This is a genomic window from Bacillus cereus group sp. MG4 (assembly GCF_040460055.1).
Lineage (GTDB): Bacteria > Bacillota > Bacilli > Bacillales > Bacillaceae_G > Bacillus_A > Bacillus_A wiedmannii.
Genome location: NZ_JARVGZ010000001.1, coordinates 2,877,091 through 2,933,027, shown reverse-complemented (window position 1 = coordinate 2,933,027; position 55,937 = coordinate 2,877,091). Strand labels below are relative to the sequence as shown.

The following is a 55,937-nucleotide window of genomic DNA, read 5'->3' as shown; positions in this document are numbered from 1 at the left end:
TATTTTCATCGCTAAAGAAACCAGTATTTTTTATCGGTTTGCAAGATAAATCATATGCGATTTTTATTACAAAAGGGATAGAGTATAACAGTGCACGAAAAGATGTAAACGCTATGTATACGCAAGGGTTTGCAAATATCGGAAGTGGTGAAGGACAACAATGGGCGGTCGGTTTATCTAATGGCGGAAATACAGAAGAAAGTATTCATAATATGTATATTGTCGTATTTCAAACCATCGCAGATTATTTGAATAGATGATGAAGGAGCCTGTAAATTAGGCTTCTTATTTTTTTAAAATAAATGTTTGTTTAAGATGTATGTTCGGTAGGAAGAAACCGATGTAGTTCAAGGGTTAGCAAAGAAAAATAGGGAATTAATCAAACGTTTGTTTAAGATGTATGTTCGGTAGGAAGAAACCGATGTAGTTCAAGGGTTAGCAAAGAAAAATAGGGAATTAATCAAACGTTTGTTTAAGATGTATGTTCGGTAGGAAGAAATCGCTGCAGCTCAAGAGCTAACAAAGAAAAATAGGGAGTTAATCAAACGTTTGTTTAAAATATATGTTCGGCGAGGGATGAGAGAAGAATCTAAAAAAATTATATATTTATTTTTTTCTTAACAAATGGCGGGAAAATAAGGAAAATTCGCAGGATTATTAAAATTTATCACGAAATAAGTAAAAGTTTAGCGAATAATCGTTTGAAATAATAAAACGTTTTCTATATGATAAAGGTAAAGGTTAGTAAAAAAGTAGGTGAATTTATGACAGTAACATTTTATTCATATCCAAAGTGTGGCACATGTCAAAAAGCAAAGAAATGGTTTGAGGCAAACGATGTAGCATATGAGATGATTCATATTGTTGAAAATCCACCATCAAAAGAAGATTTACGTAATTTACATGAAAAAAGTGAATTACCATTAAAAAAATTCTTTAATACAAGTGGAATGCGTTACCGCGAACTTGGTCTGAAAGATAAGTTAAAGGATGCAAGTGAAGACGAAATGTACGAACTTTTAGCATCTGATGGCATGTTGATTAAACGTCCAATCGTAACAAATGGAACGAATGTAACACTTGGTTTTAACGAAGAGCAGTTTGAAAGTGTGTGGAAAAAGTACCAATAAGGTATTTTTACATAATTAATACATTCACTGGAGGTACAGTCATGAGCATTCCAAATAATTTACGTTACTCTGAAGAACACGAATGGGTAAAAACTGAAGGTAATGAAGTTGTTATCGGTATTACTCACTTTGCACAAGGTGAGCTAGGCGATATCGTATTCGTTGAACTTCCTGAAGTAGGTGCAACAATCGAAGCTGACGAGCCATTCGGAAGCGTAGAATCTGTTAAAACAGTTTCTGAGTTATACGCACCTGTAAGTGGTAAAGTTGTAGCAGTAAACGAAGAATTAAGTGACCAACCAGAACTTGTTAACGAATCTCCATACGAGGGTGCATGGATGGTTAAAGTTGAACTTTCTGATGCAAGCCAAGTTGAGAAGTTATTAACTGCAGAAAAATATGCAGAAATGACAAACCAAGACTAATTATAGTCGACTAAAGGACAGCCTTTGTGCTGTCCTTTTTTATTTTGTGTTACATAATACATTTAAAATCGAGTGCAAATGAATAAGCTATTATGGGAATGAATGTTTTTCGGTAAGGTTTCATGGGGCTTCGTAATCTGAACGAGCCGGTTCCGCTTTTCATTGTCCAGCTCCACCTCCTATCCCTTCATGTCTAAGAACCTTCCGCACGAGAAGACAAAAAGCGTCTTCTGTACGAAAGAACCTTAGCCAACAGGGCTAAACAGTCGGTCATTTCACTCCTGAACTTGAGGCAAAAAGCGCCTCTAGTTCAGGAGTTCCAATGCCCTCTTGTTCTAAGCAAACCGCTTCTGCTTTTCTTTTGCAAAAATAAACAGGAAACAACATGAAAATAACGAATATACTATATACTAAGTTAAAGGTTGTATAGTATATGGTGATCGGGTGATGACATATGATTTATGTAGAAAAAGTCATTATTGTAGAAGGTAAATCAGATAGAAGAAAGATTGAATCTATTATTCGTGAACCAGTGGAAATTGTTTGTACAAATGGTACAATTGGTTTATCGAAAATGGATGAGCTCATTGATCAGTTTTTTGATAAGGAAGTGTATGTACTAGTGGATGCTGATGATGCTGGAGAAAAGTTAAGGAAGCAATTTCGAAAAGAATTTCCGCAAGCAGAGCATATTTATATTGATCGCTCGTACCGAGAAGTGGCAACTGCGCCATCTTCACACTTAGCAAATGTATTATGGGGAGCTGACATTGACGTTTATACAGAATATTTACGGTAAGGAATGATAGAAGTGATTGATTGGACAGGAGCCGAAGCTACAGCCCTAATAGAGAACGAAGAAAAAACAGTGTTATATGTATATACTCCAATGTGTGGAACATGCCAATTAGCAAAAAAGATGTTAACAGTTGTTGAGATGACAATTGAAGACTTGAAAATTGGAATGTTAGATTTAAATTATGCTCCGCATTTAGCGAAAGAGTATGGAATCGAAAGTGTACCGTGTTTACTTGTTTTTGAAAATGGGACACTCATGAAGAAGATATATGCATTTCATTCGGTTGAATATTTATATACGGAATTAAAGTAGGCGGCAAAGTTTTTGCCGCCTCGACATATTTCTCGGGAAATATGTCGAGATGCAGGGTGGTTACAGTATTTGTCGAGCGAAAGTAACAGGATTGTTCTTTAGTGAGAGGGAATGGTATGTGTAATAGAAAGTGATATGAAGGATGTGATTTAGGGTGAAATTATATTCTTTGCTGCAATCATTTGTAAATTACGCTAATGGTCAATATCATTTAGAGCCGCTTTTAAGACAAGGAGAAAAAACTGTTAATTTCCGCTTTGGAGATGAAAGTTGTTCGTTACAAATTTCAAGAGATTATATAGAGCTGCTACATGAGGAAAGAGGAACAGAGCAAATCGTTTGTGCAGATGAGGAAGATGTAAAACAATTGGTGAACGGAAATGTACGATTGCAAATGCTAATGAACGATGGACGTGTACAATATTCGGGAACGTATCGAACGATGCTATTAGTTGAATCGATGTTCCATATATGTAAACCGATGTCAGTAGGTGCTTAAAATTCTGAAGTTTCATTTTTTACGAAAATTTCTGTTGACATGGTGTGTGGATATTGATACAATTCAATTCATAAAATATAGACAATTTCATAAATTACAAATCAGACGAAAATGTAATCTGATTTCTCTTATCAAGAGAGGTGGAGGGACTGTGCCCTGTGAAGCCCGGCAACCGTCAACTTATGTTGAAATGGTGCCAATTCCTGCAAAGCAAATGCTTTGAGAGATGAGAGAGAGGGATAATGTTGTTATATACGCATATAAACCTTTCTGCTTCTCTAAAGCGGAAAGGTTTTTTTATTGTTTGAATGTGGAGGACATTCAAATAATAAAAGTAGTGATAACGGTGGACTACACGCATTAAAAATAAAAATTTGCGGAGTCGACCAAAAATCTAGCTTTAGCGGCTAGAACAGTCGGTCGTTTCATCCCTTCCTATGAGGCAAAAAGCGCCTCTACGTCAGGGATTCGGGCGTCCTCTTGTTCTAAATGAGCCGCTTGCGCTTTTTATTAAAAAAAAGGGGTGAACATCATGATCTTGTTAGAAAATGTAAAGAAAATATATAAAGCAAAAAGCGGTGATGTCACTGCTGTAGATAATGCCAATTTAAAAATAGACAAAGGTGAAATATTTGGTGTGATCGGATATAGTGGCGCTGGGAAAAGTTCTTTAATCAGATTATTCAATCAGTTAGAGAAACCAACTTCTGGCCAAATTACAATTGCAAATCGTGTGATTTCAGCAATTACAGGGAGTGAACTTCGTAAGGCAAGGCAAGAAATCGGAATGATTTTTCAGCACTTCAACTTACTTTGGTCACGAACTGTACGCGAAAATATCGAGTTCCCACTTGAAATTGCAGGTGTTGATAAGGCGAAGAGAAGAAAACGAGTGGATGAGTTAATTCATCTTGTTGGATTAGAAGGAAGAGGAGATGCGTACCCATCTCAGCTGAGCGGAGGACAAAAGCAACGCGTTGGTATTGCAAGAGCATTAGCTAACAATCCACAAGTGCTTTTATGTGATGAAGCGACATCAGCTCTTGATCCAGAAACGACAGATCAAATTTTAGATTTATTATTAGATATTAATAAGCGTCTCGGTTTAACAATTGTACTCATTACACACGAGATGCACGTGATTCGAAAGATTTGTAATCGAGTGGCGGTAATGGAGAAAGGGAAGATTGTAGAAACGGGTCCAGTACTTGATGTATTCCGCAATCCGCAGAAAGACATTACAAAGCGATTTGTACAGCAGTTAACGGATTCTGAAGATACAAATGAAACGATTGAAAGTTTAATTGAAAAGTATCCAGATGGTAAAGTAGTTCGTTTGCAGTTTATCGGTGAAGCTGTAGAAAGACCAGTACTTCAAAGATTAATGCAACGCAGTGATATAGAAGTTAGCATTTTGCAAGGAAACATCGCCCAAACAAATAACGGCTCTTACGGTAGTTTAGTTGTTCATTTAAATGGTGAGGAAACAGCGATTCAGCAAGCAATAGAGGGAATACATCAAGATCAAGTAGAGCTGGAGGTGATTGCACATGGATAAGTTACTCACAAATATTGATTGGAATCAAATGTTAGAAGCAACTGGTGAAACGTTATATATGACGGCAATCGCAGCTCTTGCCACATTTGTTTTAGGACTAATTTTAGGATTGTTACTCTTTATGACAGCGAAAGATAATTTATGGGAAAACAAATCGGTTAACACGGCGATTGGAGCGTTCGTAAACATTTTCCGCTCGATACCGTTCATCATTTTAATCATTTTATTAATCCCATTCACAAAGATTCTGCTTGGAACAATTCTTGGAGCGAGTGCAGCACTGCCAGCTTTAATTATTGGAGCGGCACCATTTTACGGGAGAATGGTTGAAATTGCACTTCGCGAAATTGATAAAGGTGTAATTGAAGCTTCAAAAGCAATGGGAGCAAAAACAAGCACTATTATTTTGAAAGTATTAATTCCAGAATCGTTACCAGCATTAGTATCTGGTATTACGGTTACAACAATCGCTTTAGTAGGCTATACAGCAATGGCGGGGGTTGTTGGTGCTGGTGGCCTTGGAACACTTGCTTATTTAGAAGGATTCCAGCGAGGAAATAACGATGTAACAATCGTTGCGACAATTTGTGTATTACTAGTGGTATTTTTCATTCAGTGGATTGGTGATAGTGTAACGACTCGAATAGATAAACGATAATAAAAAACAGGAGGATGTTTCAAATGAAAAAATTATTACTTACAGCACTTATTTCAACTTCTATTTTTGGGTTAGCTGCTTGTGGCGGGAAAGATAAAGATGAAAAGAAACTAGTTGTGGGGGCTTCTAACGTGCCGCACGCTGAAATTTTAGAAAAGGCAAAACCGTTACTTGAGAAAAAAGGAATTGAATTAGAAGTGAAAAAGTTCCAAGATTACGTGTTACCAAATAAATCGTTAGCGGATAAGGATTTAGATGCAAACTACTTCCAGCACATTCCGTATTTAGAAAAAGAAATGAAAGATAAAAAATATGATTTTGAAATAGCAGGGAAAATTCACTTGGAACCAATTGGTGTATATTCTCAAAAATATAAGAGCTTAAAAGAACTTCCAGACGGGGCGACAATTATTATGAGTAATTCCGTTACTGACCATGGACGTGGTTTAGCAATTTTACAAAAAGAAGGCATTTTAAAAATTAAAGACGGAGTAGATCCAGTTAGTGCAACTCCAAAAGATATTGTAGATAATCCAAAAAACTTAAAGTTCAAAACGGATATCGAGCCTGGTTTGTTACCACAAGTGTATAACAATAAAGAAGGCGACGCTGTTTTAATTAACTCGAACTATGCAATTGATGCGAAATTAAATCCAGAAAAAGATGCAATTGCAATTGAAGGTGATGATTCTCCATACGCAAACGTATTAGTGGTTCGTAAAGGTGATAAAGATAAAAAAGGAATTAAAGAGCTTGTAGAAGTATTGCATTCTAAAGAAATCGAAGACTTTATTAATAAAGAATATAAAGGAGCGGTTGTTCCTGTAAAAGAATAATTGCTAAAAAGGGCTGGTGTATGCCGGCCTTTTTTATAACTACATAACTATAGGGAGAAGGGGACATCATATGAAAAAGATTCTATTGTCAGTTGTTACAGCGCTGTCTGTATTTACATTAGCTGCTTGCGGAGGGAAAGAAGAGAATAAGCTTGTTGTGGGAGCTTCTAACGTGCCGCACGCTGTTATTTTAGAAAAAGCACAGCCGATATTAGAGAAAAAAGGTATTAAATTAGAAATTAAAAAATTCCAAGATTATGTGCTGCCGAATAAAGCGTTAGCAGATAAGGAAATTGATGCGAACTATTTCCAACACATTCCTTATTTAGATAAAGAAATTCAAGAAAAGGGATATAAAATTGTAAACGCAGGAAAAATCCATTTAGAGCCAATGGGCATTTATTCTAAGAAGTATAAAAGTTTAAAAGAATTGCCAGATGGCGGAACAGTTATTATGAGTAATAACGTTGCGGAGCGTGGCCGTATGCTCGCATTGTTACAAAAAGGCGGCGTTATTAAATTAAAAGACGGTGTAGATGTTGTTAAAGCAACAGTAAAAGATATTGTAGAAAATCCGAAAAACTTAAAGTTTAAAACAGATGTAGAACCGGGACTTTCACCGAAGCTATATGAAAATAATGAAGGTGATGCTTTATTCATTAATTCAAACTACGCAATTGATGCGAAATTAAATCCAACAAAGGATGCAATTGCAATTGAAGGATCAGACTCTCCGTATGCAAATATTATTGCAGTTCGTAAAGGTGACGAGAAGAAAAAAGAAATTAAAGAACTAGTAGAAGTACTGCATTCAAAAGAAATTCAAGATTTTATTAATAAAGAATATAAAGGTGCTGTACTGCCAGTAAGTGAATAAATATAAGGAAAGGATTGGGAATTTCCCAGTTCTTTTTTCTTTATATAAATAAGAAGAAAGGTGTATCATATAAGGATGCAAGGGAAATACTTATATACATTTGTGAAAAAATTGTTACATTTTTTCATCGTTTGCGATATCATTTTATTTGATATAAGATTAGAATGAGAATAAAATGAGAATATGAACGTTTTAGTAATTTTTAAAATGTATATATAGGATTAATGGAGGTATTGAGATGGCTGGTTCTACATTAACGGTTAAAGACTTACACGTATCAATTGATGGAAAAGAAATTTTAAAAGGTGTAAACCTTGAAGTAAAAGGTGGAGAAATCCACGCAATTATGGGACCTAACGGAACAGGTAAATCAACTTTATCTTCTGCGATTATGGGTCACCCAAAGTATGAAGTAACAGAAGGTAGCATCATCATCGACGGTGAAGATGTATTAGAAATGGAAGTAGACGAGCGTGCACAAGCAGGTCTATTCCTAGCAATGCAATATCCAAGTGAAATTAGCGGAGTAACAAACGCTGACTTCTTACGTTCTGCAATTAACGCACGTCGTGAAGAGGGCGATGAAATTTCTCTTATGAAATTTATCCGTACATTAGATAAAAACATGGAATTCCTAGAAATGGATCCAGAAATGGCACAACGTTACTTAAACGAAGGTTTCTCTGGTGGAGAGAAAAAACGTAACGAAATTCTTCAATTAATGATGATTGAGCCGAAAATCGCAATCTTAGATGAAATCGACTCAGGTCTTGATATCGATGCATTAAAAGTTGTATCTAAAGGTATTAACCAAATGCGCGGCGAAGAGTTCGGTTGCCTAATGATTACGCATTACCAACGTTTATTAAACTACATCACTCCAGACTTCGTTCACGTTATGATGAACGGTCGTATCGTTAAATCTGGTGGCCCTGAGCTTGCACAACGTCTAGAAGCTGAAGGTTACGACTGGATTAAAAAAGAATTAGGTATTGAAGACGAAACAGCAGAGCAAGAAGCGTAAGAGAGGAGCATAAACATGACAATCGGTACATTACCTTTCGATCAAGAAACAATCCGTCAACGCGCAAGCGAAGTAAACGAAGCTGCTTGGTTGACTGAGTTCCGCTTACAAGCTCTTGCACAAGCAACTGAACTTCCAATGCCAACGCCTGATAAAACGAAAATTGAAAAATGGGACTTTATCGGAAAAGGCGAAGCTGCTAAGCAAGAGCCTGTAAGTTCTTTAACAGAGCTTCCAGAAGCAGTGAAAAACTTAATCGATGAAAATAACAGCGTATTAGTACAACGTACTGGTACAACTGCATTCGTTTCTTTAGCTGACGAAGCAAAAGAAAAAGGTGTTATTTTTACAGACATCGTAACAGCTGCAACAGAGCATGCTGAACTATTACAAAAGTATTTAATGAAAGACGGCGTGAAGGTAGACGAGCATCGTTTAACTGCACTTCATGCTGCATTAATCAACGGCGGTGCATTTGTATATGTTCCGAAAAACGTTGTTCTTGAAACTCCACTTCAAGCTGTATTCTTAGTAGACGGCGAAGAAGCTAACGTATATAACCACGTATTATTCGTAGCTGATGCGAACAGTACTGCAACTTATGTAGAAAACTACGTTGCAAATGAAAATGCTAAAGGTATTGCAAATATCGTAGCAGAAGTAATCGTGGAACAAGGCGCACAAGTGAAATTCGGTGCGGTTGATCTATTAGCAAAAGATGTAACAACTTACGTTAACCGCCGCGGTGTTGTTGGACGCGACGGCCGCATTGATTGGGCTCTAGGTCTTATGAATGACGGAAACACAATTTCAGAGAACGTTACGAACTTAATGGGCGACGGATCATATGCTGATACAAAAACAGTAACAATTGGCCGTGGTAACCAAACACAAAACTTTACAACTAAAGTTGTTCACTTCGGTAAACACTCTGAAGGTTGGATCTTAAAGCACGGTGTACAAAAAGATAGTGCAACATCTATCTTTAACGGAATTGGTAAGATTGAACACGGTGCATCTAAATCAAATGCACAACAATCTTCTCGCGTTCTTATGTTAGATGAAAAAGCTCGCGGTGATGCAAACCCAATTCTTTTAATCGACGAAGATGATGTAATGGCAGGTCACGCAGCTTCAGTAGGCCGCGTAGATCCGTACCAATTATACTACTTGATGAGCCGTGGTATTCCAAAACGCGAAGCAGAACGTTTAGTCATCCATGGATTCTTAGCACCTGTAGTAAATGAGCTTCCAATTGAAGGAGTAAAGGCACAGCTTGTTGAGGTAATTGAAAGGAAAGTTCGCTAATGAATATTCATGAAATACGCAAACAGTTTCCAATTCTTGATCAAAAAGTGAACGGCAAACAACTTGTATATTTCGATAGTGCAGCAACTTCTCAAAAACCAATTCAAGTCATTGAAACGTTAGAACGTTACTATAAAGAATATAATTCTAACGTGCATCGCGGTGTTCATACGCTCGGTACGAAAGCTACCGACGCGTATGAAGGTGCACGCGAGAAGGTTCGCAAGTTTATTAACGCGAAATCAATGGAAGAGATTATTTTCACGCGCGGAACGACAACTGCATTAAATACAGTAGCGGCTAGCTATGGTCTTGAAAATGTAAAAGAAGGCGATGAAATCGTTATTTCTTACATGGAGCACCATAGTAACATCATTCCGTGGCAACAAGTTGCGAAGAAAACTGGTGCAACTTTAAAATACCTTCCGCTTCAACCAGACGGTACAATTTCTTTAGAAGATGTTCGTCAAACAGTTACACCGAATACAAAAATCGTTTCTATTATGCAAGTATCAAACGTACTTGGAACGATTAACCCTGTAAAAGAAATCGGAGCAATCGCACACGACAACGGTGCAATTATGGTCGTTGATGGTGCACAAAGTACACCTCATATGAAAGTGGATGTACAAGATTTAAACTGTGATTTCTACGCATTATCTGCTCATAAGATGTGCGGACCTACAGGTATCGGCGTATTATATGGTAAAAAAGAATTGCTGAACAATATGGAGCCAATTGAATTTGGCGGTGAAATGATTGATTTCGTAGATTTACAAGAATCTACTTGGAAAGAGCTTCCGTGGAAGTTTGAAGCAGGTACACCGATTATCGGTAATGCAATCGGACTTGGTGCGGCAATTGATTTCCTAGAAGAAATAGGTCTTCATAATATTGAAAAGCATGAACATGAATTAGCGCAATATGCTTTAGAAAGACTATCAGAAGTAGATGGCGTTACAATTTATGGTCCAAAGCATCGCGCTGGTCTTGTTACATTTAATATTGAAGACGTACATCCTCATGATGTAGCAACTGTATTAGATGTAGAAGGCATTGCGGTTCGCGCAGGACACCACTGTGCACAACCGCTTATGAAGTGGCTGAAAGCTTCTTCTACAGCACGTGCGAGCTTCTATTTATATAATACAAAAGAAGAAATTGATACATTTGTTGAATCACTAATCAAGACAAAGGAGTATTTCACAAATGTCATTTAATAATTTAGATACGTTATACCGTCAAGTTATTATGGATCATTATAAGAATCCTCGTAACAATGGCGTGTTAGAAGATAGTGTTACTGTTAACTTGAACAATCCAACTTGCGGCGATCGTATTCAACTTACGATGAAAGTAGAAGAAGGTATTGTACAAGAAGCGAAGTTTGAAGGAGAAGGGTGTTCTATCTCAATGTCTTCAGCTTCGATGATGACACAAGCAGTAAAAGGTAAGAAAATTGAAGAGGCACTTCAGCTTTCTAAAATTTTCTCTGACATGATGCTAGGAAAAGAGTACGATGACAGCATTGATTTAGGAGATATTGAAGCATTACAAGGCGTATGCAAGTTCCCTGCACGTATTAAATGTGCAACATTAGCGTGGAAAGCGTTAGAAAAGGGCTTAAACGAAGATAAGTAATGTTAAAGGTTCCTAAAAACGAGGTTATCTAAGGAGGGACACACCAACATGGCGAAGCAACTGCCAGATATCGGCGATTATAAATATGGTTTCAAAGACAAAGACGTTTCGATTTTCCGTGCTGGACGCGGTTTAACAAAAGAAATCGTTGAAGAGATTTCACGTATGAAAGAAGAACCACAGTGGATGTTAGACTTCCGTTTAAAATCACTGGATAAGTTCTATGAAATGCCAATGCCACAATGGGGCGGCGACTTAAACGACTTAGATTTCGATGAAATTACGTACTACGTAAAACCATCTGAGAAATCTGAGAAGTCTTGGGATGAAGTACCTGAGGAAATTAAAGCGACATTTGATAAATTAGGTATTCCTGAAGCGGAGCAAAAATATTTAGCTGGTGTATCTGCACAGTACGAATCTGAAGTTGTATACCACAACATGAAAGAAGACCTAGAAGCTCTAGGAATCGTCTTCAAAGATACAGATAGCGCATTAAAAGAGAACGAAGATATTTTCCGTGAGCATTTCGGAAAAGTAATCCCACCAACAGACAACAAATTCTCTGCATTAAACTCTGCAGTTTGGTCTGGTGGATCATTCATCTACGTTCCAAAAGGTATTAAAGTGGATACACCACTTCAAGCGTACTTCCGTATTAACTCTGAAAATATGGGACAATTCGAGCGTACGCTTATCATCGTAGACGAAGGCGCACACGTACACTACGTAGAAGGTTGTACAGCACCTGTTTACACGACTAACTCACTTCACAGTGCGGTAGTAGAAATCATCATTAAGAAAGATGCATATTGCCGTTATACAACAATCCAAAACTGGGCGAACAACGTTTACAACCTAGTTACAAAACGTGCGGTTTGTGAAGAAAACGCAACGATGGAATGGATTGACGGTAACATCGGATCTAAATTAACGATGAAATACCCAGCAGTTATCTTAAAAGGCGAAGGCGCTCGTGGTTTAACATTATCTATCGCGATTGCTGGTAAAGGCCAACACCAAGATGCTGGTGCGAAAATGATTCACTTAGCACCAAACACGTCTTCAACAATCGTTTCTAAATCGATTGCGAAGCATGGTGGTAAAGTAACTTACCGTGGTATCGTACAATTCGGACCAAAAGCGAAAAACTCTCGCTCTAACATCGAGTGTGACACGTTAATTATGGATAACCAATCTACATCTGATACAATTCCTTACAACGAAATCAAAAACGATTACGTTTCACTTGAACACGAAGCGAAAGTATCGAAAGTATCAGAAGAACAATTATTCTACCTAATGAGCCGCGGTATTTCTGAGCAAGAAGCTACAGAAATGATCGTAATGGGCTTTATCGAGCCATTCACTCGCGAACTTCCAATGGAATACGCAGTTGAAATGAACCGCCTAATCAAGTTTGAGATGGAAGGTTCTATTGGTTAATAGATAAAGTGTAAGCGCCCTGCTATGCAGGGCGCTTTTTTATGTTGTGCTTGGTTCAGGTCAGGATGGGATACCCAGGTGGGTGTTTAGTTAAATATATCAACGATTTTTCAAATATATCGATTATAACTCGGAATATATCAACGATTCGACATGTAATATCGATTTATCGACAAAATAAGACAAAAGAAATTCTTCATATACCCCGCAACATTTTATATGAAAAGGGATCGACTGGAAGTAAGGCAAAGATACTGACAAATCCACTGGATAATCCAATGACCCCCCACCTACCGAACTATCTGTTAAACTTTTTGACAAATGCCAAATCCCCGACCCCCACTATCTAAAACCCTTCCACACACTAGAAAAAGTTTTCTTATCAAAAAGGACAATCTTTTGCTTTTTCTTATAATGCGAGTACAATGTAAAATAGCAAGAAAAGACGAAAAGTATTTACAGGATTATTGCGTACGTGTAGCGTAAATGGCAGTAAGGAACTGAGAGGAGGTTTTTTCTCTGAATATAAATAAAGAAACAATCATCCACCTTTATCATACAAACGATATACATAGTCATTTTGAAAATTGGCCGCAAATTTCTCGGTTTGTACAAGGGGAGAAAAAGCGAAGACAGGAAGCGGGAGAGACCGTTTTGACGGTTGATATCGGCGATCATGTGGATCGTTTTCATAGTATTTCGGAAGCGACGAATGGACTTGGCAATACGAAGCTTTTGAATGAGGCGTTATATGATTATGTAACGATCGGAAATAATGAAGGAATTACGTTAGCGAAGGAGCATTTGAATCGTCTATATGATGATGCTGGATTTGAGGTGCTCGTTGCGAATTTATTTGAAAAAGAAGGGGTACGTCCAGCGTGGGCAAAGCCTTATAAATTACATACAACGATAGATGGGATTACGATTGCCTTTATCGGGTTAACGGTAGCTTATCCAGAGTTTTATCATATGCTCGATTGGCATATTGAAGATCCGCTTATCCATTTAGAGTCTATTTTAGAAGAAGTGCGAGATGAGGCTCATATTACGGTTGTCCTTTCTCATCTTGGAAAAAGCATGGATGAGTATATGGCAGAGCATTATGATATAGATGTTATTTTAGGGGCACATACGCACCATTTATTTGAGCGTGGCATTCTTATGAATAATACTTTACTTTGTTGTTGTGAAAAGTGGGGACGTTACGTTGGGCACGTTCAGCTTACTGTGGATAAAGAGACGAAGAAGCTGTTGAAAAAGGACGGTAGAGCGATTAAGACAGAACGTTTAGGTGCTTATAGCAAACCGTTATCCACAATTGAAGTGCTACAGGAAGAAAGTAAACAGATTATGGCCGAGCCTGTCGTTCATTTAAAGGAAGCATTACCGGTCGATTGGTTTCAGGAGACATCATTTTCGCACATGTTAGCAAGTGCGCTGAAAACGTGGTGCGGTGCAGAAATTGGAATGGTGAACGCTGGTGTGCTATTAGAGGGATTAAATGAAGGTGTTGTGACGCGCGGAGATATTCACAGAATTTGTCCACATCCAATTAATCCATGTTTATTAAAAGTGCCGGGGAAAATGTTAAGAGAAGTTATTTTGAAAGCACGTCGCCCGAATATGGAGAACCTTGAGGTAAAAGGATTCGGATTTCGTGGAAAAGTGATGGGGAAAATGATTTACGCTGGTGTCGAAGTCATTCCAGATATGATTCCTGGGAATAAAATTTTACTGGAAGATGTATTGATTAACGGAGAATCGCTGGAATTAGATCGTATATATACGGTAGGAACGATCGATATGTTTACATTCGGATACTTATACCCAGAGCTATCCACACTTTCTGACAAACAATATTATATGCCAGAACTACTTAGAGATGTGTTAACAGACGTGTTGATAACTCATACATCTTCCGTCAAACTATAGGCTAGTTAACTTGTAACACTCATTTTTCTCTTGTCATACAGATAAGAAAGAGAGGAGTGTGGACTATGGTTAATATGGAGCCAATTATAATCGATAATTATACGTTTATTGCGGTTAGTGTCAAACTTCCAAAGACAAATTTGCTAGCTGTAATGAGCGATAAAGGATATATTATGTGCGGTGCATTAGATGTAGGTCTTTTAAATGAGAAGTTAGGTGATCGAGGAATTATTGCTGGCCGTGCGGTTGGTGTAAGAACGATTGAACAACTTCTTGAAGCACCGCTAGAATCAGTAACGATTGAAGCCGAAGCATTAGGTATTACGGCAGGTACAATCGGAAAAGAAGCATTATTAAAAATGAGATAAGCATATATCGTCCCTCCTTCTTGCATAGAAATGATATAAGAAGGAGGTTTTTTTATGAGTATATTTCGTTCGAAAAATTCGCGGTTTCGAAGGGGACCAATTTCCTTTCGGCACATACTGCTTATGTCGTTTATTCTTTTTGTCATATTACTCGTGCAAGGATTATGGATTGTGAATAAAAGCATTCAGCCGACATTACTTAAATATGGGGAAGTAGAGACGCATAAAATGGCGACAGCGGTTATGACGAAGGCGGTAAAAGATAGAATTAATGAAGGGTTTGATGTCGATTCATTAATGAAAGTACAAAATGATAAAAACGGGAAAGTATCCACAATTAATTTAAATACAAAGCAAGTAAATGAAATCGTAACTTCAACGACCACATACATAGAAAAATATTTACAGCAAGTAGAACAAGGTGATTTGAAGGGGCTAGGTATTTCTGAAAAAAATGGAGCAACGATGGCCGTTCCTTTTGGTCGTGTAACGGATAATGCGCTTCTTGGAAATATAGGACCCGATATTCCAATTGATTTTACGACGATTGGTCATGTGAATACGGATATTAAACAAAAAATTGAACCGCACGGGATCAATACGACAGCGATTCAAATTATTATGGAGATGGAAGTCACGTTGCAAGTGATTATTCCATTTCATACGAAAGAAATAAAGGTAAAACAAGATGTTCCGATTGCAACGCGTATTGTTCAAGGGGAAGTGCCTACTTATTATGGAAGTGGGAGTGTTGTTGTACCTGATAAAAAGAAAACGGATAGTTAGCCGAATTAAAAAAATAACCGTAGCAATATGCTACGGTTATCGTTTTGTATTCGTGCGTTCTTTTCGCTCCCAAAGACTTAAATGCATGTATGGATCGAAAGCCCATTCTGTATAACCATTGTCTTTATACATACCGAAATGTAGGTGGGGCGGGAATTTTCCAGCTGTGCCGGGAGGGCCGTAACCGGTGCTACCGACAAATCCGATTACTTTTCCTGGTTCGACAATTTGTCCAAGCTGTATTTCTTTTGAGAATCCGCCTAAATGAGCGTAATAATGGTAATTATTATGAAGGTCGCGAATGCCGATGCGCCATCCGCCAAGACGGTTCCAGCCTTTTGTTTCAATAATGCCATAGCAAGTAGATCTTACTGGTACACCATAGCCTGCAAAAATATCAGTTCCTTCATGAACTCTCCGCCCCCCAAAACTTCTTCCAGCACCGAAAGTACTACGGTAGCTATGGTCACTACGAATCGGGAGAGGAAAAGCATTTCCTTCTAAATTAATACGTCCGTAATGTTTATAAATTTGGGCGTATTCGGTAATTAATTCAACTGTTTTCGCACGTCTATAATATTCCCAAAGCATAATGTGAACACGGTCTTCGGACGTTCCTTGTTTCTTTAAAATTGTCGCTGCTGTATGCAGAAGATCACGGTCGTTATTTGCGTTTGCAAATCCATCTTTGTCACCATCTAAACCCAATCCGCCAAATAGAGAAATTGTATGGGGGAGAGTGTCGTTACCATTAACGGGTCCAGCCCATATTTCTGGTTTGAAATAAAGGGAAATAATGGCATCTGGTTTTTTCGGAATATCTTTTCTTACGCTCCGTATATTTCTTTCGTATTGATCCATTGCAGCTAAGTAATACCACGGAATGCCTGAAGATTGCTCGGTTTCTTTATATAGTGCCATGCGCTTTTCGTATATGCTTTGCTGATTATCTTCACCGTAAGCGATGTTTTGGTGGAGAAGAAAGCAAATTGAAAGCAAAAGAGAAATTTTTCGAAGCATGAAATAGACTCCTTTCACAACATCACTCTTTTTAGTGTGGGATATACGGAGTATTTCATTATAGGGAACGATTGGAAAAAATCTTAGAATCTTCATTTGAGCAAATCGCTTTCATACGTTAGAATAGATATGTTACATTGAAAGAAGCGAACACGGTAAACTATTTCATATTGTGCGGAGTTGATAACCATGACAAAACAAACAGAATATAAGCGCAAGCCCGAATGGTTGAAAATTAAGTTAAACACGAATGAAAACTATACAGGCTTAAAGAAAATGATGCGTTCTAAGAATCTTCATACAGTTTGTGAAGAAGCGAAATGTCCGAATATTCATGAATGCTGGGCTGTAAGGAAAACAGCAACATTTATGATTTTAGGTGCGGTTTGTACACGTGCTTGTCGTTTTTGTGCGGTTAAAACAGGCTTACCAACTGAGCTTGATTTACAAGAGCCAGAACGCGTAGCAGATTCTGTAGTACAAATGGGCTTAAAGCACGTTGTTATAACAGCGGTTGCACGTGATGATTTAAAGGACGGGGGAGCAGCTGTTTTTGCTGAAACAGTACGCGCTGTACGTCGTAAAAATCCATTTACGTCAATCGAAGTATTACCATCTGATATGGGTGGAGTAGAAGAAAACTTAAAAATGTTAATGGATGCAAAACCAGATATTTTAAACCATAACATTGAAACAGTACGTCGATTATCTGACCGAGTTCGCGCTAGAGCAAAATATGACCGTTCATTAGAGTTTTTACGTCGAGCGAAAGAAATGCAGCCTGATATTCCAACTAAATCGAGCATTATGGTGGGCTTAGGTGAAACGAGAGAAGATTTAATTGAAGCAATGGATGACTTACGTGCAAACAATGTGGATATTTTAACTCTTGGACAATACCTACAACCATCTAAGAAGCATTTACCAGTTCTTAAATATTACCCACCAGCAGAATTTGCAGAGCTTAAAGAAATTGCACTTAGCAAAGGCTTTAGCCACTGTGAAGCTGGCCCACTTGTGCGTTCTTCTTACCATGCGGACGAGCAAGTTCGTTCTGCAAAAGAAAAAACAGCAGAAGCAAAATAATGAAAAAAGAGAGCTAATCATTAGCTCTCTTTTTGTTTATATTCTAAAACAGTATTTGGGCATGTTAATAAGATTTTCTTTAATTCCTCTGTGGATAATTCAATTGTAAATTCAGGTACACCAGGTGTAATTAAAATTTTATCGTAAGCATAAATAGCACTATCCACAATAATCGTTACATGTTGTGAATAACCGAAAGGAGCTACACATCCTGGAGTACAGCCTGTTTCTTCTCTTAGCTCATCAGGAGAACAGAGAGATAAGCTTTCTCCTGTTATTTCTTTCATCTCTCCTCGGTTGAGCCTTGTACCCTCTAACGTAAAAAATACGTAATAATCTCCAGACTTTGATTTTAAAAATAAGCTTTTACTTGGAGTGCCGTGTAAGCCAAGCCTTTCACGTACGATACGATCTGTTTCATAGTCGAGTACTGGTTCGTGTTCAAACTTTTCGTAAGAAGCATTTGTTTTATGTAGTAAAGCAAGTACATCTTCGTACATATGTAGTGATACCCCTTTCTATTGTTAGTACAGTTATTTCTCGTGGCGTCAACTGAATTTGTTGGAAAGAGATATTACTTGGACGGTGCTTCCCATAATCGTTTTAGGATACATTGTTTATCGAGTGTAATTTCGTAAATATCAGGATTCGTTAAAGCTCTCCATTCAATAAAGCCGATCGTATGATCAAAGTGCTTTAAAATGAGCGTCAGTAAGTTGCCGTGTGTAACAAGTAGTGTTGTAGTATGGTTTAACTTTAAAACGTCTTGGATAAGTGATATAGCACGATCCGTCGCTTGTTTTGTTGACTCTCCGCCTGAAAAGGCAATATCTATATTTGTAAAAGTAGATTCTAGTTTTTGCAACCAATCGTCCATTGGAACGTTGCTTAATATGCGTTCAGCTAATCGTTCATCTTCTTGGATAGACAAGTTAGCTTGAAGCGCATAGGGCCGAATAGAATCGATAGCTCGCACAAATGGGCTTGAAATAATATGATCTATTTGTAGTTGGTTTTCTAAGAGGAATGTAGCAAGAGTGTTTGCTTGATTTTTTCCTGCAATCGTTAATTCGGCATCACGTTCTTGTCCAGTTGCTGAACAATGTCGTATTACAATCAATTTCTTCATAATTCATCCCCATCTTTCAAGTTGACGCTATATACTTCGACAAATGTAGAAAAAATTCCTTTTTATTGGAAACGGCATATTGATTTAAATATGTGGAAAAGTAATGTGGATAAATGAACATTTGAGGTGTAATGATGAAAAAAATGAAATGTATTATATTCGGTCTTTGTTTTTTTATACACTTGTCCACAACATATGCAGAATCCAATCAAAAATTAAATTATCCAAGCAATCGAAATAAAACGTTTGTGAGTGAGGATGTGTTTTACGAACAGTTAGATAAGAAAATCTATAAAGAATACAACAATGCAGCATATAGTGTTCGGAAAAAAATCTTATTTAAAGAAGTGGCTGAAGAGGAATTTTCTTTCCAACAAAAAACAGCCATGGGTTGTCGGAGTAGTGTGATGCTTCAAGATTTTTTTGTTCATCCTGATCGCCAAGTTTATTTTTTCGCTTCCTTTTCTCAAAATGAAGTAGAAGAGTTTCATAAGTACATCGTTATAGACGCAGAAACAAAGAGGGAGCTGCAAGAGGGTAAGAGTTATCATCATTGCGAAAAACGTGGTAAAAAATAACCCACCAGTTGGTGGGTTATTTTTTATTCCGGTACACTCATTAATTTCTCTTTCATTTTACGAATAAGAATAACAGCACCAATTGTGAAGAGAAGGGTAATTCCTTCTGCAACAAAGATGTTAATTGTTTTTGTTTGGTAAAGTGCGGCGAAAAAGTCTACAAATGCGTGGAATAATATAGCGTAAACAAGGAAAATATATTTCTTCTGTTTTACAGCGTATAAGACAAGCATTGTAAAGGCAATTTGCAATACAAGAGCCATAATTCTTTCCAAGCTGCCAAGGAAGTATAAATAAGCAGGTTGTTCTATTAACATATCCTTTACAAGATTTAATTGTGGTAGTTTTTCTGCCATTTGAGCGAAGCTACCATTGTTAATAGCATTAGCGAATATAAGTGTCTGCAATGCAGAGAATCCGCCAACTAAAATGGATTCAATCCCGCCATGACCAATTCCATAAGCGAAGCCATCTTTATATTCTAGATATTTTTTTAGTAGGAAGAAGAAGGCAACGAAGCGTCCTAATTCTTCAAAAATACCAGCAGTTAGTCCGCCATAAATTGCAAAGATAAACGGATTTTCTAAAAATGGAGCGATTGCTGGATTACCACGCATAAATAGGTGGAACGGTGTTTCGAGAATTTGGGTAAATCCAATAAAGATAAGAACACCAACGCCGACCACTTTCCAATTAATATTATATTTTTTACGGAAATAAACGAGTACAATAATTGGGACCAGAACCGAAACAACGAGTTGAAATATAATGCTGGCAATTACAGTATTTGAAACCATACTTTCACCGCTTTCTAATATATGTACATATCTATTATGCATGAAATATAGTGGAGATGAAACTTTTAACAAAAAATGAATTTACTTATTGACTCTAACGTTGCGTCATACTTTATCGTATGTATTAAGGGGGAGATACACATGACAATGAAGGTAAAAGAAGTAGCTAATTTAGTTGGAATTAGTGTGCGCACACTGCATCATTACGATGAAATTGGGTTGTTAACCCCAGACGAGACGACAGAGTCTGGATATCGTCTGTATTCCAATGAAAATTTAGAGACATTGCAGCAAATTTTATTTTTTAAAGAGCTAGGCTTCCCTTTGAAGAAAATTAAAGAAATTATCATGAGTCCATCATTTGACCACGAAGAAGCACTACAGCTTCATAAGAAAATGCTTCTTGAAAAACGTGCCAGATTAGATAAGGTGATTGCGACGATTGATAAAACAATTCAGCATACAAAAGGAGAGATTGAAATGACGAATAAAGAGAAATTTGAAGGCTTCGATTTCAGCCATAATCCGTACGAAGAAGAAGCGCGTGAAAGATGGGGAGACGCAGCTGTAGATAAAGCGAATGAATATGCGAAAGGTATGTCAAAAGACAATCAAGAAGAGTTTAATACGATTTACAGAAATTTAGCGGCGCTTAGACACGGCGCACCAGATTCTAAAGAGGCACAAGAAGCAATCGGGGTATGGTACGATTACTTGCAAAACTTCAGTGAATATTCATTAGATGCTTTTAAAGGACTCGGTCAAATGTACGTCGCAGATGAGCGCTTCACGAAAAATATCGATAAGTTTGGTGAAGGGTTAGCGCAGTTTATGTGTGATGCGATGACGGTTTATGCGGATCGTAAGAAATAGTAAAAAAGGTGGAGGTTTTCTCCACCTTTTTTATTTTTTAATCATATCATTCAAAGTCTGATCCCCCGTATTGTTCAAATGAGGATTTTTACTCATTTCCCGTTTTAGCATGTCGAGGCTCTGTGTATATTCTGTATCATTTAAAGCGCCAGATTGAAGGCCTTGAATTTGAGAAATCAACTTTTGGTCTGTTGATACATATGCTTTATAATAGCGAGGGACGATGGACAAAGCAGCTTTATATACTTGATCTGCTACAAGTTTTGGATCCGTTGTGTTTGCACGGTATACAACAAATACTTCATCATCGGTAACGAGCGTAGCAGCGTTTGTAACGTCAGGAAGTTTGACTGTCATGCTTGTAATCATTTCAGCGACTTTCTCACGGTTAATGGCTCCTACTTGTTTGTTAGATACTTCATGTTTTTGTTTAGATGAATAACCGACTCTCGTTAATCTTGTATTTGTATTTTCCGTATGATACATGTCGTTTTTATTGGAAACAAGAACACGACTTCCTTCTTCACGTTCCATTTCGGCTTTATTAGATGATTGACAGCCTGCGAATAAGGAAAGAGTGAGGAGAGAGAGTATAATTTGTTTTTTCAAGATGTATCACCTCCTTCTCCATAGCATGCACTAATTTTCAATTTTTTGTATTTGAAATTGTTGGTTGGTATGCTTTGTGATACGATAAAAAGAAGAATGCTTAGAGAGGAAGTTAATGATGGAGCAAAAGCAAGAGCAAGAGATGCATGCTACGGTGAGCATTAATAATGTGCAGTACGAAGTAATTAAAAACTTTCGTGACGGTTTTAGTGAAGAAGCATTTAAAGAGCGTTATGCAGAAATTTTAAATAAATATGATTATATCGTTGGGGACTGGGGTTATGAGCAACTTAGATTGCGCGGTTTCTTTGATGATAGTAATCAACGTTCGACATATGATACGAAAATTAGTACGTTAACGGAGTATTTATACGAGTACTGTAACTTCGGTTGTGCACACTTCGTATTACGAAAAGTGAAGAAATAAAAAAATCCTCTTACGATTGTAAGAGGATTTTTTGCATTATAAACAAATCGAGATATGATCGCCTTCAGAAAGTATTGTATTTGGTTTCATTTGTTGTCCGTTCAATTGAATATCCCCATTTTTAATTTTATCCACAATGCGTGTACGGCTCCAGTCGGAAATATATGTGGATAAAGCTTTATCCATTCGGTGGGAACCGAAAACGATATCTAATACGATCGTGATTTCGGCTATGCCGTTTTCTTTATGTTGCGTAATGGAAATGGTAGTAGTTGTTTCTATTTGATCTTGCTTCGTCATATCGACTGTTTCCACATGATCAGTAAATGCTTTATAAATACGTAGCTTTTGATTCCACGTATGATCTTTCGGACATTTATAAATGGCAAAGCGGTATATATTTTTTCCGTTGGCGTTATGCCTACGAATATTCGTGTCAGTAAATAGGGTATTGCGTCTGCAATTTTTACAATACTTTTCGATTGTATTTTGCTCATTTTCATATAAACTCCAAGAAAGTTGTACTTTCTGCATTTTCCTTCACCTCTTATAATAGTGGTAAAGGAACGTAATACAGCTATTTGGATGTCTTGTAGTATGAAGGCATGAGAAATAGACAAAAATAAAAGGAGATTCCCTTAGGAAGCTCCGTAAACATCATACTACAGATGCGTTACGCTCCTTTGTAATGGGAACGGGCAGACTACTCCCTTGAAAAAGAACGGTGCTTTTTTGAGAGTAATGCTATCCAATTGCTGGTCCATTACAAAGTAAATGTCGGCATACGTAGATAACGTCCTTTCTATCCAAATAGATTTATTCTTAATTATAACATATGAGATTGAAAATTCGAAATACTTAAAGTGAAAAAACACCAGCTAAAATAGCTGGTGTCTACGATAAATTATATAAGTTCAAATAAAAATGAGCGTAGTTCTTCTGCAATTTCTTCAGTCATAGAAAATGCATGCTCTAAGTAGCCTGGTTCGTTTAAATCGTCAGGACCGATGATTGCAAATCTATTGCGCTGTATATCAAGGACAATTGTTTTACCGTAATGACGATCGGAGTATAAAAGCGCTAAATCATGACGCTCATTTTCTCCCATAAAGCTAACGAAACGAGTTCTTGTAGCGACTGTATCGTCGTACAGAAAGAAACGTTCTTCCATACACATGGCTCCTTTATTAAATATCTAAGTTTAAGTGTGGTTTATGATCTAAATGGTGATGCGTTTTAATGAATCGTACCGTTCTTGTTTTGTAACGCATAACGATAGAGTATGTTTCAGCTAAATCTCCGCCAAGGAATTTAACACCGTCTAATAACTCACCAGCAGATACACCAGTTGCTGAGAAGATTGCATCATCCCCAGATACTAAGTCATCTAACATAAGAAGTTGACGAGGATCTTCTAATCCCATTTCACGACAACGAGCTTCTTCTTCTTCGTTCATTGGAACTAAGCGAGCTTGCATTTCACCTTCAAGGCATTTTAATGCTGCTGCAGAAATAACACCTTCTGGAGCTCCGCCAATACCTACGAATAAATCAATACCCGTTCCAGGTAGTGCTGTTGCGATTGACGCACCAACATCACCATCACCAAATAATTTTACGCGTGCACCTTTTGCACGAACACGGTCAATAATATCTTGATGACGTTCACGTTCTTGCACGATAACTGTTAGATCGCGAATCTTTTTATTGTTAGCTTCTGCTACAATTTCAATTGTTTTTTCAATTGGATCATCTAAGCTAATTTTACCAGCTGCTTTTGGACCAACCGCGATTTTTTCCATGTACATATCAGGAGCATGAAGAAGGTTTCCTTTATCTGCGATTGCGATAACTGCCATTGCATTTGCAAGACCTTTTGCAACGATGTTTGTACCTTCTAATGGATCAACGGCGATGTCTACTTCTGGACCGTTACCTGTTCCTAGTTCTTCACCAATATACAACATCGGTGCTTCATCAAGTTCTCCTTCACCAATTACAACTGTACCTGCCATGTTTACTGAATCAAACATATCACGCATTGCTGTAGTTGCTGCATCATCTGCTTCGTTTTTCTTTCCGCGGCCCATCCACTGTGCGGATGCTAATGCTGCTGCTTCTGTTACACGGACAATTTCTAGTGCGAGTTCACGTTCCAAGATTCCATTCCTCCAATTTCAAAAATCATACAAATATAACTATAACAAATAACGGAGAAAAGGTGAATTCGAAAAATTGTCGATTTTTTCAGAAGAAAGCGTTACAATTAAAATGTAAATGCTTTAATTTCCAGGTAGGTGACATTCATGTATTTTGTAGACAGAAAGAAAATAGAACAAATGCTAGTATGTTTAGAACGAGCAACAAGTACATTTCAAGAGAAAAAGATATATGAAACCGAGTTTGAATTTTACGCATTAGAACGCATAGCTCATCTCATTATTGATTGTGTATTAGATGTAGGGAATGCGATGATTGATGGATTTATTATGCGCGATCCAGGAAGTTATGAAGATATTATCGATATTTTGATGGACGAGCGAGTGATAAGTGCAGAAGAAGGACAAGGAATGAAAGAAATTATCCTTCTTCGAAAAATGCTTACGCAAGATTATATTCAAATGAATCATGATGAATTATATAAGACGATTCAAAAACATATTGCAGTGGTAGAGAAATACCCAGCAAATATTCGCAGTTATTTAGAGAAGGAATTAGGACCTGTATCTGCATTTGTACCAGAATAATTATGCTTATAAGATCCCCAGGACTGCCTTTTGGGGATCTTATATTGTATGTGAGAAAGTAAAGGGAAAAGGGAGAAGGGTTAAGCATGGGGGAAGCACGTACGACGAAAGATGAAATTGTGCAATTGTTGAAAGTTAAGGGAGAGCACACAGTAGCGGAACTAGCTGACGTTTTAGAGATTACAGAAATGGCGATCCGAAGACATTTAAGTAATCTTGAGAAAGATGGTTTCATTTATTCTAAGATGGTAAGACAACATGTCGGAAGACCAACTTATTTATATGGATTAAGTGAAAAGGGAGAAGATACATTCCCGAAGGAGTATAAGCAATTTGCGATTGATATGCTAGAAGATTTAGCTCGAATGGGTGATGAAAAAATACTTCGTTACGTTTTAACAGAGAGAACGAAGCGAATGGAAGAACAGTTGCAAAAGCGAGTGAGTAATCAAAAGAATTTAGCATATAAAGTGCAAGAGATAGCAGCTATGCAAGAGAAAAATGGTTATATGGTTCAAATAAAGAGAGATGGAGAGAACTCTTTCGTAATTGAAAAACAAAACTGTCCGTTAAAAGAAATTGCAGAGAGATTCCCGCAAGTATGCGAAGATGAAAAAGAGATGTATAATCGTTTATTTGCAGGAGCAGATGTAAAGACGTTAGCAAACATGTGTGAGGGCGATTGTAGTTGTTCTTACCAAGTAAAAGAGAAAAAATGAACGTTATGGGGCGCTTTAAGGTAAAGCGTTTTTTTCTTTTTGAAAAGCGGGTAATATAAGAGTGGTATGATAGGTGAGAACGTTAGCATAGAAGGAGAGACATAATGATGTATAAAGGTTACTTAATTGACTTAGACGGTACGATGTATCGCGGAGAAGAACAAATTGAAGAAGCGAGCGACTTCGTAAAAGCGTTAGGAGAGCGCGGTATTCCTTATTTATTCGTTACGAATAACTCAACTCGTAAACCAGAACAAGTGGCAGAAAAACTTGTTCGTTTCGATATTCCAGCGGAAGCAGAGCAAGTATTCACAACGAGTATGGCGACAGCGAACTTCATTTATGAACGTAAACAAGACGCAACTGTATATATGATTGGTGAAGAAGGCTTACATGATGCGCTTGTGGAAAAAGGATTTGAACTTGTGGATGAAAATCCTGATTTCGTTGTTGTTGGTTTAGATCGTGACATCACATATGAAAAATTAGCAAAAGCTTGTCTTGCTGTGCGTAACGGTGCAACGTTTATTTCTACAAATGGAGACATTGCCATTCCGACTGAGCGCGGATTATTACCAGGTAACGGTTCATTAACATCAGTTGTAGCCGTATCAACAGGCGTAGATCCAATCTTTATCGGAAAACCAGAATCAATCATTATGGAACAAGCTTTAAAAGTGCTTGGCATAGAAAAAAATGAAGCATTAATGGTTGGGGATAACTACGATACAGACATTTTAGCGGGAATAAATGCTGGCATGCATACCCTTCTTGTCCACACTGGAGTCACAACTGTGGAGAAGTTAACAGAATATGAAGTACAACCGACGCAAGTTGTGCATAACTTGACGGAGTGGATTGAGAAAATGTAATGAAAAACAGGTAGCCGGAAGAGGTTACCTGTTTTTTTATGCATAATTGCATATGTGCTGTTGTTATATAAAATGTAAAGTTTATATGTAGTGATATTAAGAGGAGGGAATCAGAGTGTACTGGATGTCATGTATTATGTTTATTTTTACATTATGTGTTTTGTTCTTTGTTCTATGGAAAATATATAAAATAAATGAAATGAAAAAAAGCGCGGGAAAACTCATTGCAATGTATCCTCGAGTGAAGAGACGGTGGATTGCGTTACTTGGGCCAGCATATTTCATTGGACAATGTATGCATATATATGCTCAGTACGTAAATGGCGATATTGATACAGCTGAAAAGTTTCTTATTCAGTCGGGTAGTTATGTTGTAGCAAGTTGTTTTATGACTTTAATAGCTATCCATCTTATTAAAAGTGTACAAATATATGAAAAAGGTGTAGTAGACGGATTAAACTTTTATTCATATGAAGAATTAAAAGGCTATAAAACATCAACATGGGAAAATCCAAAAGAAAATATATTTTTATATCGCGGGCGAGAAAAAATGAATGACAATGTGAATTTACTTATTAGACAGGAAGATATGAATGAATTAGAAAACATTCTTCGAAGATATATTCCGAAATTGATGATGAAATAAAAAAACTCCGGTTGTGAAAACCGGAGTTTTTTTATTAAAATGCACGATTCACAACATCTTTAACCTCTTCAAGATATTGTTTACGCACATTATCATCCACAGAAGGGACACTCGTATAGAATGTATGCTCAATTGTTTCAATTCCTGTAAATTCAAAAATACCAACATCAGCTGTTTTCTTCATTGCGTCAAACATACCGCCTGCTGTGTATGCTTCTTTCGTATTTCCCATTGTAGATAATAATAAGCCTTTTTTATCGCTTAATAGTTTTTCAATGCCATTTTCACCGTAAGCATAAGCGAAGCCGTGGCTAAATACACGGTCAACATATCCTTTTAAAATAGCAGGAAGCCCCGCCCACCAAACTGGATAAATGAATGTAATGCTATCAGCCCAAGAGATATGCTCTTGCTCTTCTTTAATATCTTCTGGTGTGCTTCCTTGAGAAAATGAGATGAAATCGGAAGCGCCTAATACTGGATTGAAGTTTAACTCGTATAGATCGCGAACGCGTACTTCATGACCTTTTTCTTCTAATTCACTTTTTACCGTTTCTAAAATTGCATGGTTGAAGCTTTCTGTATTTGGGTGTGCATAAACGATTACATGTTTCATTGTTCTTCCTCCTATTTGTGGATATGTGAATAGTTTTTATGCATTCGTGTAACTATTATGGTTACTTTTATTATGAGAGTCAACTTTTCTGACATGAGAAATATTAGTATGTGACAAAAAAATACAAAATAGTAGGGATTTTGCATTTTTGAATAGAATATATAGATTGGTAAATAGAGAGAGAAGGGGATATGGGGATGAATATTATTGAAATTGAAAGGTTAGAAAAATCGTTTGATATTGGGGATAGTAAAGTAAAAATATTAAAAGGCATTAATCTTCAAATTCAAAAAGGGGATTTTGTTTGTATTATGGGAGCAAGCGGTTCAGGGAAAACAACTTTATTGCAGCTATTAGGTGGATTAGATATTCCGTCGGTAGGTAGTATTCGAGTTGACGGTACAGAGATTTCAACATTAAAAGAGAAAGAGCTCGCTTTATTTAGAAGGCATAAAATCGGTTTTATTTTTCAGCAGTTTAATTTGATTCCAGTGTTTAGTGCGGAGGAAAATGTAGGATTACCGTTACTGTTAGATAATGTCTCGCAAAAGAAGGCAACGGTGACAGCAACTCGTTTATTAGATCTCGTCGGATTAAAAGGAAAAGAAAAACATTTACCAGCGCAGTTATCAGGCGGGCAACAGCAAAGGGTTGCGATCGCAAGAGCTTTTGCAAATGAGCCGGCTATTATATTAGCTGATGAACCAACAGGGGCATTGGATTCAGAAAATAGCAAAAATATAATCGCGGCACTGCGCAATGCGTGTGATGAGTTAGGACAAACAGCTGTCATTGTAACGCACGACCCGTTCGTAGCGGCCCATGCGGATAAAGTTGTTTTCTTATTAGATGGTGAAGTAATTCATGAACATGCTGAAAGTAAAGGATGGAAATTTCGAAATATCCCGCAACAAGTTATCCACATTCAAGAGATTATGAATCGTCACTTTAAAGTAGGAGGTAAAGGTGATGCGATGGGTAATTAAATATGCGATAAAATCGATGAAACAAAATTGGTTGCGAAATATGTTGATTGCCCTCGGTGCAGCTTTAGGTGTTATGTTAGCGACGATGTTATTACTAGGCAATCAATCAGTAGAGAAAAGTGTGAAGGAACAAGTAGTAAGCCGGTATGGAGATTATAATTTACAATTTGGCTATATAAAAAACGATATGTATTTAAATAATGAAAGTTTAAAAGGAATAGATGGCTTAGAAAATGCTGAAAAAATATCAAAAGTACTTATACCATATCCTTTTCCAAATTATAAAGAGTTATCGGGAAAACCGTCCTATTGGGGTGTTGAGCAAGATTCTCCAGAAATGCATTCTTATAAAATATTAGAAGGCCGATATCCGAAAGAAGGTGCTGAAGTAGCGCTGACAAAAGGGTATACAGACCGTGAAAATATACGGGTAGGAGATACGATTAAATTGCCATTCCCGCAGCATGGAGAAAAGACTGTGAAAGTCGTCGGCATTTTAAATCCACCGTTAATGGCGGCAATGGGGCATGGTGCTTATTTTCCAATCCAGTGGCTTCAAAAAGAATTAAACCTACCAAATCAGTTCAATCTCGTTCAAGTGAAAACCGCCGATGTAAATGTGAAGAGAGCAATTGCTCTTGATGTAAATAAGACGATAGAAAATATAAAGGTGGATCAACGTACTTATGTTGATAAGGCATTTGAACGACTAAATGTAATGAAGCCGTTAATTTTCAGTTTAGGTGGTATTGCCTTATTTGTTGTAGCTCTTTTAATAATGGGAAGTTTCTTCTTATCTGTTAGAAGTCGATTTAAGCAGTGGGCATTATTACGTGCACTCGGTAGTAACCCAAATCAAATTATATTAGTCGTTTTATTAGAGGCTTTATGCATCGGAGCAATTGGATCGCTAGCAGGGGTTATTCTTGGGGCAGGTACGCAAACAATTGCAGCATCATTCATTAACAAATGGGTGAATATTGAGGGGGCAGAGAAAGCATCATTCTCGATTTCAGGTGAGATTTTACTCATTACTTTTTTATTAGGGATTGTTATGTCTATCATAGGGGCCATTATACCAGCTTTCATGGTTAGAAAGATTCCCCCAGTTCAAGCACTTTGGCCAGGTCTTCCTAGTAATGAGAAAAAAGAAAAAAGATGGAGTACTTTTAGCCTGAGCATTTTAATCATTGGTACTGTTATTGGACTCACGGGTAACATATTAGAGCAGTATATCGGTTTTAATCCAAGTGCGATAGGGGCGCTTTTATTTGCAGTCGGTTTGTTATTTGCGATTCCGTTCTTTATTCGTATGATAGCACCAGTGATTGCAAAACCGTTTCAAATGATATTACGAATTGAAACGACGATTAGTAGCCGGAATGTAATTCGTTATCGGAATAAGGCAGCTGTGTCGGTTGCTATATTAGCATTTGGTTTTATGTTAGCGCTTGTTGGAACGATGTATGTAAATTCTATGTATGAAGGTATGAAAAAAGGATTACAAAAACATTTACCAGCGGACTTAGTAATAAGAATTCCGGTAGAGTCGCAAGGAATAGAAACATTACCGTTTAGTTGGATGGAGAAGGTTAGAAAAATTGATGGTGTGGAATCAAGTGTTGGGAATGCTACTGACTTTACAGCAAAACTTGTAAATTATGACTTTAAACAAGCGAATCAAGAATGGTATGAATTTGCGGAAAAAAACAATTTGAACTACGATTCAATGGAAGTTGTAGGTAACGATATTGTAGCGTATCAGAAAGTGACAAAGGCGAAAGTGATTGCAGGGCAAACTTTAAGTAAGCCATTACGAGATGGTGAGGGAGTCATTACGAAGGAAGTGGCTAAAAATTTAGGACTTCAGTTGCATGATACGATTGAAGTACAAGGAAAAGGGAAAGAAAAACAAACGATTAAAGTCGTTTCAATTATTGAGCAAGGATTGAGGTTAAGAGGGTTAGATATTTTTGTAAATGAACAATGGGCTCGCGATAAGCTCTACGTACAAGGATATGAAGCGATTCAAATTATGACAAATTCGAATCAATCATTTGAAGCGATTAAGAAGCAAGTAAAAGAAATTACAAATAATAAAGAGAATGTAGAAGTTATAAACAGTTATGATTTATTGAAAGAACAAGAGCAGTTATTATCGCAAATGATGATGTTAATTCGCTTGTTAGTTGTAATTGTTTTCATTATTTCTGGTATAGGACTAATGAATGCGATTGTCGCAAGCCTGCATGAAAGACGTGCTGAAATTAGTATGATTCGTGCGGTAGGAGCTATTCCGAAGCAAATGAGACGGATCGTTTTATTAGAGGGAACTTTACTTGGAGCGATAGCTGGTTGTATTGGCATTTTTGGTGGGATTTTGTTTAGTTATATCGTGTTATCAAGTTTAGAGTTAACGGTTATTATCATTCCGTATAATCAAGTTTTCATATTAGCTCTAGCTAGTGTGATACTTGGAGCAGGGGCAGCGTTGATTGCTTCCTTACAATTAAGAAAGTTTAAATTAAGTGATACTTTAAAGGAGTTGTCAGCATAAAAGATTGCTATACCCCGCTCATACAAAGAACAAAGAAGACGAATAAAATGATGACAATACCAATGCCGAAGTTAAATACGAGAGTACTATCCATATATGTAGCCTCCTTGTTTGAAAGTAAAAAGCACTCTAGCCAAGAGTGCTTTTTTATTTTGAATCTACTTTATAACTTTTAGAAAGTGATTCATGCTTGTAATGATTTACATTATTTTATGTATTTATACTTTGAAATGAGTAAGTCCTTGTTGGATATAGAAAAAAAGACACTCTTTCGAGTGTCTTTTAAGATGACAAAATGTGCCAATTGCTTGAGGTTGATAAGACGCTAATTTCCGTGTTAACGCCTTTTCTCTAATCAAGAAGTGTAGCAACAGCGATTCAAATAAATTGTACCACTTGTTTAATGGCTGTGCGTATGTAATTCTGCATATTGCAATTAGAGGGAAATGAGGCGCGAAAAATGAATGAGTATATATAGAATATTTGATAAGGGGAGAGAAGGATGGATATACATAAGTTAACGGTAGAAGAAGCAAATGAAATAAATACGTGGACGTACGAAGAACCTTATAAATTGTATAGTTTTTCAGGAGAGGAAGAAGTAATAGAAGAATTATTAGATGAGACGTATTATGGCTGTTGTGACGATAAGGGAGAGTTTATCGGCTATTTTTGTTTTGGGGAAAATGCACAAGTGCCAGGTGGAAGAGATGCTCATTTATATGGTGGAGAAGATGTAATTGATATCGGACTTGGCATGAAGCCAGCGTTAACAGGGAAAGGGCTTGGAAATAGTTTTTTTCAAGCTGGGATAGCCTTTGCAGCGAAAGAATATAAGCCAAAGACGTTTCGACTTAGTGTAGCAACATTTAATACAAGGGCGATTACGCTATATAAAAACATAGGGTTTCAGCAAGGTCCTATTTTTTTGAGCCGCGGAAGAGAATTTATGCTCATGGAATATGAAAGACCGTCAGTATGAAACTGACGGTCTTTCATATTTTATTATTCCGAATGCTCAGCTCTGTGTGCTAAACGGCTTGAAGCAGCGGCAGCAATTCCGCCAACGATATCATCAAGGAATGTATGCACCTTTCCAGATGATTTATCATTTAAGAATTCTAAAATACCAGGTTTTAATTTATCGATATATCCAAAGTTCGTGAAACCAATAGAGCCGTACACATTAACGATAGAAAGTGCGATCACTTCATCAATTCCGTATAAGCCTTCATCACGTTTTACGATATCTTGTAACGGCTCACTTAACATTCCTTTTTCAGCAAGGACATCGAGTTCGATACCAGTAATCAGTGCGTTTTGTACTTCACGTTTTGATAATACACGCTCAACGTTATAACGGCATTCTGACATCTCTAAATTTGGATGATATTTTTTTTGAAGAAAATGAACAAGCTCAGCAATATCGTCAATTGTTACACCACGTTCTTGTAATAGTTGTAATGCTCTTTCTTGTAGTTGATTTGATTCTTTCATGTTTATCACCTTTTTTTCTTTTTAGTATTTGTATACGTTTCGTTGCTTTATCATGTGCATAGGAATGAAAGGCGAGCACAAGCTCATATATATAAAGAAAAACCATAGGTGGCGACTGCGATGATTCATCATATTTATGAGCATTATCATATGCATGTTAAAGAATTAATCCCCCTTGGCCCCTATAAAAGCTTTTGGATTCGCAACAAAATTTATGTACTTGTTCCAATTGGAGAAATGGAGGAAGAAGTACTTGTAGAGATGAAAAAGCTCAGTGATTATATGAACCAGCAAGGGGATATAACTGTAGCGACTTTCGTTCCGACTATACACGGCTACTATGTAAGTGAGATAGAAGAACAAAATTACTGCTTATTAAAAGGTATGCGTGCGTTAGAACGACATGCTACATCATTAGGAAGTGAGCTTTCTATATTCCATAAACGAGGTGCATTCTTTCCAGAAGAAATCGAGCAATTAAGCCGCATAGGCGAATGGAAAGCGTTATGGGAAAAAAGGCTCGATCAATTAGAAAAGTTTTGGCAATCACAAGTGATGAACCACCCTACAGACGTATTCGATCAATTGTTTATTGAATCCTTCCCGTATTACTTAGGAGTTGCAGAAAATGCAATTCAGTATGTTGTCGATACAGAGATGGATGATACGCCGCAAATGACTGATGCAGCAACAATTTGCCAAGAACGATTCACACCTTTATTATGGCATCAAACGAAGCGTCTCAAACTTCCTTTTGATTGGGTGTATGATCACCCAACTCGAGATATGGCAGAATTAATCCGCTATATGATGATAGAAAAAAAGAAAGACTGGGAGCAAACAATCGTTCAATTTGTTACAGATTACGAACGAAATTATTCGCTATCCTCATTTGGTTGGCGCCTATTATTTGCAAGGCTCCTGTTCCCGCTTCACTATTTTGAAACAGTCGAAAGATATTACCAAACTGGAAACGAAGAACAAAAAAGCATATACAGAGATCGCCTAGAAGCCATTTTACACGATGTGAACCGCTCTGAGCAATTTATGAAGCATTTTTATGGCTCACTTCGTTTACCAGTTGATAAGTTAGGGATTAGGAAATTAGATTGGCTGTCTTAAAATAAAAAAGAGACCGATGGAGGTCTCTTTTTTATATATCACAATTGTATGTAATACATTATGCCCCTACTTGTTGCTCTGCACATATATTTAAAACGAATTGATGCTTTTCGAGTTTTTCATTTACTTTACCCAATAATTCTTGCTGGATTTCTTTAAATAAAAATTGATAGCTCGCATTCCATGTTGGTATAACGGATGAAAGGCCTAATAAATACTCTTTTTTCTTTTCTAGTTCTTGAATTGTTAAAAAAGTGTTCCCCATTTTTGGCATGTGTCGTCCCCCTATGTTTTTTTCTGTATATGTGTGAACGATTCTATAGTATTAATTATCTCACTTTTTGAGAAGGATTTCCAATTTTGTTTTATGATGTTAAAGGGAAAGTGTTTTTTGAATAAAAAAAGAGACCCGAATGGGTCTCTTTAGGAAGCGATTCTGAACGAGCCGCTTCCGCTTTTAATTAATATCTAGCTCCAGCGGCTAGAACAGTCGGCCATTTCGCGCCTTCCTGTGAGGCAAAAAGCGCCTTCTATGCGAAAGAACCTTAGCCAGTCAGAGCTGAATGAGCCACCGCCGCTTTTAATTAAAATACTTGTTCTACTTCAATAACGCCTGGTACTTCTTCAAGTAACGCGCGTTCGATACCAGCTTTTAGTGTGATTGTAGAACTTGGGCAGCTTCCGCAAGCACCCATAAGGCGTAATTTTACGATACCTTCTTCAATGTCTACTAATTCAACGTCTCCGCCATCGCGAAGTAAGAATGGACGTAATTTATCTAATACTTCTAGTACTTGTTCTTGCATATGTGGGTTTTCCATTTTTATCGACTCCTTTCATCAGTTTTATTATAATCAAGATAGAGGGGAAAATCTATTTTTTCTGTTCTTGTTTTAATGTCGAAATTTTTTATCATGTTTACAACGTGTTTTTTCAGTATAGGGGTATGGAATAAGTTTGTAAAATGATGTGCTTACGTACTAAGATATCTGAATATACTGTTGAAATAAGAAGTGGGGGAGAAGAAATGGTTAATGTGCAAGTGTATGGGACGAAAGTAATTTGTGCGAGCTGCGTTGGAATGCCATCTTCAACAGAAACGTTTGAGTGGCTACAAGCGGCGATTGGTCGTAAATATGAAGGACAAGAAAATAAATTTAATTTCGAGTATATTGATTTTCAAGAAGAACAAGAAGATAAAGATAAAAAAGCATTCGCAGAGCGCGTAGTGGAGGAAGATCTATTTTATCCAGTCGTTCTTGTAAATGGAGAAGTTGTTGGAGAAGGAAATCCTCGTTTGAAGGATGTTTACGAAGAAATCGAGAAATATTTATAAAGCAGGAAGCCTTTGCGAATTTGCAAAGGCTTTTTTTTATTGGAGGGATAGATGTGAAAAATGGAGTGAAGTATGCGTTACCGACAGAAGTACAACAGTTAATGGAGCGGTACACAGTAGAATTAAAAGAAATCTTTTTGGATGAAAAAATAGTCGGGGTATATATTTACGGGTCTATCGCACTTGGTGCATTTCATGTAGAAACGAGCGATGTTGATTTTGTTACGGTAATAAGTGATGCCGTGAATGAGGCTGAAAAACAACAACTTGTAGAATTACATAAGAAACTTAGTGGTAGTACGTTAGGCAAAAGAATGGACGGTATGTATATTCCGCTTGCTGATTTAGGGAAATACAATGATGAAATGAATGAGTACGTGTATTGTGCAGATGGGAAAGCGAATATAGGTCATTGGGATATTAATGCGGTCACATGGTGGACGTTAAAAAATCAAGGTATTACAGTTACCGGGAAAGAAGCAGAAGACCTTTCGTTTCAAATAAGATGGGATGATGTAGTAAATACGATGAAATACAACGTAGAACAGTACTGGAGTGAAAAAGCGAAGCAACCATATTTATTTTTTATAGAAGAGTGGGTAGAATCAGCTGTCGTTACAATGGGACGTATTTTGTATACATTGGATCATAAAACAATCGTTTCAAAAGATAGAGGATTGCAATACTTGTTAGAACGTTCAGGGGAAGAATGGGAGATTTTATTAAAAGAAGTAGCGAGAATACGGCAGAATCCAAAAGAAAAGCGAATGCTCTCAAGGTGGAGAAGGGCAGATATGACGAGGAAGTACTTACTGCATTTAATTGAAACATGTAGAGAGAAATGGTAGGGAAAAACAGACGATACAGTAGATTGTATCGTCTGTTTTTTAATTAAAATTGGTATATAATGGTTTAAAAAGTTTAATTATACTGGAGGGGATAGGATGAATACAGAATTAGCTACTTATGAAGAAAAGTATGTAGTAATGAGTATGCGCGAAGTAATTAGTATGATAATAATTATTTTTGGGGCAATGTATGGAGTGGGTTTTTTGAACCTTGTTTATGACTCTTCCTTATATCCATGGTATGTAGATCATCTTATTCCGCCTTTAACATTTCTTACTATTATCTTAATATATTCACCAGCGAGAAATTACTGTGTACATTTATTAAAAACAATACAGTTCAATAATTTTAAGCATTATGTAACGATAGTAATGACAATGATCGTGCTGCTTATATATATTGCAGTATTAAATTTAGTTTTACCACATGGGCTTCGTGTGAATGAATCTAATATAGTAATAGAGCCTACTAAAAGTGAAATCATTTTATACGTAGTTGTACTCACTGTTTTTGCACCAATTTGGGAAGAGCTTGTATTCCGAGGTATGTTTTTTATGAAATTATCTCAGCGCTTCTCTATACTTAGCAGTGCCGTTATAAGTGCTTCTATATTTACTTTAGGTCATCCCCTTACAGTAGGTAGTGTTTTATATATTTTTGGTGGCGGTATATGTTTAGCTTATACGTATAAGAAAACAAATAATTTACTCGTTCCGTGGGGAATTCATTTATTAAATAATTCATTTTTTATATTAGTAAATTTTCAACTATAAAAAGACGCCTTTTTGACAAGGGCGTCTTTTTGTAGTGTCTTTACACACATTGTGTAGAGACAAGGTAATACAAAATATAAATAGTTTCATGTGAAACATTTTTATTATCAAATATACAAAATGATTAACTTAATGTATTAAACGTATCATTCATAAGTATTTTAATATGTTAAAAAGTAAAATGGAATAATAAACGGATAATTGTCGGAATATATTCGATTTCCGTTCATTTTTATGAAATATATGTACTTTTTGTTAGATTCCTTCTTTTTCTTTCTATAAAATACATGTATGCAGAAAGAAGAAAAGGATGATGTACGTGAAGGACACTGTTTTACAAGAAACAAATTCCCCAAAAGAGTTGCATAAAGTTGTTCAAAAGAATACAGCTTATTATGACTTTAAGTGGGGCAAAGTAGAAAATCCAGTGCAAGGGAATAAGTGGAATTGGGTAGCCTTTTTCTTCCCAACTTTTTGGTTAGCTTATCGTAAAATGTATAAGTTGTTTATTATACTTACGTTATTGGCGGTACCTAGTATCGTTGTAACTCCTTTTATAGATATTCCAGATGGGATTTATTTAACATGTAGTTTAGTTCTTCAATTAGGAACGATGATATTTACTGGATGGCAAGGAAACCGTTTATATTATAAGCATGCTGTTCGTGTATTACATAAGGGAGAAGATATGCCTGATCATGAGAAGGCGTATTACTTACAATCAAAGGGTGGCGCTAGTTTTGCTGGTATGGTTGGTTTTCAGGTTATAGTTGGAATCGTGTTTGGTGGAGCTATGTTTGGATTCTCACTTTTACCAACTGAGCCGAATATTAAAAATGTCGCTCGTTCAAGTAGTGAAGGTATTACTTTAGAGGTTATGACGGATAATCCAACTTGGAAGTTTGTGAAGAAAGAAGACGATTATGACGTAATAGAGTTTACTGGTTATGATTATATAGAGAAGAAAAACGTGAAAATTAAATTTGCTGTTTACTTCAGTGAAGACTATTTTGAATGGCAAGAAGTATATGAGAATAATAAGAAGTTAAGTGAAGAGGAGTTAGAAGAGTATCAATTTTACATTGAAGAAAATGGTTGGGGTTTCTAGTCAGAACTCGTTCATTTTGAAAAGAAGAATCTTGTGAAGGTTCTTCTTTTTGATTTGGAAACACTATACGAATTGAAAATTTGTAAAATACAATAAAAAATGAGAATTTGAGGTAGGCTTGTCAATAACGTAAGACTATGGCACTATAAAGAAATGCTATACAAATTTTATTTATCGAGATGTAAACATCAATTTTGATTTTTACGTATAAATAATGAACGGAGGAAATGAATTTATGGCTACTTTACCAAATTGTCCAAAATGTAATTCAGAATATACGTATGAGGATGGCGTTCTTTTCGTATGTCCAGAATGTGCTCATGAGTGGGGCCAAGAAGCAGAAGCTGAAAATAATGATGGTGCAAAAGTTGTAAAAGATGCGAACGGAAACGTTCTTCAAGACGGCGATGCTGTTACTGTTATTAAAGATTTAAAAGTAAAAGGAACTTCTTCAGTTGTGAAGATCGGTACGAAAGTAAAGAGTATCCGTTTAGTTGATGGCGATCACGATATTGATTGCAAAATCGACGGTTTCGGAGCTATGAAGTTAAAATCACAGTTCGTGAAGAAGGCGTAAGTAAAAGAGGAGGCGAATAGGCCCCCTCTTTTTATTATGTCATTTTTTGTCGGTAAGTCGATATATTTCAAAAATCGTTGATATATTTTGAGTTATGATAGATATATTCGAAAAATCGTCGATATAATTTCACTCACCGAGAACGGTGCATCATTTACCAAGCGAGAGTTACGATTCACTTCGCAGCATAGTCAATCTCTTTCAACTGACACCGCTTATTAAAGAATGTTTTATATCCAAGCTGTAAGAAGATAATAACAGCAAAGGCAGTGCTTCCTGAAATACCAAGTATAATGGCGATTTGATATTGAATGGCTGTAAATGGTGATACACCAGATAAGATTTGACCAGTCATCATGCCTGGTAAGCTTATAATCCCCATTCCGACCATAGAATTGATCGTTGGTAAAATAGCAGAGTCAAAAGCGTCTCGTATGAGCGGCGCAGCGGCTTCTTTCGGTGTTGCGCCGAGCATAAGTGCGCCTTCAATTTGACCTCTTTGCGATTTCATATTGTTTAAGAACGTATTTGCACCGAGAGAAACGCCTGTCATCGCATTCCCGACTAACATTCCCGTAATCGGAACGATATATTGCGGCGCATACCAAGGGGCGTGCCCGATAATAACAAAGATAAATAGTAGAAGTGGCCCGATTGATCCGGCAACCATGGAAAGCGCGGCTACTCGTTTTAATTCTTTAGACATCGGGATATTGACTCGTTTATAAATATTAAAAATTGCAAAGGTAGTAATAGAAGTAATAAGGGCAATTGTATAAAATGGATTACTATTTTCAAATACGTATGTAAGGACATATGCAACGAGTACGAGCTGAATCGTCATACGGAATGTTGCGAGCGCAATTTGTTTTTCACGAGGAATCCCTTTTAATTTTACAAGTCCAATTAAAATAAGAATAAAAATATATGCAGCGGCAAGTTGCCAAATTTGGAGTTCAATAACGCCCTTCAACTGAGAGCACTTCCTTTCTAGTTGCACCGTTTGTTTTACTAATTTCAATAATATCGTCTGCAATTTCTTCTGGAAGTTGTTGTGAGTGTGTAATGAAGATAACTGTTTTTTTCTTTTCTCTTGCTAGCATAGTAAATTGTTTCATAACGCGGCGTTCTGTATCGCTATCTAGTGCCGAGGTTGGTTCATCTAATAAATAAACAGGTGGATCCATAAGTACGATACGTGCAAAAGCAAGTCGTTGTTTTTCCCCGCCTGATAATGAATCAGCGTTGTCTTCTAAATTTTTTTCTAAGCTAACAGTCGTTAATGGGCTTCGCAAGGCATCGTCATTTGGAAATGGTTTTTCAGAAAAACGAAGTCCCATTAATAGATTGTCTTTAATCGTTCCATCAAAAATAGGTGGGGTTTGCCCAAGCATGACTACGTCACGTCGTAATTGAATAGGAGGGTAATCAGAAATCAGCTTTCCGTTATATTCAATTGTACCGGATGTTGGAGATTGCAAATCATTTAGCATACGGAGCAATGTACTTTTTCCGCTCCCACTCTCACCGATAATACATGTGATTTTTTCTTTTTGAATCTGTAAATAAGGAATTTGTAGTATATCTTTATATGTAACGTCTTTTAATATAAACATAGATGGCTCCTTTCTGATTCTAGTTCTATCGTATCAAAAAAGGGAGGATAAAGGTTATAAAGAGCAACGTTTTTTCTTCGTCTTGAGTTCTATTAATAAGTTAAGTAAACGATCTAATTCTTGGCTGAAAGAAATCACTTTATCATGAGTGAATCCGTACTTTTCAACGAGATAGATCAATTCTTTCTTCTTCGCTTCTATTCGATCGTTTAGTTTCGTTAAGTTCATAAGTGAAATGGAATACCTCCTGTAAAAGTATTTACAACATAAAAAATAAGACCGAATGACTTCGGTCTTAAAGGAAATAATAAAACAACTTATAAATAGCATACACTGTTTATCGATAGTTTTTAATATAAAAATGAAAAATAAATCATCATCCATATTGAGAAAGATGTGTCTGATAATTATATTTTAACTCATGAAAGAGACTGCCTATTTAGTAGACAGTCTGTAAAGTATTAACCTTTATGATATTTGTACATCCAAAGAAGACCGGATTTTAATAATCTCGGTACACGTCCCATTAATGGTTGGTTTGCAAGTAAACCAAAGCCGTGCTTCTTACCAAGAGAGCCGAGAACACCTTTTAATTTAATTACAGGTAGTTCTTCAGGAAGTGGTTCATTATTCCAACGTTTTAATAATATTTGCACAATTTGCTCTCCTTGACCTTCAGCAAGTTGCGCAGATGGAGCGTGTGGAAGTGCTGCGCAATCTCCTACAACATACACGTGCTCGTTATTTGGAATATTGTGATATTTTGTTAAAACAACCCGTCCGCTACCATCTTGTTCAACTGGAAGGTTTCGAACAACTTCATTTGCTTGAATACCAGCTGTCCAGACGATTGCATCACATTCAAGTGGTTCATCGTGGTTGTACACAATATTTGGTTCTACTTTTGTAATGTTAGCGTTTCGTATAATAGTAACCTTATGTTTTACGAACCATTCTTCTACGTATCTACTTAATTTCTCTGGATATGGGAATAGAATTCTATCTTTTCGATCAAATAAGTGAATTTTTAAATCAGAACGGCTTTCGCGAAGTTCACTTGCAACTTCAACGCCACTTAATCCAGCACCAACGACAGCTACTGTTGCGTTTGGTTCTAGACTATTTAATTGTTCATATGTCTTACGTGTTTGTTCGATCGATTGTAGGCTATGTGTATATTCCTTCGCCCCAGGAACGTTATGATATTTATCCTCACAGCCAAGACCGATAATTAAATCATCATATGGGATTGCTTCGCCGCCATCGAGATGAACAGCTTTTTCTTCGAGATCAATATTTGTTATTGTGCCGTATTGAATATTGAGGCGTGGATGCTCGGGAAACGGTATACGAATATGTGTTTCTGAAATAGTACCCGCAACTAATGCATAATATTCAGTTTTGAAGCAATGGTATGGTACTTTGTCGATTAATGTCACTTGTACATCATCTGGAAGTTGGTTGCTTGGAAGTAGCCGCTGCAGAATTCTCATTCCACCGTAGCCGCCACCTAGTATTACGAGGTGTTTCATGATGGATTACCCCTTTTCTGTTGAAATATCCCCTAATCATACAATTTTATATTAATAAAATATTTTGACTTTACTCAATCAAATTATATCGAATTTGTGAACAAATAACAATGCATGAATGAATACTCTGTTGTACAATAAGAAGAAAAGTAAAGTAAACTGTTTTTCCTTTTTAATTACTATTTCATTGCGAGCAGCATGTTATATAAAATAAGTCCATCTACTTTGAAGTGAAATAGTGAAGTAACTAAATAGTTTAGGATGTATAACGAAAACAACAAGAGACAGCTTAGTTTTCTTCTTATAGATAAAGTCAGAAGGTAATTTGTTTTGTAGTACAGGGGGGAGAATTTTGATTAAACCATTAATTGAATTTTGTGTAGGTAACCTTGCGAGTGGCTCACAAGCAGCTTTAGAGAAATTAGAAAAAGATCCGAATTTAGATGTAATGGAGTATGGTTGTTTAGGATATTGTGGCATTTGTTTTGAAGGACCGTTTGCACTTGTAAATGGTGAAGTAGTACAAGGTGCTACAGTAGAAGAACTTGTCCATAATGTATATGAGTATTTGGATGAAAATCCAATGTTTTAAGGTGTTGCAATCAGCAGCACCTTTTTCTATTAGATAAAATCTTCTTTCGCAGGGGAGGATAATATTGTATATAAATAAAAAAGGCCCTTGTAGAAGGGCTTTTTTCTTACACAATTTGCGCAAGAATGGCTCATCGCCAAATGTTGTCAAATATGAGAAACGGGGGACATTCATATTGTGTTCTAAAAGCGTGCATTTTATACTTACAATAACAAATTATTTTTGGAGTGAGTGCAAATGAGCCAATTTTCTTTTACAAAAATGCATGGTCTTGGCAATAGTTATATATATGTAAATATGTTTGAAGAGCAAATTCCTGAAGAAGATTTAGCTCTTGTGGCGGAAAAGGTTTCAAATATTAATACTGGTATTGGAGCAGATGGAATGATTTTAATTTGTCCATCTGACGTAGCTCCGGTGAAAATGCGTATGTTTAATAATGATGGTTCAGAAGGAAAGAGCTGCGGTAACGGTTTACGCTGCGTAGCGAAATATGCGTATGAGCATAAACTAGTAGAAGAAACAGTTTTCACAATTGAAACGTTAGCTGGTATTGTAACGGCGGAAGTAACTGTAGAAGAAGGGAAAGTTACATTAGCGAAAATCGATATGGGCGCACCACGTTTAACACGTGCAGAAATACCGATGCTTGGTGAAGATGAAACACCATTTATTCGTGAAAACTTCTTATACAATAATCATCGTTATGCATTTACAGCTGTTTCAATGGGGAATCCGCATGCGGTTATTTTTGTTGATGATGTAGAACAAGCACCTCTTACAACACTTGGTCCAGTCCTGGAGACACATGAAATGTTCCCAGAGCGAGTAAATGTTGAATTCATCGAGATTTTGAATGATACAGAGATGAACTTCCGCGTTTGGGAACGTGGATCTGGTGTCACACAAGCTTGTGGAACAGGGGCGTGTGCTGCAGTTGTAGCCTCTATTTTAAATGGGAAAATGGAACATGGTAAGGAAATTACAGTTCATTTAGCTGGCGGCGATTTAATGATTGCATGGACAGAAGAAGGTAATGTGTTAATGAAAGGACCAGCAGAAGTAATTTGCCGCGGAGTGTATGAGTACAAGATAGAAGCGTAAAGATGTATAATAGAATGAGAACAGAAAGGATGGTGTATTTCATGATTGAAGTTACAGAACAAGCAGCTTTTCAAATTAAAGATATGTTAAAAGATGCTGAAGATGGAGAGAAGTACGTGCGCCTTGCTGTACACGGCGGCGGATGTACTGGCCTTTCTTACGGCTTAGGATTTGAAGTAGAACCAAAAGAAGACGACACAGTTCTTGAGTTTTTCGGTGTTGAATTTGTTATCGATACAGAAAGTGCTCCGATTGTTAAAGGAGTAAAAATTGATTATAAACAATCTATGCTTGGCGGCGGATTTACAATCGATAATCCAAACGCAATCGCATCATGCGGATGTGGATCATCTTTCCGTACAGCGACGAATGCTGGTAAGCCAGAAGAGTGCTAAGTTTTTAGCAGAAATAGAGAAAGACCTTTTTAGCGATGAAGTAAAATCGTTAAGGAGGTCTTTTCTTTTGTTATAAAAATTAAAATAGCCGCCTTCCCAATTTAGAAACCGGCCCTAAGATATGCTGCACAACGAATTTTAAAATCTAATTTATCTTTGCATAGATGCAAGTATTAGTTAGTTGTTTGCCGTCAGCTGAAAGATCTTCATTACGTAATATCCCTTCAAGCTCAAAGCCTAGTTTTTCAGGAATCGCACGACTTTTCGTGTTATTACATTCACATCGTATTTCAATTCTTCTAAATTTGAATAACTGAAATCCAAGGTTTATTAACGCACTTACTGTTTCCGTTATATATCCACTGCCACTAAATTGCGTGTTAATCCAGTATCCAATTTCACATTTAGAAACCTTCCAATTAATTCCGTGAAGGCTAGCAGTTCCAACAAAATCATTCGTCCCCTTATGATAGATAAGATAGCGAAAGCTTTCTCTTTGCAAAAAATCTATATGGGCATTTCTCAGAAGAATTTCCGTTTCTTCAACAGTAGGAATTGACTGGAATAAAGACAACCATTGCTTTAATTCACTAATGGAATCTTTAATAGCTTCGTGTACTACATTCCCTTCACCGGCTTGAAGTGGTGCCCGAAGAATGAGTCTGTCTGTTTCTATTTGTAACGGAACATCTAATAAAATAGGGTTCATATTATTTCTCTCCTCGAAAACTTTAAATTAGGACATATAAAAAACTTTCGCTCGAAAGCTAGAAAACAATAAATATATATTCAATTCATCATTTAGAAATCCCTTTTCATATATTGAAGACGAAACTGCCAGTTGGTACAGAAAAATAGATGCTGAAGTAGCTTTAAGTTGTTCAACTTACGCATTATTATTTATTTGAGCTTCTTTTAAAGTTCTCTTTTTTCGAGTTATAATTGAAGGGTAGAAAGAGGGGATATATGCTGGAGAATATTTTTGAATTTATATTGAAGTACGTTATAGGTCCTATTCTTAGATTTATAAGATACCTTGTGATAGATATTATAATAGAATGCATAATAGAAGGTGTAATAAACGGTATAAGGAAATTACGTGATAAGTGGCGAAACTGGCGTGAAAGACGTTATTGGCGGTAATTGGTACATAAAAAATTGGCAGTAAAGAGATAGAGGATAAAAAGCCTTAAGGGAGATGATTAATTCATTTACCTTAAGGCTTTTTAGAACGAAGTAGTAGCAACTCATCCCAATTTAGAATCTGTACTCATTCCAATCGGTGACGTGATGACAGTTTCTAGAGTGAAGAAATAATTATTATCTTACAAAAGTGTAATGTTCATGTCATGTTTTTGAATTTCTTCTTTAAGCCCTGGGCTTTAAGATAACAATATAAGAAAAACACATGAGGTGAAGAAAATGAAAAGATATATTGCACTGTTTAGCATTTTAGTTGTATTCGCAAGTCTTTTAGTTGGTTGTGATATTAACCGTATGGGGAAAGATCAGTACTATGTTCAAATCACAGCTGATGGAATTGAAAAAAATGAGAAGTCTGATAGCGGAGAGCCATACAAATATTTTGAGTATAAATTAAAAGGATTCGATAAAGACGGAAAAGAAAAAGAATTAGAATTTACAGCACAAAAAAACTTACGTAAAGATGCATTCCTACGTGTATATCATTCAGATAAAAAAGGTGTATCAGCTTGGGAAGAAGTAAAGAAAGATGAGCTTCCTGCGAAAGTGAAAGAAAAATTAAGTGTGAAATAAGACAGAAGAAGGAATTGACGAACAGGGTCAATTCCTTTTTATATTCTCAAAATCCTCTTCTGAAATGACTTTAAATCCATGTCTTTTGAATAAAGCAGTTGTTACCCCGTAACCAGTTTCCTTATTCCCGTTAAATTCTCCGGTGTAAATCGTAGAACTACCACAGGATGGACTGCGTTCTTTTAAAATAATATATTCGGGGTGTAAATCTTTCAGTTGTTCTAATGCTTTATAAGCACCGTTTACGAAAGCTGCTGTGACATCCTCACCATCTTTTGTCATTACCTTTGCTTTTCCGTCTAAAACGTCATCGCCATTCCCACCAATAATTTCAGCTGAAGGGCGGGGCGTTGGTAATCCTCCTAATACTTCAGGACAAATGAGGACTGTATCTTCTTGTTGCAGTAGCTCCTCTATTTTTGAAACGAGATTGTCATTTCCATCATACCGACAAGCGATGCCACCTAAACAAGCGCTAATTACGATCATATTGTCACCTCCAAAAAATTTTAAAATACCCCGCCAATTTTGCTTCCTGACTCTTACCTATAAATGAGGTGATAAAAATGGGAAGCTTATATAATTTAATGAAACCATATAGTGAATTTCGAAGTAAAGAAGAGTTTAATACATATCAAAGACAAATTTTGAAGTGCTATCGATTTCAATTAAATAAAACGGATACAACCATCATTCATTTTTTAGGAAAGTATGCAGTGAATGAGAAACAGAAAACAGTGGGAGTTGCTTGTCCGTTAATGGAGACGATTGCGACGAATATTGGAAAAAGTATTCGTACAGTACGCCGCTCAATTGCAAAGTTAGAGGAACTAGGAATTATAAAACGTGTTGCGACAAAAGAAAGATATAAGCGCGGCGGTTATAGTGCGAACTTATATGTATTTCTTATATCTGCAATTGACCGTATGGATGACCGTATGAAAATGTCCGCATGTGAAAGTGAGAAATATGCAGCTGGCTGTAGTAAAAAGGAGCAAAAATATGAGGGGGAAACAATTCTTTCTAAAAACATTCCACAAATAAAAGAGAATAGAAAAGAAACGTACGAGCTTGATGAGACGTATTGCCGTCACGATATACCGAAGCCTTTTATATACGCACTTGTGCCGATGACGCGTAATCCGAAGAAGATTAATATATTTTGGAGTAAGGTGGAACTTGCATATAAAAAGAGCGGGTTACTAGAGCAAGGTGTGTTACTGGAGCAAATATTAGCGGATGAAGAAATGTATGGAAACTTCATTTGGCGAGTAAAGAGTGTTGTGAGAGCGTATAAATACGGGGAAATCCGTAAAAATGTGAAGGCGCTTCTATATAGTACAGTGCGGGATCTATTTTTAGAGGTTGGATTAGAATGGGGAGCAGCTGTGAGAAGGAGTAAGGGGATAACGTTATTTGATCCGTTTAAAAAAGAGCCATGCGTATAACACATGACTCCAAGTAGTTAATCAAACTTCCTTACAACTGGAACACGAATCGCTACAAATAGTACGAAGACGATAACGGCGATTGCACCGCTTTTCATAACGGTTACGATTGGAATTCCTATTGCAAGTGCGATTGATGTGAATGCATAAGAAAGCGGGATAAAGCCCATTGATGAGAGCATAAGTAAACTCATTACGCGTCCCATCATTTCTTCTTTTACTGTCGATTGAATCATCGCCATAAGCGGAACGATAGCCATTGCAATTGTAATACCGTAAAACATGCCAGCTAATAATGCTTGCCAAAGTACGGTGCTAAAGTTGATGGATAAGAAGAATACACCAGACAGTAGCATCATGATAATGCAAAATAGACCGCGTCTGCGATTAATATTTTTTAAACCGACAATGACAGCACCTATTGCCATTCCGCCGCCGACAGATGCTTCTAAGTAACTAAACTGAAGCGAATCACCGTGCAGAACATTTTTAACGAAAAGCGGGAAACCGACTTGCATCGGACCGATTAAAAATAAGTTTAAAAAGGCGCTACAAAGAAGGAAAGTTGAAAGGAATGGTGATTCCTTTACATATAAAATTCCTTCTTTAATAGAAGTGAACATGCCTTTGTCTGTATTTTGCTGTTCTGGCATCGTAAATTGTATTTTTTGAACGAGTATGGCTGCGACGATTAGTAATAAAATCGTGATCGAAAAGATCGTTTCATAGTTCGTAAATTTGATAAGAATTCCGCCAAGTACAGGACCTAAGATGACCGATGCTTGGTTTGACATTTGTGTAAGTGAATTTGCTTGTGTTAAACGGCTTTTTTCTACAAGTTCAGGCAAGATAGATCCATCAGCTGACCAGAAAAAAGCATCAGCAAGCCCGAAGAATAAAGCGAATAAAGCAAATGTATATAGTGTTACATCACCTACGATGAACCATGTAAGGATGGTTGCGACGAGAATAGCACGAATAATATTAGAATAAAACATAATGTTTTTTTTCGGGAATTTATCAGCTACAGCACCGCCGATAATCATAAAAATAAGCCTTGGAACACTAAGAGCTACGAAAACAACACCGAGTGAAGCCTCAAGGTTTAATGTTTTTGCTATGTACCACGTTTGTGAAAAAGTAAAAAAGGCTAAAGCAAAACTTGAAAAAAGAGTAGCTGCCCAAAGGAAAAGGAAATTCGTATTTTTTAATAATGGTTTCGCATTTTCTTTTAAAGCAGATTTATTTTGTTGTAGTTCCTCCATATTGCTTCCTTTCTATGTGACAAATTTAAACTAAAAAACCTATTAACAATCGTTTTATACAGTTTCTAATATTTCTATACTGCACTTTCTCATTGTAGACAATAATGTTGGGTTTGCACAGTGGCTATTTAACGACAAAAAAGAAGATACCAAAGGGTATCTTCTTTTTTGTCGTTCAGGCTAATGCAATATAAATATCTAATTGTACGTTGTTTGGATCTGTTGCTTTTTCATCATAAAGCTCAAAGTCTGTTGTAAAAGCACGTTTGTTTTCTTTTGACCATTTCCAAATATATTCCCAAGCCTCACAAACGACTTCAGCAACTGGTCCCTTTCTCGTTGTAAATACCGCATACGTAGCGGCAGGTATTGTTAAAATTGTCATATTTTCAGGAACGTCTTCTAATGAAGAAACGGGCATACCGATTGTAAATTGATATGTACCAGTTTCATCTGATTCGTAATTTGAGTAGAAAGCGAATGTTTCTTTCGTTTGTTGATTTGGGATGTGATGCATCATTTGTTCTTGGAAGTATTGGTTCCAGAGCCCTGGAATTTTTCCTTCAGTAGATGCCTCTTTTTCATTTGTCGTCGTAATCGAAACGCCGATTGCTTGGAAAGCTTCTTTTTTTACTATAATAGGTTCTTTCATTTTAAAATATCCCCCTTATCAAATAGAACGTTTGTTCTTATTTATTGTAACATATTTTGGAAGGATACGGTAGCACAATAACAAAAGAACTCCTTCACGTAAAAGGAGTTCTTTTCATTTCTATATTAAAACATACTTGAGCTGTGCATCGGTTGAAGTTTTGCGTTTGGATCGAAGTAAGCTTTTGCATTGTTTACTGCTGTTGGTGCTTCACCGAAGCCACAAGCAATGAGTTTTACTTTTCCTTCATATGTACAAATGTCACCAGCAGCGTAAATGCCAGGAATATTTGTTTCCATTTTCGAATTCACGAGAATGCTGTTTTTTTGTATATCTAAGCCCCAGTTTTTGATTGGGCCAAGAGAGGAAACGAAGCCGTAGTTTACGATGACATCATCCACATCGATGATAATTTTTTCTTCTGTTTTTACATGCTGAAGAACGACTTGTTCAATGTTGTCATCACCAATGAGTTCTACTGGTATGTACGGTGTACTTACTTCTGCACGAGAATTCATTAAGCTTTCTACGCTATGTTCATGTGCACGGAACTTATCACGGCGATGAACGATTGTAACTTTGTCAGCGATTGGCTCTAACATCATTGTCCAATCAACCGCTGAATCGCCGCCGCCAAATACTACGACGCGCTTACCAGCAAATTTATTCATATCATCAACGAAATAATGTAAGTTTTTCTTTTCGTACTTTGTTGTACCTTCTAATTCTAAGCGGCGTGGTTGGAAAGCACCATTGCCAGCAGTAATAATAACTGATTTAGAATAGTGAGTTTGCTTATTCGTAACAAGTTTAAATATACCGTCAGCTTGTTTCTCAAGCGTATCAACAGCTTCTTCTAAACAAACGGTTGGGTCAAATTTCTTCATTTGCTCTTTTAAGTTATCAACTAATTCTTGTGCACGCACTTTCGGGAATCCAGCTACATCATAAATGTATTTTTCAGGGTAGAGTGCGGATAATTGTCCTCCAAGTTGAGGTAAGCTTTCAATTATTTTTACACTTGCTTGTCTCATGCCGCCATAAAATGCTGTGAACAGTCCTGTTGGACCACCACCAATAATTGTTATGTCATAAACTTTTTGATTTTCTGCCACTTTCATTCCCCCTATAGATGGAATTTTGATATTGATTTCATATATTGTTCATATGTACATGAAAATCCTGCAAATGATGACACTTTCAAATAAATGATAGCATACTTGAGTTCATAATACTTCTGAAAACGACTGAATTGTGTGTAAGTTTTCGCATAGATGCTTTTTTAATTGTATAAAATATGGTGAAAGGAAAATACATGAAAAAAAGGTTGAAAAACCCTTGAAAACGCTATGTTATTTTAAAATATTGATAATTCGCCAGACGCTTGAATTCTGGAATAAAACCGACTAATATAGGGAAGTATTATGTTAAATTTCTATGACAAAATTCGTACGATTTTTTGACTGCGTTTTGTTATGATATAGAATGTGATGAATTCCACATTCTTGACAAATAGAGTTTTTAGTACTTGGTATTATTTTTCATTACTATTATATAAAGAAAAGGGTTGTGATTTGGTGAAGACTCCAAAAATCGTAGTTTTAGGTGCAGGTTATGGCGGGATGATTACGACTGTTCGTCTGCAAAAAGCATTATCTGTAAATGAAGCTGAAATTACGTTAGTAAACAACAACAGCTATCACTACCAAGCGACTTGGTTACACGAGAGCGCAGCTGGTACATTACAAGATGAAAAAATTTGTCTAGATATTCAAGACGTTATTGATACAAATAAAGTGAACTTTGTACAAGACACAGTAGTAGAAATTAAAGCTGCTGAAAAACGCATCATCTTAAAAGACGGCGAGCTAGAGTATGACTACTTAGTAATCGGTCTTGGTTTCGAATCAGAAACATTCGGAATTACAGGATTAAAAGAGCATGCATTCTCAATTGCTAACATTAATGCAACTCGTGAAATTCGTGAGCATATGGAAGCTAGTTTCGCTAAATATGCAACTGAAAAACGCGATGAGTTAGTAACAATCGTTGTTGGTGGTGCTGGATTTACTGGTATCGAGTACGTAGGTGAGCTTGCAAACCGTGTTCCTGAACTTTGCAAAGAGTACAATGTACCACGTGAAAAAGCACGTATTATCTGTGTAGAAGCTGCTCCAACAGCACTTCCAGGTTTCGATCCGGCATTAGTAGAATACGCTGTAAAACAACTTGAGAAAAAAGGTGTAGAATTCCGCATCGGTACAGCAATTAAAGAAGCAACTGAAGAAGGTATTATCGTTGCAAATGGTGATGATACTGAATTAATTAAGTCTGAAACAGTAGTTTGGGCTGCAGGTGTTCGTGGTAACGGTATTGTAGAAGAGTCTGGCTTTGAAGCAATGCGCGGACGTGTAAAAGTTGATGAGTACATGCACGCTCCAGGATACGAAGATGTATTCATGGTTGGTGACGCAGCGTTAATCATTAACGAAGAAATTAACCGTCCATACCCACCAACAGCACAAATCGCAATTCAAGAAGGTTACAACATTGCACACAACTTAACTGTGTTAGTTCGTGGCAAGGGCGAAATGAAAAAATTCGCATTCGACAATAAAGGATCTGTATGTTCTTTAGGTCATGACGATGCAATGGGCGTTGTTATGGGCAAAAAGTTAACAGGTTGGAAAGCTTCCTTCATGAAGAAAGTTATCGATAACCGTTACCTATTCTTATTAGGTGGACCTTTATTAGTTCTTAAAAAAGGTAAATTAAAGTTCTTTTAATATATAATAGAAAAAGCAGAAACGGCTAAGAGCTGTTTCTGCTTTTTTCATTTTAAAAATATAGTATAATATATAAAAAGAAAGAATATTCTGTCCGTTCTAGTAGAGGAGGGTATTACATCATGGAGAAGCGAGGGAAAGTATGGCTAGCTGTTGGTGGCTTAGTAGCTACAAAAGATGGCAGGTGGCTGTTCGTTAAGAAAAAATACAGTGGATTAAAGGGAAAATGGTCTTTGCCGGCTGGTTTTGTAAATGAAGGTGAGACGGTTGATGAAGCTGTGAAACGTGAAGTGTTAGAAGAGACAGGTATCGTCGCTCATGTGAAGGGGATCATCGGTGTTCGATCGGGCGTGATTCGCAATGAGATTAGTGATAATATGATTATTTTCCTTTTGGAGCCTGAAGGAGAAAACATTATTGTACAGGAGAAGGAATTGTCTGAAGTAGCATTTTTACATCCAGATACGATTGCGGACGATCCAAATACGTCTCTACTTATCAAATATTTGTTTGAAGGAAGATCAGAACTACATCTTGAGATGAACAAAACATTAGATCCAGGAGAGCAATTTGGTTATACAGCCTATCATGTATTTACGGCGCATGCGAAGGAGAGGAAGAAAGAGTGAGTATACCAGTACTACTTATTTCAATGATGTTATTTTTCATTTTGTTTTTTGGAATTGGATTTTTACTCAACATGATATTGCGAGCGACATGGGTAATGGTTATTGTATATCCGATTGTTTGTATACTTATTATTAATAAGGCGAGTGTATGGGATTATTTTTCAAAGCCGAAAGAAACATTCTCTTCATTTGGGACAAGTGTATCGCATTTAGGGCAGGCAGATGTGTTTATTCTATCTACTGGATTAGTAGGTGCTGCTTTAGCCGGAATTGTAATTAAGAAACTGCGGAAAAGCGGATATCAAATGTTTTAATCTCCAATTCATTTGGGGATTATTTTTTTGCATATTCCTTCATCGTATAGGGAATGATTAACGATGAAGGAGTGTGGAATATAAAAATGTTAAAACGATATTGTATTCGCATTATGATGACTTGTTTACTTGTATCCGCATTATGCGTAACATGGAATGCTTTCACAGGAGTTTCTTTATTAGAGATTGTAAAGAAATATGAGGGAACGAGTGCAAAAGAAGTACATGCAGCAGAAGTTAAGAGAAATGTTGCTCCGAGTAAAGAAGTGATAAATGCTTTAGAGCAGGCAAACGACTGGTCTAAATATCGTTCAATTGAAATGACTGCAACAGGTTATACGTCGGGAATTGAGTCAACTGGTAAGAGACCGGGACATCCGGAGTATGGTATTACATATTCAGGAGTTAAGGTGAAAAGGGATTTATATTCCACAATCGCTGCGGACTTACGCGTATTCCCAATTGGAACGATTCTATTCGTACCAGGTTATGGGTACGGTGTAGTAGCTGATAAGGGCGGTGCAATAAAAGGAAACCGTCTTGATCTGTATTATGATACGGTGAAAGATGTTTATAGCCAATGGGGTAAGAAAAAAGTGAATGTGTATGTAGTGAAAGTTGGAAATGGTAAGTTTTCAGAAGAAGAGTTAACGATGTTAAATCAAGACGAAACGATGCAAGTGTTTCGTGGTCAATATTTAAAACAAAGATAGTCTAGTGGTAATTACGCTAGACTTTTTTATTTGATAATAGAAGAAATGGAAGAAAGATGGATTACCCCGCTATTTGTGGGCAGTAAAACCCCACCTCAAAATTCAGCGAAAGCAAAGAAATTAGGCGGGGGGGCGGGCTCCCCGTAAAAGTCCGATTGGTGAAGGCTAATAATCAGTGGAGGATGAAGAAAAACACCACTGATTAAAGGTTCACTTTATATAGGATGTAACAGAAGTTAGAATTGTCGCATTTTATCGAAAATAAAGTTATAATAAAGGCAGAATAGAGAAATTTAGGGGGTTTGAACATGTTTCAAGTACAAAAAGAATTAGCAGGTCATGAAGCGGTAATTGTTGCCTTATTTGAAGAAGAGAAAACGAGTAGTTTTGTACAAGAACTGGACAAAGCGTTTGAAGGACAACTACAAGTTTTATTAGAAGAGAAAGAACTTTCTACTAAGAAGAAAGCTATTTCAAAAGTACATAGTTTAGGAAAAACAAATGTGAAACGTTATTATTTCGTTGGTTTAGGTAAGAAAGAGTCTTACACGACAGAAACGTTACGTGCGGCTCTTGGTAAGGCGTTTAAAACGTTACAGGCAGCAAAAGTACAAGATGCAGCAATCTTACTTGATTCTTTCGTAACAGAGAAATTAGATGTGATTGATGTAGCTCATATAGCGGCAGAAGTACAAGGTCTTGGTACATATGAATTACAAACGTATAAATCAGATAAAAAGGATCGTGTAGAGTTAGAGAAGTTCACGGCTATTACAGCGGAAGATGCACAGGAAATTGAAGCTGCATTAACAGTTGGCTACGTGCATGGACGCGCAACAAATTCGGCTCGTACACTTGTAAATATGCCACCAAACGTATTAACAGCGACGAAGCTTGCTGAGTATGCTGTTGAGTTAGCGGAAAAGTATGATATGGATTATAAAGTTCTTGAGAAAGAAGAGATGGAAGATCTTGGTATGGGTGCGTTACTTGCAGTAAATCAAGGATCTACTGAGCCACCAAAAATGATCGCTCTTATTTATAAAGGAAAAGAAGAGTGGACAGATGTCATTGGATTCGTTGGAAAAGGAATCACATACGATACAGGCGGTTATTCTTTAAAACCACGTGAAGGCATGGTCGGTATGAAAGGTGATATGGGCGGTGCAGCTGCTGTATTAGGTGCGATGGAAATTATCGGTGAACTTCGCCCAGAGCAAAATGTGATCGCTGTTATTCCATCAACTGATAACGTTGTAAGTGGTACAGCATTTAAGCCAGACGATGTAATTACATCTATGAGCGGAAAAACAATTGAAGTATTAAATACAGATGCAGAAGGTCGCCTTGCGTTAGCGGACGGTATTACGTATGCGAAAAAACTAGGTGCAAACTACCTTATTGATGTTGCGACATTAACAGGCGGTGTAATTGTTGCACTTGGAAATCATACGACAGGCGCAATGACAAACAATGAAGAGTTGTTTGAGCAAGTGCTAGAAGCTTCTATGGAAACGGATGAATCAATTTGGCAATTACCGATTTTTGATCGTGATAAAGAACGCGTTCGAAACAGTAAGTTTGCTGATTTAAATAACTCACCAGGCCGTGAAGGACATGCGGTTATGGCAGGTACATTCCTAGGTGAATTTGCTGAAGATACACCTTGGGTACACTTAGACATCGCTGGAACATCTGAAACGTCAGGAGCGCATGATTTAGGGCCAGCTGGAGCAACAGGTGCAATGGTACGTACACTTGCAACGTTTGTTGAAAGGTTTAGTGATGGAGAATAAGCAAAAAGATAAAGGTGAATGGTTGTTACAATTTATAAGCAATCATAAATGAAATAATAGCAAAGAAGATAATTGCATTGTTATTACTATGAGAAGTAAGTTTTTGATAACTGAATATTTTTATGAAGATTTTCCATATAAATTATTATTTTGTTTTAAACATTTATCCTGTAGTTTGATCCAAAGAAAATGACCTCCAAATGAATCGTAGATTCGTTCGAAGGTCATTTTTTAATAGTTTATTGATTATATCCGACAATTTTATTTGTATCGATATCGACGTACACTTCAACGTTTTTGGGATAGGACGAATCAGATGGGAAATGCACGAGGTAGACACTTCTCCCTTCATATTCTTCATTAAATTGACGGCTATTATGTTTATGCAATATTGTTTTGATCATTGTTGCATTTTCCCAATCACCGATAATATATTGCTTTTCTTGATTGGATAGTTGATTCCAAACTGCCTTTTTTATGCCTTTTTCTGTTTCTTGATTTTGATAGGAAATGTCTTTCGAATTATTCGTATCGATGCAACCTGTAAAAGTGAAGCATACGAAGAGTATTGTAATAAATTGCTGTAATATGTTCTTCATGGCTAGCATATCGCCTCCCTGTTCCCATACACTTCAATTAGCAGAAAGAAAATTCCTGCTATGCGAGGAAATATAAGTGTATTATATGTTTCATAATGAAAATGTATATAAGGTTCCATCTAAGGCAAATGACGTTATACCAGTTTCCTCAGATACAACAAAAATAAGTGCATCACTGACTTCAGAGAGTCCAA

Annotated in this window: 68 protein-coding genes, 1 pseudogene and 1 riboswitch (2 of these 70 only partly in view); of the genes and pseudogenes, 46 read left to right on the top strand and 23 right to left on the bottom strand. The window is 36.8% G+C overall.

The genetic code is table 11. The annotated features are described in order from the left end of the window. The 18 genes from QCI41_RS15610 to yunB all read left to right on the top strand — a co-directional run. Positions 1 to 260, top strand: the 3' end of a protein-coding gene (locus tag QCI41_RS15610; RefSeq protein WP_353837146.1) for a hypothetical protein. 268 nt of this gene lie to the left of the window's left edge; the window shows 260 of its 528 coding nt (coding positions 269-528); its start codon lies beyond the left edge, outside the window; the stop codon is at positions 258 to 260. A gap of 504 nt (positions 261 to 764) precedes the next feature. Beyond that, positions 765 to 1,130, top strand: a complete 366-nt coding sequence (locus QCI41_RS15605) for an arsenate reductase family protein (protein ID WP_000218969.1) — start codon at positions 765 to 767, stop codon at positions 1,128 to 1,130. A gap of 41 nt (positions 1,131 to 1,171) precedes the next feature. Continuing rightward, positions 1,172 to 1,555 (top strand): glycine cleavage system protein GcvH, encoded by a 384-nt coding sequence (gcvH, locus tag QCI41_RS15600; protein WP_000026896.1) that lies wholly within the window; start codon positions 1,172 to 1,174, stop codon positions 1,553 to 1,555. Positions 1,556 to 2,009: 454 nt separating this feature from the next. Then, on the top strand, positions 2,010 to 2,354 hold the full coding sequence (locus QCI41_RS15595; protein WP_000640866.1) for a toprim domain-containing protein: 345 nt from the start codon (positions 2,010 to 2,012) through the stop codon (positions 2,352 to 2,354). Positions 2,355 to 2,357: 3 nt separating this feature from the next. Further along, positions 2,358 to 2,666, top strand: a complete 309-nt coding sequence (locus tag QCI41_RS15590; protein WP_002008881.1) for a thioredoxin family protein — start codon at positions 2,358 to 2,360, stop codon at positions 2,664 to 2,666. A gap of 154 nt (positions 2,667 to 2,820) precedes the next feature. After that, positions 2,821 to 3,165, top strand: a complete 345-nt coding sequence (locus QCI41_RS15585) for a hypothetical protein (RefSeq protein WP_000781214.1) — start codon at positions 2,821 to 2,823, stop codon at positions 3,163 to 3,165. 125 nt (positions 3,166 to 3,290) lie between these two features. Continuing rightward, positions 3,291 to 3,398, top strand: a riboswitch (SAM riboswitch). 299 nt (positions 3,399 to 3,697) lie between these two features. Then, positions 3,698 to 4,723: a methionine ABC transporter ATP-binding protein gene (locus QCI41_RS15580; RefSeq protein WP_000601756.1), complete on the top strand. Its 1,026-nt coding sequence runs from the start codon at positions 3,698 to 3,700 to the stop codon at positions 4,721 to 4,723. Further along, positions 4,716 to 5,381 (top strand): methionine ABC transporter permease, encoded by a 666-nt coding sequence (locus tag QCI41_RS15575; RefSeq protein ID WP_353837147.1) that lies wholly within the window; start codon positions 4,716 to 4,718, stop codon positions 5,379 to 5,381. Before QCI41_RS15580 ends, QCI41_RS15575 begins: the two co-directional genes overlap by 8 nt. 23 nt (positions 5,382 to 5,404) lie before the next feature. Then, on the top strand, positions 5,405 to 6,217 hold the full coding sequence (gene metQ, locus QCI41_RS15570) for a methionine ABC transporter substrate-binding lipoprotein MetQ (protein WP_000735094.1): 813 nt from the start codon (positions 5,405 to 5,407) through the stop codon (positions 6,215 to 6,217). Positions 6,218 to 6,287: 70 nt separating this feature from the next. Then, positions 6,288 to 7,094, top strand: coding sequence for a methionine ABC transporter substrate-binding lipoprotein MetQ (metQ, locus tag QCI41_RS15565; protein ID WP_060488125.1), 807 nt, complete (start codon positions 6,288 to 6,290; stop codon positions 7,092 to 7,094). A gap of 238 nt (positions 7,095 to 7,332) precedes the next feature. Continuing rightward, positions 7,333 to 8,118, top strand: coding sequence for a Fe-S cluster assembly ATPase SufC (sufC, locus tag QCI41_RS15560; protein WP_000929162.1), 786 nt, complete (start codon positions 7,333 to 7,335; stop codon positions 8,116 to 8,118). A gap of 15 nt (positions 8,119 to 8,133) precedes the next feature. Beyond that, entirely contained in the window at positions 8,134 to 9,426 is a 1,293-nt protein-coding gene (sufD, locus tag QCI41_RS15555) for a Fe-S cluster assembly protein SufD (RefSeq protein ID WP_046955852.1), read from the top strand. Next, entirely contained in the window at positions 9,426 to 10,646 is a 1,221-nt protein-coding gene (gene sufS / locus QCI41_RS15550; RefSeq protein WP_353837148.1) for a cysteine desulfurase SufS, read from the top strand. Before sufD ends, sufS begins: the two co-directional genes overlap by 1 nt. After that, complete coding sequence (gene sufU / locus QCI41_RS15545; RefSeq protein WP_000009525.1) at positions 10,636 to 11,067, top strand: Fe-S cluster assembly sulfur transfer protein SufU; 432 nt, start codon at positions 10,636 to 10,638, stop codon at positions 11,065 to 11,067. Before sufS ends, sufU begins: the two co-directional genes overlap by 11 nt. Positions 11,068 to 11,115: 48 nt before the next feature. Continuing rightward, the gene (sufB, locus tag QCI41_RS15540) at positions 11,116 to 12,513 is read left to right on the top strand and encodes a Fe-S cluster assembly protein SufB (protein WP_001118829.1); all 1,398 of its coding nucleotides are present in this window, start codon (positions 11,116 to 11,118) and stop codon (positions 12,511 to 12,513) included. Positions 12,514 to 13,032: 519 nt separating this feature from the next. Continuing rightward, positions 13,033 to 14,448, top strand: coding sequence for a bifunctional metallophosphatase/5'-nucleotidase (locus tag QCI41_RS15535; RefSeq protein WP_353839248.1), 1,416 nt, complete (start codon positions 13,033 to 13,035; stop codon positions 14,446 to 14,448). A gap of 65 nt (positions 14,449 to 14,513) precedes the next feature. Then, positions 14,514 to 14,816: a YunC family protein gene (locus QCI41_RS15530; protein WP_353837149.1), complete on the top strand. Its 303-nt coding sequence runs from the start codon at positions 14,514 to 14,516 to the stop codon at positions 14,814 to 14,816. Between the two features lie 54 nt (positions 14,817 to 14,870). Then, the gene (yunB, locus tag QCI41_RS15525) at positions 14,871 to 15,602 is read left to right on the top strand and encodes a sporulation protein YunB (RefSeq protein ID WP_046954393.1); all 732 of its coding nucleotides are present in this window, start codon (positions 14,871 to 14,873) and stop codon (positions 15,600 to 15,602) included. A 36-nt stretch (positions 15,603 to 15,638) separates the two neighbouring features. On the opposite strand, the gene QCI41_RS15520 is transcribed toward yunB, so the two are convergent. Then, entirely contained in the window at positions 15,639 to 16,622 is a 984-nt protein-coding gene (locus QCI41_RS15520; protein WP_000944677.1) for a M23 family metallopeptidase, read from the bottom strand. A gap of 189 nt (positions 16,623 to 16,811) precedes the next feature. On the opposite strand from QCI41_RS15520, the gene lipA reads away from it, so the two are divergent. Further along, positions 16,812 to 17,708 (top strand): lipoyl synthase, encoded by an 897-nt coding sequence (lipA, locus tag QCI41_RS15515; RefSeq protein ID WP_000166369.1) that lies wholly within the window; start codon positions 16,812 to 16,814, stop codon positions 17,706 to 17,708. A 20-nt stretch (positions 17,709 to 17,728) separates the two neighbouring features. Here the strand turns inward: lipA and QCI41_RS15510 are convergent, their stop codons facing one another. Both QCI41_RS15510 and QCI41_RS15505 read right to left on the bottom strand, forming a co-directional pair. Further along, complete coding sequence (locus QCI41_RS15510; protein ID WP_000272726.1) at positions 17,729 to 18,208, bottom strand: YbaK/EbsC family protein; 480 nt, start codon at positions 18,206 to 18,208, stop codon at positions 17,729 to 17,731. 74 nt (positions 18,209 to 18,282) lie between these two features. After that, entirely contained in the window at positions 18,283 to 18,837 is a 555-nt protein-coding gene (locus QCI41_RS15505; protein WP_353837150.1) for a histidine phosphatase family protein, read from the bottom strand. Positions 18,838 to 18,971: 134 nt separating this feature from the next. Between QCI41_RS15505 and QCI41_RS15500 the strand changes: the two genes are divergently transcribed. Continuing rightward, the gene (locus QCI41_RS15500; RefSeq protein WP_353837151.1) at positions 18,972 to 19,415 is read left to right on the top strand and encodes a hypothetical protein; all 444 of its coding nucleotides are present in this window, start codon (positions 18,972 to 18,974) and stop codon (positions 19,413 to 19,415) included. A gap of 23 nt (positions 19,416 to 19,438) precedes the next feature. Here the strand turns inward: QCI41_RS15500 and QCI41_RS15495 are convergent, their stop codons facing one another. Then, a complete protein-coding gene (locus QCI41_RS15495) occupies positions 19,439 to 20,254 on the bottom strand; it encodes a YhfC family intramembrane metalloprotease (protein WP_002008892.1) in 816 nt (271 codons plus the stop codon). A 99-nt stretch (positions 20,255 to 20,353) separates the two neighbouring features. On the opposite strand from QCI41_RS15495, the gene QCI41_RS15490 reads away from it, so the two are divergent. Further along, a complete protein-coding gene (locus tag QCI41_RS15490) occupies positions 20,354 to 21,085 on the top strand; it encodes a MerR family transcriptional regulator (RefSeq protein WP_046959991.1) in 732 nt (243 codons plus the stop codon). A 30-nt stretch (positions 21,086 to 21,115) separates the two neighbouring features. Here the strand turns inward: QCI41_RS15490 and QCI41_RS15485 are convergent, their stop codons facing one another. Beyond that, positions 21,116 to 21,694, bottom strand: a complete 579-nt coding sequence (locus QCI41_RS15485; RefSeq protein WP_000744033.1) for a YhcN/YlaJ family sporulation lipoprotein — start codon at positions 21,692 to 21,694, stop codon at positions 21,116 to 21,118. A gap of 115 nt (positions 21,695 to 21,809) precedes the next feature. Here QCI41_RS15485 and QCI41_RS15480 point away from each other — a divergent pair, with 115 nt between their 5' ends. Then, on the top strand, positions 21,810 to 22,121 hold the full coding sequence (locus QCI41_RS15480) for a YutD family protein (RefSeq protein ID WP_002008894.1): 312 nt from the start codon (positions 21,810 to 21,812) through the stop codon (positions 22,119 to 22,121). Positions 22,122 to 22,157: 36 nt separating this feature from the next. On the opposite strand, the gene QCI41_RS15475 is transcribed toward QCI41_RS15480, so the two are convergent. The 3 genes from QCI41_RS15475 to glpX form a co-directional block, all read right to left on the bottom strand. Then, positions 22,158 to 22,655: a cytoplasmic protein gene (locus tag QCI41_RS15475; protein ID WP_353837152.1), complete on the bottom strand. Its 498-nt coding sequence runs from the start codon at positions 22,653 to 22,655 to the stop codon at positions 22,158 to 22,160. A gap of 370 nt (positions 22,656 to 23,025) precedes the next feature. After that, the gene (locus QCI41_RS15470) at positions 23,026 to 23,292 is read right to left on the bottom strand and encodes a DUF3055 domain-containing protein (protein ID WP_000392614.1); all 267 of its coding nucleotides are present in this window, start codon (positions 23,290 to 23,292) and stop codon (positions 23,026 to 23,028) included. 16 nt (positions 23,293 to 23,308) lie between these two features. Next, on the bottom strand, positions 23,309 to 24,280 hold the full coding sequence (gene glpX / locus QCI41_RS15465; protein WP_000439090.1) for a class II fructose-bisphosphatase: 972 nt from the start codon (positions 24,278 to 24,280) through the stop codon (positions 23,309 to 23,311). Between the two features lie 147 nt (positions 24,281 to 24,427). Between glpX and QCI41_RS15460 the strand changes: the two genes are divergently transcribed. The 4 genes from QCI41_RS15460 to QCI41_RS15445 all read left to right on the top strand — a co-directional run bounded on the left by QCI41_RS15460 (position 24,428) and on the right by QCI41_RS15445 (position 27,105). Next, entirely contained in the window at positions 24,428 to 24,868 is a 441-nt protein-coding gene (locus QCI41_RS15460; RefSeq protein ID WP_000274003.1) for a DUF86 domain-containing protein, read from the top strand. 86 nt (positions 24,869 to 24,954) lie between these two features. Further along, the gene (locus QCI41_RS15455) at positions 24,955 to 25,587 is read left to right on the top strand and encodes a helix-turn-helix transcriptional regulator (RefSeq protein WP_000503338.1); all 633 of its coding nucleotides are present in this window, start codon (positions 24,955 to 24,957) and stop codon (positions 25,585 to 25,587) included. 107 nt (positions 25,588 to 25,694) lie between these two features. Continuing rightward, complete coding sequence (locus QCI41_RS15450; RefSeq protein ID WP_033662784.1) at positions 25,695 to 26,459, top strand: TIGR01457 family HAD-type hydrolase; 765 nt, start codon at positions 25,695 to 25,697, stop codon at positions 26,457 to 26,459. A gap of 115 nt (positions 26,460 to 26,574) precedes the next feature. Then, on the top strand, positions 26,575 to 27,105 hold the full coding sequence (locus QCI41_RS15445) for an iron ABC transporter substrate-binding protein (protein WP_353837153.1): 531 nt from the start codon (positions 26,575 to 26,577) through the stop codon (positions 27,103 to 27,105). A gap of 34 nt (positions 27,106 to 27,139) precedes the next feature. Here the strand turns inward: QCI41_RS15445 and QCI41_RS15440 are convergent, their stop codons facing one another. Beyond that, positions 27,140 to 27,721, bottom strand: coding sequence for an NAD(P)H-dependent oxidoreductase (locus QCI41_RS15440; RefSeq protein ID WP_353837154.1), 582 nt, complete (start codon positions 27,719 to 27,721; stop codon positions 27,140 to 27,142). Positions 27,722 to 27,918: 197 nt separating this feature from the next. On the opposite strand from QCI41_RS15440, the gene QCI41_RS15435 reads away from it, so the two are divergent. From QCI41_RS15435 to QCI41_RS15425, 3 genes are all read left to right on the top strand, one after another. Continuing rightward, the gene (locus QCI41_RS15435; RefSeq protein WP_098708238.1) at positions 27,919 to 28,707 is read left to right on the top strand and encodes an ABC transporter ATP-binding protein; all 789 of its coding nucleotides are present in this window, start codon (positions 27,919 to 27,921) and stop codon (positions 28,705 to 28,707) included. After that, positions 28,691 to 31,264 (top strand): FtsX-like permease family protein, encoded by a 2,574-nt coding sequence (locus QCI41_RS15430; RefSeq protein WP_353837155.1) that lies wholly within the window; start codon positions 28,691 to 28,693, stop codon positions 31,262 to 31,264. The genes QCI41_RS15435 and QCI41_RS15430 overlap by 17 nt, the downstream gene beginning before the upstream one ends. A 502-nt stretch (positions 31,265 to 31,766) precedes the next feature. Then, positions 31,767 to 32,246, top strand: a complete 480-nt coding sequence (locus tag QCI41_RS15425; RefSeq protein ID WP_353837156.1) for a GNAT family N-acetyltransferase — start codon at positions 31,767 to 31,769, stop codon at positions 32,244 to 32,246. A 23-nt stretch (positions 32,247 to 32,269) separates the two neighbouring features. Here the strand turns inward: QCI41_RS15425 and QCI41_RS15420 are convergent, their stop codons facing one another. Next, complete coding sequence (locus QCI41_RS15420; RefSeq protein ID WP_000665100.1) at positions 32,270 to 32,761, bottom strand: phosphatidylglycerophosphatase A family protein; 492 nt, start codon at positions 32,759 to 32,761, stop codon at positions 32,270 to 32,272. A 120-nt stretch (positions 32,762 to 32,881) separates the two neighbouring features. On the opposite strand from QCI41_RS15420, the gene yutH reads away from it, so the two are divergent. Next, the gene (gene yutH / locus QCI41_RS15415) at positions 32,882 to 33,883 is read left to right on the top strand and encodes a spore coat putative kinase YutH (RefSeq protein WP_000581274.1); all 1,002 of its coding nucleotides are present in this window, start codon (positions 32,882 to 32,884) and stop codon (positions 33,881 to 33,883) included. A gap of 58 nt (positions 33,884 to 33,941) precedes the next feature. Here yutH and QCI41_RS15410 read toward each other — a convergent pair whose 3' ends face one another. Both QCI41_RS15410 and QCI41_RS15405 read right to left on the bottom strand, forming a co-directional pair. Beyond that, positions 33,942 to 34,157: a hypothetical protein gene (locus QCI41_RS15410; RefSeq protein WP_001125496.1), complete on the bottom strand. Its 216-nt coding sequence runs from the start codon at positions 34,155 to 34,157 to the stop codon at positions 33,942 to 33,944. 310 nt (positions 34,158 to 34,467) lie between these two features. Further along, positions 34,468 to 34,704, bottom strand: a complete 237-nt coding sequence (locus QCI41_RS15405; RefSeq protein WP_000431159.1) for a NifU family protein — start codon at positions 34,702 to 34,704, stop codon at positions 34,468 to 34,470. 206 nt (positions 34,705 to 34,910) lie between these two features. On the opposite strand from QCI41_RS15405, the gene QCI41_RS15400 reads away from it, so the two are divergent. The 5 genes from QCI41_RS15400 to phnA all read left to right on the top strand — a co-directional run bounded on the left by QCI41_RS15400 (position 34,911) and on the right by phnA (position 38,526). Continuing rightward, complete coding sequence (locus tag QCI41_RS15400) at positions 34,911 to 35,219, top strand: YuzD family protein (RefSeq protein WP_088123656.1); 309 nt, start codon at positions 34,911 to 34,913, stop codon at positions 35,217 to 35,219. A 53-nt stretch (positions 35,220 to 35,272) separates the two neighbouring features. Beyond that, positions 35,273 to 36,067, top strand: coding sequence for a nucleotidyltransferase domain-containing protein (locus QCI41_RS15395; protein ID WP_353837157.1), 795 nt, complete (start codon positions 35,273 to 35,275; stop codon positions 36,065 to 36,067). 96 nt (positions 36,068 to 36,163) lie between these two features. Then, positions 36,164 to 36,841 carry a CPBP family intramembrane glutamic endopeptidase gene (locus QCI41_RS15390; protein ID WP_353837158.1) on the top strand — a complete coding sequence of 226 codons (678 nt, stop codon included), beginning with the start codon at positions 36,164 to 36,166 and terminating at the stop codon, positions 36,839 to 36,841. A 313-nt stretch (positions 36,842 to 37,154) separates the two neighbouring features. Then, positions 37,155 to 37,949 carry a DUF2628 domain-containing protein gene (locus tag QCI41_RS15385; protein WP_353837159.1) on the top strand — a complete coding sequence of 265 codons (795 nt, stop codon included), beginning with the start codon at positions 37,155 to 37,157 and terminating at the stop codon, positions 37,947 to 37,949. 235 nt (positions 37,950 to 38,184) lie between these two features. After that, complete coding sequence (gene phnA, locus QCI41_RS15380) at positions 38,185 to 38,526, top strand: alkylphosphonate utilization operon protein PhnA (protein ID WP_000212737.1); 342 nt, start codon at positions 38,185 to 38,187, stop codon at positions 38,524 to 38,526. Between the two features lie 175 nt (positions 38,527 to 38,701). On the opposite strand, the gene QCI41_RS15375 is transcribed toward phnA, so the two are convergent. The 4 genes from QCI41_RS15375 to QCI41_RS15360 form a co-directional block, all read right to left on the bottom strand. Then, complete coding sequence (locus QCI41_RS15375; protein ID WP_353837160.1) at positions 38,702 to 39,499, bottom strand: ABC transporter permease; 798 nt, start codon at positions 39,497 to 39,499, stop codon at positions 38,702 to 38,704. Continuing rightward, a complete protein-coding gene (locus QCI41_RS15370) occupies positions 39,483 to 40,142 on the bottom strand; it encodes an ABC transporter ATP-binding protein (RefSeq protein WP_353837161.1) in 660 nt (219 codons plus the stop codon). The genes QCI41_RS15375 and QCI41_RS15370 overlap by 17 nt, the downstream gene beginning before the upstream one ends. A 54-nt stretch (positions 40,143 to 40,196) precedes the next feature. Continuing rightward, the gene (locus QCI41_RS15365) at positions 40,197 to 40,370 is read right to left on the bottom strand and encodes an aspartyl-phosphate phosphatase Spo0E family protein (protein WP_001054620.1); all 174 of its coding nucleotides are present in this window, start codon (positions 40,368 to 40,370) and stop codon (positions 40,197 to 40,199) included. Positions 40,371 to 40,603: 233 nt separating this feature from the next. After that, entirely contained in the window at positions 40,604 to 41,674 is a 1,071-nt protein-coding gene (locus tag QCI41_RS15360) for an NAD(P)/FAD-dependent oxidoreductase (RefSeq protein ID WP_353837162.1), read from the bottom strand. Between the two features lie 352 nt (positions 41,675 to 42,026). Between QCI41_RS15360 and QCI41_RS15355 the strand changes: the two genes are divergently transcribed. From QCI41_RS15355 to QCI41_RS15345, 3 genes are all read left to right on the top strand, one after another. Next, positions 42,027 to 42,266, top strand: a complete 240-nt coding sequence (locus QCI41_RS15355) for a YuzB family protein (RefSeq protein ID WP_000595024.1) — start codon at positions 42,027 to 42,029, stop codon at positions 42,264 to 42,266. Between the two features lie 237 nt (positions 42,267 to 42,503). Further along, positions 42,504 to 43,370, top strand: a complete 867-nt coding sequence (gene dapF, locus QCI41_RS15350) for a diaminopimelate epimerase (RefSeq protein ID WP_353837163.1) — start codon at positions 42,504 to 42,506, stop codon at positions 43,368 to 43,370. Between the two features lie 41 nt (positions 43,371 to 43,411). Further along, the gene (locus QCI41_RS15345; RefSeq protein ID WP_000573830.1) at positions 43,412 to 43,765 is read left to right on the top strand and encodes a HesB/IscA family protein; all 354 of its coding nucleotides are present in this window, start codon (positions 43,412 to 43,414) and stop codon (positions 43,763 to 43,765) included. A 145-nt stretch (positions 43,766 to 43,910) separates the two neighbouring features. Here QCI41_RS15345 and QCI41_RS15340 read toward each other — a convergent pair whose 3' ends face one another. Continuing rightward, entirely contained in the window at positions 43,911 to 44,474 is a 564-nt protein-coding gene (locus QCI41_RS15340; protein ID WP_353837164.1) for a GNAT family N-acetyltransferase, read from the bottom strand. A 521-nt stretch (positions 44,475 to 44,995) separates the two neighbouring features. Here QCI41_RS15340 and QCI41_RS15335 point away from each other — a divergent pair. Together QCI41_RS15335 and QCI41_RS15330 are read left to right on the top strand one after the other, a co-directional pair. Beyond that, positions 44,996 to 45,082: pseudogene (locus tag QCI41_RS15335) on the top strand (O-methyltransferase); the annotation flags it as partial. A gap of 96 nt (positions 45,083 to 45,178) precedes the next feature. Then, positions 45,179 to 45,541 carry a YxeA family protein gene (locus tag QCI41_RS15330; protein WP_353837165.1) on the top strand — a complete coding sequence of 121 codons (363 nt, stop codon included), beginning with the start codon at positions 45,179 to 45,181 and terminating at the stop codon, positions 45,539 to 45,541. Between the two features lie 27 nt (positions 45,542 to 45,568). On the opposite strand, the gene QCI41_RS15325 is transcribed toward QCI41_RS15330, so the two are convergent. Next, the gene (locus tag QCI41_RS15325) at positions 45,569 to 46,030 is read right to left on the bottom strand and encodes a 2-thiouracil desulfurase family protein (protein WP_353837166.1); all 462 of its coding nucleotides are present in this window, start codon (positions 46,028 to 46,030) and stop codon (positions 45,569 to 45,571) included. A 77-nt stretch (positions 46,031 to 46,107) separates the two neighbouring features. On the opposite strand from QCI41_RS15325, the gene QCI41_RS15320 reads away from it, so the two are divergent. Beyond that, a complete protein-coding gene (locus tag QCI41_RS15320; RefSeq protein WP_353837167.1) occupies positions 46,108 to 46,989 on the top strand; it encodes a helix-turn-helix domain-containing protein in 882 nt (293 codons plus the stop codon). A gap of 17 nt (positions 46,990 to 47,006) precedes the next feature. Here the strand turns inward: QCI41_RS15320 and QCI41_RS15315 are convergent, their stop codons facing one another. From QCI41_RS15315 to QCI41_RS15305, 3 genes are all read right to left on the bottom strand, one after another. Beyond that, positions 47,007 to 48,254, bottom strand: coding sequence for an MFS transporter (locus tag QCI41_RS15315; RefSeq protein WP_046953592.1), 1,248 nt, complete (start codon positions 48,252 to 48,254; stop codon positions 47,007 to 47,009). 175 nt (positions 48,255 to 48,429) lie between these two features. Next, positions 48,430 to 48,906: a GyrI-like domain-containing protein gene (locus QCI41_RS15310; RefSeq protein WP_098189427.1), complete on the bottom strand. Its 477-nt coding sequence runs from the start codon at positions 48,904 to 48,906 to the stop codon at positions 48,430 to 48,432. Between the two features lie 125 nt (positions 48,907 to 49,031). Then, positions 49,032 to 50,021 (bottom strand): NAD(P)/FAD-dependent oxidoreductase, encoded by a 990-nt coding sequence (locus tag QCI41_RS15305; protein WP_353837168.1) that lies wholly within the window; start codon positions 50,019 to 50,021, stop codon positions 49,032 to 49,034. 462 nt (positions 50,022 to 50,483) lie between these two features. Here QCI41_RS15305 and QCI41_RS15300 point away from each other — a divergent pair, with 462 nt between their 5' ends. The 5 genes from QCI41_RS15300 (at position 50,484) to pepA (ending at position 55,144) form a co-directional block, all read left to right on the top strand. Then, positions 50,484 to 51,692, top strand: a complete 1,209-nt coding sequence (locus tag QCI41_RS15300) for an NAD(P)/FAD-dependent oxidoreductase (RefSeq protein WP_000856605.1) — start codon at positions 50,484 to 50,486, stop codon at positions 51,690 to 51,692. Positions 51,693 to 51,814: 122 nt separating this feature from the next. Next, complete coding sequence (locus QCI41_RS15295) at positions 51,815 to 52,321, top strand: NUDIX hydrolase (protein ID WP_088080742.1); 507 nt, start codon at positions 51,815 to 51,817, stop codon at positions 52,319 to 52,321. Continuing rightward, the gene (locus QCI41_RS15290; protein WP_000027007.1) at positions 52,318 to 52,635 is read left to right on the top strand and encodes a YuiB family protein; all 318 of its coding nucleotides are present in this window, start codon (positions 52,318 to 52,320) and stop codon (positions 52,633 to 52,635) included. The genes QCI41_RS15295 and QCI41_RS15290 overlap by 4 nt, the downstream gene beginning before the upstream one ends. Before the next feature lie 86 nt (positions 52,636 to 52,721). After that, positions 52,722 to 53,348: a 3D domain-containing protein gene (locus QCI41_RS15285; protein ID WP_000920109.1), complete on the top strand. Its 627-nt coding sequence runs from the start codon at positions 52,722 to 52,724 to the stop codon at positions 53,346 to 53,348. A 308-nt stretch (positions 53,349 to 53,656) separates the two neighbouring features. After that, the gene (gene pepA / locus QCI41_RS15280) at positions 53,657 to 55,144 is read left to right on the top strand and encodes a cytosol aminopeptidase (protein ID WP_088080743.1); all 1,488 of its coding nucleotides are present in this window, start codon (positions 53,657 to 53,659) and stop codon (positions 55,142 to 55,144) included. A gap of 239 nt (positions 55,145 to 55,383) precedes the next feature. Here the strand turns inward: pepA and QCI41_RS15275 are convergent, their stop codons facing one another. Then, positions 55,384 to 55,743 (bottom strand): hypothetical protein, encoded by a 360-nt coding sequence (locus QCI41_RS15275; RefSeq protein ID WP_254915049.1) that lies wholly within the window; start codon positions 55,741 to 55,743, stop codon positions 55,384 to 55,386. A gap of 90 nt (positions 55,744 to 55,833) precedes the next feature. Then, positions 55,834 to 55,937, bottom strand: the 3' end of a protein-coding gene (cdaS, locus tag QCI41_RS15270) for a sporulation-specific diadenylate cyclase CdaS (RefSeq protein WP_353837169.1). Its footprint extends 505 nt past the window's final position; 104 of the gene's 609 nt are visible here — the last part of the coding sequence; the start codon falls outside the window, past its right edge — the gene reads right to left on this strand; the stop codon is at positions 55,834 to 55,836.

Coding starts and splice junctions, on each gene's coding strand:
- QCI41_RS15605 (WP_000218969.1), top strand. CDS start 765: ATGACAGTAACATTTTATTCATATCCAAAGTGTGGCACATGTCAAAAA.
- gcvH (WP_000026896.1), top strand. CDS start 1,172: ATGAGCATTCCAAATAATTTACGTTACTCTGAAGAACACGAATGGGTA.
- QCI41_RS15595 (WP_000640866.1), top strand. CDS start 2,010: ATGATTTATGTAGAAAAAGTCATTATTGTAGAAGGTAAATCAGATAGA.
- QCI41_RS15590 (WP_002008881.1), top strand. CDS start 2,358: ATGATAGAAGTGATTGATTGGACAGGAGCCGAAGCTACAGCCCTAATA.
- QCI41_RS15580 (WP_000601756.1), top strand. CDS start 3,698: ATGATCTTGTTAGAAAATGTAAAGAAAATATATAAAGCAAAAAGCGGT.
- QCI41_RS15575 (WP_353837147.1), top strand. CDS start 4,716: ATGGATAAGTTACTCACAAATATTGATTGGAATCAAATGTTAGAAGCA.
- metQ (WP_000735094.1), top strand. CDS start 5,405: ATGAAAAAATTATTACTTACAGCACTTATTTCAACTTCTATTTTTGGG.
- metQ (WP_060488125.1), top strand. CDS start 6,288: ATGAAAAAGATTCTATTGTCAGTTGTTACAGCGCTGTCTGTATTTACA.
- sufC (WP_000929162.1), top strand. CDS start 7,333: ATGGCTGGTTCTACATTAACGGTTAAAGACTTACACGTATCAATTGAT.
- sufD (WP_046955852.1), top strand. CDS start 8,134: ATGACAATCGGTACATTACCTTTCGATCAAGAAACAATCCGTCAACGC.
- sufS (WP_353837148.1), top strand. CDS start 9,426: ATGAATATTCATGAAATACGCAAACAGTTTCCAATTCTTGATCAAAAA.
- sufU (WP_000009525.1), top strand. CDS start 10,636: ATGTCATTTAATAATTTAGATACGTTATACCGTCAAGTTATTATGGAT.
- sufB (WP_001118829.1), top strand. CDS start 11,116: ATGGCGAAGCAACTGCCAGATATCGGCGATTATAAATATGGTTTCAAA.
- QCI41_RS15530 (WP_353837149.1), top strand. CDS start 14,514: ATGGTTAATATGGAGCCAATTATAATCGATAATTATACGTTTATTGCG.
- yunB (WP_046954393.1), top strand. CDS start 14,871: ATGAGTATATTTCGTTCGAAAAATTCGCGGTTTCGAAGGGGACCAATT.
- QCI41_RS15520 (WP_000944677.1), bottom strand. CDS start 16,622: ATGCTTCGAAAAATTTCTCTTTTGCTTTCAATTTGCTTTCTTCTCCAC.
- lipA (WP_000166369.1), top strand. CDS start 16,812: ATGACAAAACAAACAGAATATAAGCGCAAGCCCGAATGGTTGAAAATT.
- QCI41_RS15510 (WP_000272726.1), bottom strand. CDS start 18,208: ATGTACGAAGATGTACTTGCTTTACTACATAAAACAAATGCTTCTTAC.
- QCI41_RS15505 (WP_353837150.1), bottom strand. CDS start 18,837: ATGAAGAAATTGATTGTAATACGACATTGTTCAGCAACTGGACAAGAA.
- QCI41_RS15500 (WP_353837151.1), top strand. CDS start 18,972: ATGAAAAAAATGAAATGTATTATATTCGGTCTTTGTTTTTTTATACAC.
- QCI41_RS15495 (WP_002008892.1), bottom strand. CDS start 20,254: ATGCATAATAGATATGTACATATATTAGAAAGCGGTGAAAGTATGGTT.
- QCI41_RS15490 (WP_046959991.1), top strand. CDS start 20,354: ATGACAATGAAGGTAAAAGAAGTAGCTAATTTAGTTGGAATTAGTGTG.
- QCI41_RS15480 (WP_002008894.1), top strand. CDS start 21,810: ATGATGGAGCAAAAGCAAGAGCAAGAGATGCATGCTACGGTGAGCATT.
- QCI41_RS15475 (WP_353837152.1), bottom strand. CDS start 22,655: ATGCAGAAAGTACAACTTTCTTGGAGTTTATATGAAAATGAGCAAAAT.
- QCI41_RS15470 (WP_000392614.1), bottom strand. CDS start 23,292: ATGGAAGAACGTTTCTTTCTGTACGACGATACAGTCGCTACAAGAACT.
- QCI41_RS15460 (WP_000274003.1), top strand. CDS start 24,428: ATGTATTTTGTAGACAGAAAGAAAATAGAACAAATGCTAGTATGTTTA.
- QCI41_RS15455 (WP_000503338.1), top strand. CDS start 24,955: ATGGGGGAAGCACGTACGACGAAAGATGAAATTGTGCAATTGTTGAAA.
- QCI41_RS15450 (WP_033662784.1), top strand. CDS start 25,695: ATGTATAAAGGTTACTTAATTGACTTAGACGGTACGATGTATCGCGGA.
- QCI41_RS15440 (WP_353837154.1), bottom strand. CDS start 27,721: ATGAAACATGTAATCGTTTATGCACACCCAAATACAGAAAGCTTCAAC.
- QCI41_RS15435 (WP_098708238.1), top strand. CDS start 27,919: ATGAATATTATTGAAATTGAAAGGTTAGAAAAATCGTTTGATATTGGG.
- QCI41_RS15430 (WP_353837155.1), top strand. CDS start 28,691: ATGCGATGGGTAATTAAATATGCGATAAAATCGATGAAACAAAATTGG.
- QCI41_RS15425 (WP_353837156.1), top strand. CDS start 31,767: ATGGATATACATAAGTTAACGGTAGAAGAAGCAAATGAAATAAATACG.
- QCI41_RS15420 (WP_000665100.1), bottom strand. CDS start 32,761: ATGAAAGAATCAAATCAACTACAAGAAAGAGCATTACAACTATTACAA.
- yutH (WP_000581274.1), top strand. CDS start 32,882: ATGATTCATCATATTTATGAGCATTATCATATGCATGTTAAAGAATTA.
- QCI41_RS15410 (WP_001125496.1), bottom strand. CDS start 34,157: ATGCCAAAAATGGGGAACACTTTTTTAACAATTCAAGAACTAGAAAAG.
- QCI41_RS15405 (WP_000431159.1), bottom strand. CDS start 34,704: ATGGAAAACCCACATATGCAAGAACAAGTACTAGAAGTATTAGATAAA.
- QCI41_RS15400 (WP_088123656.1), top strand. CDS start 34,911: ATGGTTAATGTGCAAGTGTATGGGACGAAAGTAATTTGTGCGAGCTGC.
- QCI41_RS15390 (WP_353837158.1), top strand. CDS start 36,164: ATGAATACAGAATTAGCTACTTATGAAGAAAAGTATGTAGTAATGAGT.
- QCI41_RS15385 (WP_353837159.1), top strand. CDS start 37,155: ATGTACGTGAAGGACACTGTTTTACAAGAAACAAATTCCCCAAAAGAG.
- phnA (WP_000212737.1), top strand. CDS start 38,185: ATGGCTACTTTACCAAATTGTCCAAAATGTAATTCAGAATATACGTAT.
- QCI41_RS15370 (WP_353837161.1), bottom strand. CDS start 40,142: ATGTTTATATTAAAAGACGTTACATATAAAGATATACTACAAATTCCT.
- QCI41_RS15365 (WP_001054620.1), bottom strand. CDS start 40,370: ATGAACTTAACGAAACTAAACGATCGAATAGAAGCGAAGAAGAAAGAA.
- QCI41_RS15360 (WP_353837162.1), bottom strand. CDS start 41,674: ATGAAACACCTCGTAATACTAGGTGGCGGCTACGGTGGAATGAGAATT.
- dapF (WP_353837163.1), top strand. CDS start 42,504: ATGAGCCAATTTTCTTTTACAAAAATGCATGGTCTTGGCAATAGTTAT.
- QCI41_RS15345 (WP_000573830.1), top strand. CDS start 43,412: ATGATTGAAGTTACAGAACAAGCAGCTTTTCAAATTAAAGATATGTTA.
- QCI41_RS15340 (WP_353837164.1), bottom strand. CDS start 44,474: ATGAACCCTATTTTATTAGATGTTCCGTTACAAATAGAAACAGACAGA.
- QCI41_RS15325 (WP_353837166.1), bottom strand. CDS start 46,030: ATGATCGTAATTAGCGCTTGTTTAGGTGGCATCGCTTGTCGGTATGAT.
- QCI41_RS15320 (WP_353837167.1), top strand. CDS start 46,108: ATGGGAAGCTTATATAATTTAATGAAACCATATAGTGAATTTCGAAGT.
- QCI41_RS15315 (WP_046953592.1), bottom strand. CDS start 48,254: ATGGAGGAACTACAACAAAATAAATCTGCTTTAAAAGAAAATGCGAAA.
- QCI41_RS15310 (WP_098189427.1), bottom strand. CDS start 48,906: ATGAAAGAACCTATTATAGTAAAAAAAGAAGCTTTCCAAGCAATCGGC.
- QCI41_RS15295 (WP_088080742.1), top strand. CDS start 51,815: ATGGAGAAGCGAGGGAAAGTATGGCTAGCTGTTGGTGGCTTAGTAGCT.
- QCI41_RS15285 (WP_000920109.1), top strand. CDS start 52,722: ATGTTAAAACGATATTGTATTCGCATTATGATGACTTGTTTACTTGTA.
- pepA (WP_088080743.1), top strand. CDS start 53,657: ATGTTTCAAGTACAAAAAGAATTAGCAGGTCATGAAGCGGTAATTGTT.
- QCI41_RS15275 (WP_254915049.1), bottom strand. CDS start 55,743: ATGAAGAACATATTACAGCAATTTATTACAATACTCTTCGTATGCTTC.